Annotated in this window: 48 protein-coding genes (2 of these 48 only partly in view); 24 read left to right on the top strand and 24 right to left on the bottom strand. The window is 63.5% G+C overall.

The window, feature by feature from the left end; translation table 11 throughout:
* The 10 genes from BG60_RS02610 to BG60_RS02655 all read left to right on the top strand — a co-directional run.
* Positions 1–1,356 carry the 3' portion of an arylsulfatase gene (locus tag BG60_RS02610; protein ID WP_008346790.1) on the top strand. It extends 585 nt beyond the left edge of the window, so the window shows 1,356 of its 1,941 coding nt (coding positions 586–1,941); the start codon falls outside the window, past its left edge; it ends in the stop codon at positions 1,354–1,356.
* A 7-nt stretch (positions 1,357–1,363) separates the two neighbouring features.
* Positions 1,364–2,404: a formylglycine-generating enzyme family protein gene (locus tag BG60_RS02615; protein ID WP_033535804.1), complete on the top strand. Its 1,041-nt coding sequence runs from the start codon at positions 1,364–1,366 to the stop codon at positions 2,402–2,404.
* Positions 2,404–3,192, top strand: coding sequence for a MetQ/NlpA family ABC transporter substrate-binding protein (locus BG60_RS02620; protein ID WP_008346794.1), 789 nt, complete (start codon positions 2,404–2,406; stop codon positions 3,190–3,192). The genes BG60_RS02615 and BG60_RS02620 overlap by 1 nt, the downstream gene beginning before the upstream one ends.
* On the top strand, positions 3,189–4,052 hold the full coding sequence (locus BG60_RS02625) for a hypothetical protein (RefSeq protein WP_081851813.1): 864 nt from the start codon (positions 3,189–3,191) through the stop codon (positions 4,050–4,052). The genes BG60_RS02620 and BG60_RS02625 overlap by 4 nt, the downstream gene beginning before the upstream one ends.
* Before the next feature lie 313 nt (positions 4,053–4,365).
* Positions 4,366–5,457 (top strand): ABC transporter ATP-binding protein, encoded by a 1,092-nt coding sequence (locus BG60_RS02630; RefSeq protein ID WP_008346796.1) that lies wholly within the window; start codon positions 4,366–4,368, stop codon positions 5,455–5,457.
* Positions 5,444–6,568, top strand: coding sequence for an ABC transporter ATP-binding protein (locus BG60_RS02635; protein WP_008346798.1), 1,125 nt, complete (start codon positions 5,444–5,446; stop codon positions 6,566–6,568). Before BG60_RS02630 ends, BG60_RS02635 begins: the two co-directional genes overlap by 14 nt.
* Positions 6,565–7,458: a carbohydrate ABC transporter permease gene (locus BG60_RS02640; protein WP_008346800.1), complete on the top strand. Its 894-nt coding sequence runs from the start codon at positions 6,565–6,567 to the stop codon at positions 7,456–7,458. The genes BG60_RS02635 and BG60_RS02640 overlap by 4 nt, the downstream gene beginning before the upstream one ends.
* Complete coding sequence (locus BG60_RS02645) at positions 7,448–8,260, top strand: carbohydrate ABC transporter permease (RefSeq protein WP_008346802.1); 813 nt, start codon at positions 7,448–7,450, stop codon at positions 8,258–8,260. Before BG60_RS02640 ends, BG60_RS02645 begins: the two co-directional genes overlap by 11 nt.
* Entirely contained in the window at positions 8,260–8,541 is a 282-nt protein-coding gene (locus BG60_RS02650) for a DUF2160 domain-containing protein (protein ID WP_008346804.1), read from the top strand. Before BG60_RS02645 ends, BG60_RS02650 begins: the two co-directional genes overlap by 1 nt.
* 102 nt (positions 8,542–8,643) lie before the next feature.
* Complete coding sequence (locus BG60_RS02655) at positions 8,644–10,383, top strand: ABC transporter substrate-binding protein (RefSeq protein ID WP_008346806.1); 1,740 nt, start codon at positions 8,644–8,646, stop codon at positions 10,381–10,383.
* 383 nt (positions 10,384–10,766) lie between these two features.
* Here the strand turns inward: BG60_RS02655 and BG60_RS02660 are convergent, their stop codons facing one another.
* Both BG60_RS02660 and BG60_RS02665 read right to left on the bottom strand, forming a co-directional pair.
* Positions 10,767–11,927 carry an L-talarate/galactarate dehydratase gene (locus BG60_RS02660; protein WP_034470198.1) on the bottom strand — a complete coding sequence of 387 codons (1,161 nt, stop codon included), beginning with the start codon at positions 11,925–11,927 and terminating at the stop codon, positions 10,767–10,769.
* Between the two features lie 40 nt (positions 11,928–11,967).
* On the bottom strand, positions 11,968–13,272 hold the full coding sequence (locus tag BG60_RS02665) for an MFS transporter (RefSeq protein WP_051078973.1): 1,305 nt from the start codon (positions 13,270–13,272) through the stop codon (positions 11,968–11,970).
* Positions 13,273–13,400: 128 nt separating this feature from the next.
* On the opposite strand from BG60_RS02665, the gene BG60_RS02670 reads away from it, so the two are divergent.
* The 3 genes from BG60_RS02670 to dctA all read left to right on the top strand — a co-directional run bounded on the left by BG60_RS02670 (position 13,401) and on the right by dctA (position 17,399).
* The gene (locus BG60_RS02670) at positions 13,401–14,594 is read left to right on the top strand and encodes a LacI family DNA-binding transcriptional regulator (RefSeq protein WP_241484844.1); all 1,194 of its coding nucleotides are present in this window, start codon (positions 13,401–13,403) and stop codon (positions 14,592–14,594) included.
* 532 nt (positions 14,595–15,126) lie between these two features.
* A complete protein-coding gene (locus BG60_RS02675) occupies positions 15,127–16,092 on the top strand; it encodes a LysR family transcriptional regulator (RefSeq protein WP_008346814.1) in 966 nt (321 codons plus the stop codon).
* The gene (dctA, locus tag BG60_RS02680; RefSeq protein WP_033535806.1) at positions 16,089–17,399 is read left to right on the top strand and encodes a C4-dicarboxylate transporter DctA; all 1,311 of its coding nucleotides are present in this window, start codon (positions 16,089–16,091) and stop codon (positions 17,397–17,399) included. The genes BG60_RS02675 and dctA overlap by 4 nt, the downstream gene beginning before the upstream one ends.
* A gap of 14 nt (positions 17,400–17,413) precedes the next feature.
* Here the strand turns inward: dctA and BG60_RS02685 are convergent, their stop codons facing one another.
* From BG60_RS02685 to BG60_RS02720, 8 genes are all read right to left on the bottom strand, one after another.
* Positions 17,414–18,196, bottom strand: a complete 783-nt coding sequence (locus BG60_RS02685) for a substrate-binding domain-containing protein (protein ID WP_008346818.1) — start codon at positions 18,194–18,196, stop codon at positions 17,414–17,416.
* 50 nt (positions 18,197–18,246) lie between these two features.
* Positions 18,247–19,545, bottom strand: a complete 1,299-nt coding sequence (gene tcuC, locus BG60_RS02690) for an MFS transporter (protein WP_008346820.1) — start codon at positions 19,543–19,545, stop codon at positions 18,247–18,249.
* Positions 19,546–19,713: 168 nt separating this feature from the next.
* A complete protein-coding gene (locus BG60_RS02695) occupies positions 19,714–22,413 on the bottom strand; it encodes a CoA-binding protein (protein WP_034470200.1) in 2,700 nt (899 codons plus the stop codon).
* Positions 22,414–22,424: 11 nt separating this feature from the next.
* On the bottom strand, positions 22,425–23,723 hold the full coding sequence (locus tag BG60_RS02700) for an ATP citrate lyase citrate-binding domain-containing protein (RefSeq protein ID WP_008346824.1): 1,299 nt from the start codon (positions 23,721–23,723) through the stop codon (positions 22,425–22,427).
* 449 nt (positions 23,724–24,172) lie between these two features.
* Positions 24,173–24,961 carry an SDR family oxidoreductase gene (locus BG60_RS02705; protein WP_008346826.1) on the bottom strand — a complete coding sequence of 263 codons (789 nt, stop codon included), beginning with the start codon at positions 24,959–24,961 and terminating at the stop codon, positions 24,173–24,175.
* An 18-nt stretch (positions 24,962–24,979) separates the two neighbouring features.
* Complete coding sequence (locus BG60_RS02710; RefSeq protein WP_081851806.1) at positions 24,980–26,182, bottom strand: alpha-hydroxy acid oxidase; 1,203 nt, start codon at positions 26,180–26,182, stop codon at positions 24,980–24,982.
* A 63-nt stretch (positions 26,183–26,245) separates the two neighbouring features.
* The gene (locus BG60_RS02715) at positions 26,246–27,550 is read right to left on the bottom strand and encodes an MFS transporter (RefSeq protein ID WP_008346830.1); all 1,305 of its coding nucleotides are present in this window, start codon (positions 27,548–27,550) and stop codon (positions 26,246–26,248) included.
* Between the two features lie 59 nt (positions 27,551–27,609).
* Positions 27,610–28,749: an iron-containing alcohol dehydrogenase gene (locus tag BG60_RS02720; protein WP_008346832.1), complete on the bottom strand. Its 1,140-nt coding sequence runs from the start codon at positions 28,747–28,749 to the stop codon at positions 27,610–27,612.
* Positions 28,750–28,927: 178 nt separating this feature from the next.
* Here BG60_RS02720 and BG60_RS02725 point away from each other — a divergent pair, with 178 nt between their 5' ends.
* The 6 genes from BG60_RS02725 to BG60_RS02750 all read left to right on the top strand — a co-directional run bounded on the left by BG60_RS02725 (position 28,928) and on the right by BG60_RS02750 (position 35,958).
* Positions 28,928–29,866, top strand: coding sequence for a LysR family transcriptional regulator (locus BG60_RS02725; RefSeq protein WP_033535808.1), 939 nt, complete (start codon positions 28,928–28,930; stop codon positions 29,864–29,866).
* Between the two features lie 238 nt (positions 29,867–30,104).
* On the top strand, positions 30,105–31,145 hold the full coding sequence (locus BG60_RS02730; RefSeq protein WP_008346836.1) for a TRAP transporter substrate-binding protein: 1,041 nt from the start codon (positions 30,105–30,107) through the stop codon (positions 31,143–31,145).
* Between the two features lie 32 nt (positions 31,146–31,177).
* Positions 31,178–33,073, top strand: coding sequence for a TRAP transporter large permease (locus BG60_RS02735; protein ID WP_008346838.1), 1,896 nt, complete (start codon positions 31,178–31,180; stop codon positions 33,071–33,073).
* A 19-nt stretch (positions 33,074–33,092) separates the two neighbouring features.
* Complete coding sequence (locus BG60_RS02740; protein ID WP_008346840.1) at positions 33,093–34,154, top strand: LacI family DNA-binding transcriptional regulator; 1,062 nt, start codon at positions 33,093–33,095, stop codon at positions 34,152–34,154.
* A complete protein-coding gene (locus tag BG60_RS02745) occupies positions 34,151–35,158 on the top strand; it encodes a hydroxyacid dehydrogenase (protein ID WP_008346842.1) in 1,008 nt (335 codons plus the stop codon). Before BG60_RS02740 ends, BG60_RS02745 begins: the two co-directional genes overlap by 4 nt.
* On the top strand, positions 35,155–35,958 hold the full coding sequence (locus tag BG60_RS02750) for an amidohydrolase family protein (protein ID WP_008346845.1): 804 nt from the start codon (positions 35,155–35,157) through the stop codon (positions 35,956–35,958). The genes BG60_RS02745 and BG60_RS02750 overlap by 4 nt, the downstream gene beginning before the upstream one ends.
* A gap of 6 nt (positions 35,959–35,964) precedes the next feature.
* Here the strand turns inward: BG60_RS02750 and BG60_RS02755 are convergent, their stop codons facing one another.
* Together BG60_RS02755 and BG60_RS02760 are read right to left on the bottom strand one after the other, a co-directional pair.
* Positions 35,965–36,954, bottom strand: a complete 990-nt coding sequence (locus BG60_RS02755; RefSeq protein ID WP_008346847.1) for a D-2-hydroxyacid dehydrogenase family protein — start codon at positions 36,952–36,954, stop codon at positions 35,965–35,967.
* 5 nt (positions 36,955–36,959) lie between these two features.
* On the bottom strand, positions 36,960–38,348 hold the full coding sequence (locus BG60_RS02760) for an MFS transporter (protein ID WP_008346849.1): 1,389 nt from the start codon (positions 38,346–38,348) through the stop codon (positions 36,960–36,962).
* A gap of 225 nt (positions 38,349–38,573) precedes the next feature.
* Here BG60_RS02760 and BG60_RS02765 point away from each other — a divergent pair, with 225 nt between their 5' ends.
* A complete protein-coding gene (locus BG60_RS02765) occupies positions 38,574–39,326 on the top strand; it encodes an alpha/beta fold hydrolase (RefSeq protein WP_051996399.1) in 753 nt (250 codons plus the stop codon).
* A 14-nt stretch (positions 39,327–39,340) separates the two neighbouring features.
* Here the strand turns inward: BG60_RS02765 and BG60_RS02770 are convergent, their stop codons facing one another.
* The 6 genes from BG60_RS02770 to BG60_RS02795 are packed head-to-tail and all read right to left on the bottom strand — an operon-like array spanning position 39,341 to position 47,442.
* Positions 39,341–40,276 (bottom strand): hydroxymethylglutaryl-CoA lyase, encoded by a 936-nt coding sequence (locus BG60_RS02770; RefSeq protein WP_008346853.1) that lies wholly within the window; start codon positions 40,274–40,276, stop codon positions 39,341–39,343.
* Positions 40,277–40,289: 13 nt separating this feature from the next.
* The gene (locus tag BG60_RS02775) at positions 40,290–41,651 is read right to left on the bottom strand and encodes an MFS transporter (protein ID WP_008346855.1); all 1,362 of its coding nucleotides are present in this window, start codon (positions 41,649–41,651) and stop codon (positions 40,290–40,292) included.
* A gap of 32 nt (positions 41,652–41,683) precedes the next feature.
* Entirely contained in the window at positions 41,684–42,496 is an 813-nt protein-coding gene (locus tag BG60_RS02780; protein ID WP_008346858.1) for an enoyl-CoA hydratase-related protein, read from the bottom strand.
* Positions 42,493–43,662 carry a CaiB/BaiF CoA transferase family protein gene (locus BG60_RS02785; RefSeq protein WP_008346859.1) on the bottom strand — a complete coding sequence of 390 codons (1,170 nt, stop codon included), beginning with the start codon at positions 43,660–43,662 and terminating at the stop codon, positions 42,493–42,495. Before BG60_RS02785 ends, BG60_RS02780 begins: the two co-directional genes overlap by 4 nt.
* Complete coding sequence (locus BG60_RS02790) at positions 43,659–45,392, bottom strand: hydantoinase B/oxoprolinase family protein (protein WP_033535809.1); 1,734 nt, start codon at positions 45,390–45,392, stop codon at positions 43,659–43,661. The genes BG60_RS02785 and BG60_RS02790 overlap by 4 nt, the downstream gene beginning before the upstream one ends.
* 4 nt (positions 45,393–45,396) lie before the next feature.
* The gene (locus BG60_RS02795) at positions 45,397–47,442 is read right to left on the bottom strand and encodes a hydantoinase/oxoprolinase family protein (protein ID WP_008346862.1); all 2,046 of its coding nucleotides are present in this window, start codon (positions 47,440–47,442) and stop codon (positions 45,397–45,399) included.
* 185 nt (positions 47,443–47,627) lie between these two features.
* Here BG60_RS02795 and BG60_RS02800 point away from each other — a divergent pair, with 185 nt between their 5' ends.
* Complete coding sequence (locus BG60_RS02800) at positions 47,628–48,581, top strand: LysR family transcriptional regulator (RefSeq protein WP_033535810.1); 954 nt, start codon at positions 47,628–47,630, stop codon at positions 48,579–48,581.
* A gap of 14 nt (positions 48,582–48,595) precedes the next feature.
* Here BG60_RS02800 and BG60_RS02805 read toward each other — a convergent pair whose 3' ends face one another.
* Positions 48,596–49,576 carry an AraC family transcriptional regulator gene (locus tag BG60_RS02805; RefSeq protein ID WP_008346866.1) on the bottom strand — a complete coding sequence of 327 codons (981 nt, stop codon included), beginning with the start codon at positions 49,574–49,576 and terminating at the stop codon, positions 48,596–48,598.
* A gap of 125 nt (positions 49,577–49,701) precedes the next feature.
* On the opposite strand from BG60_RS02805, the gene BG60_RS02810 reads away from it, so the two are divergent.
* Positions 49,702–51,078 carry an NAD-dependent succinate-semialdehyde dehydrogenase gene (locus BG60_RS02810; protein WP_034470202.1) on the top strand — a complete coding sequence of 459 codons (1,377 nt, stop codon included), beginning with the start codon at positions 49,702–49,704 and terminating at the stop codon, positions 51,076–51,078.
* A gap of 49 nt (positions 51,079–51,127) precedes the next feature.
* Here the strand turns inward: BG60_RS02810 and BG60_RS02815 are convergent, their stop codons facing one another.
* From BG60_RS02815 to BG60_RS02835, 5 genes are all read right to left on the bottom strand, one after another.
* Entirely contained in the window at positions 51,128–52,501 is a 1,374-nt protein-coding gene (locus BG60_RS02815; RefSeq protein ID WP_008346869.1) for an MFS transporter, read from the bottom strand.
* Between the two features lie 63 nt (positions 52,502–52,564).
* Positions 52,565–53,386 carry an enoyl-CoA hydratase-related protein gene (locus BG60_RS02820; RefSeq protein WP_008346870.1) on the bottom strand — a complete coding sequence of 274 codons (822 nt, stop codon included), beginning with the start codon at positions 53,384–53,386 and terminating at the stop codon, positions 52,565–52,567.
* Between the two features lie 30 nt (positions 53,387–53,416).
* A complete protein-coding gene (locus BG60_RS02825) occupies positions 53,417–54,193 on the bottom strand; it encodes an enoyl-CoA hydratase-related protein (protein ID WP_034470204.1) in 777 nt (258 codons plus the stop codon).
* A complete protein-coding gene (locus tag BG60_RS02830) occupies positions 54,190–55,431 on the bottom strand; it encodes a CaiB/BaiF CoA transferase family protein (RefSeq protein WP_008346872.1) in 1,242 nt (413 codons plus the stop codon). Before BG60_RS02830 ends, BG60_RS02825 begins: the two co-directional genes overlap by 4 nt.
* 138 nt (positions 55,432–55,569) lie before the next feature.
* Positions 55,570–56,454, bottom strand: coding sequence for a LysR substrate-binding domain-containing protein (locus BG60_RS02835; RefSeq protein ID WP_008346873.1), 885 nt, complete (start codon positions 56,452–56,454; stop codon positions 55,570–55,572).
* 325 nt (positions 56,455–56,779) lie between these two features.
* Between BG60_RS02835 and flhD the strand changes: the two genes are divergently transcribed.
* Complete coding sequence (gene flhD / locus BG60_RS02840) at positions 56,780–57,097, top strand: flagellar transcriptional regulator FlhD (RefSeq protein WP_008346874.1); 318 nt, start codon at positions 56,780–56,782, stop codon at positions 57,095–57,097.
* Between the two features lie 22 nt (positions 57,098–57,119).
* Positions 57,120–57,671, top strand: partial view of a flagellar transcriptional regulator FlhC gene (gene flhC / locus BG60_RS02845; RefSeq protein ID WP_033535835.1) — the 5' portion only. The gene runs 57 nt beyond the window's last position; the window shows 552 of its 609 coding nt (coding positions 1–552); its start codon is at positions 57,120–57,122; its stop codon lies beyond the right edge, outside the window.

Raw genomic sequence — 57,671 nt, forward strand, 5'->3', positions numbered from 1 at the left:
GCAGGCTCGAAAAACTACACGGAAGACGGTCAATACGTTCAGCCGGGACAGCCCGGCCAGCCAGGCGGCGCAGGCGGCAGTCCGAGCGTCTTCTATTCGACCGACTTCTATACGCAGCGCTTGATCTCCTACATCGATTCGAACAAGGGCGACGGCAAGCCCTTCTTCGCCTACGCAGCCTACACGTCGCCGCACTGGCCTTTGCAGGTGCCCGAGCCTTACTTGCACAACTATGCGGGCAAGTACGACGCAGGTTACGACGTCATCCGCAATGCGCGGATTGCCCGGCAGAAGGCGCTCGGCATCATTCCCGCCGATTTCAATCCGTATCAGGGCGCGCCGGAAACGCTGACCTCGTCGCCCGCCACGGCGAACAATGGCACCGCGAACGCGAAATACATCAGCGCCGTGCACAACGCCGCGCAAGGCTACAGCGACTATGGTCCCGGCACGGTCAACAAGTCGTGGAACAGCCTGTCCGCCGCCGAGAAGAAGGCGCAAGCGCGCTACATGGAAATCTATGCCGGCATGGTCGAGAATCTCGATCACAACATCGGCCTGCTGATCCAGCATCTGAAAGACATCGGCGAATACGACAACACGTTCATCCTGTTTCAGTCCGATAACGGCGCGGAAGGCTGGCCGATCGACTCGGGCGCGGATCCGACCGCGACCGATACCGCGAACGCATCCGATGCGGTCTATTCGACGCTCGGCACCGACAACGGTCAGCAGAACGCGCGGCGTCTGCAATACGGCCTGCGCTGGGCCGAAGTCAGCGCGACGCCGTTCCGCCTCACCAAGGGCTACGCGGGCGAAGGCGGCGTATCGACACCGCTCATCGCACATTTGCCCGGACAGACGGCGCAGTTGCCCACCTTGCGCGCCTTCACGCACGTCACCGACAACACCGCGACCTTCCTCGCCGTCGCACAGATCACGCCGCCGACGCAGCCCGCGCCGGCTTCGATCAATACGCTCACGGGCGTCGATTCGAACAAGGGCAAGGTGGTCTATAACAACCGCTACGTCTATCCGGTCACCGGACAGTCGCTGCTCCCGATTCTCAAGGGCGACGGCACCGCGGAAGTGCACACCGCCGCGTTCGGTGACGAAGCCTATGGACGCGGCTATCTGCGCAGCTCCGATGGCCGCTGGAAGGCGCTTTGGACCGAGCCGCCGACCGGTCCCGCCGACGGTCACTGGCAGCTCTTCGACCTGCAGGCCGATCGCGGCGAGAACAACGACGTATCGGCGCAGAATCCGTCGGTCATCGACAGTCTCGTGCAGCAGTGGAACAGCTACATGAGCACGGTGGGCGGCGTCGAACCGCTGCGGCCGCGCGGCTACTATTGAGCGCGCGATGAGTCGTCGATGGACATCCGTTGCAGGCGCCGGCGCCGTGACGCTCGCGTTGTTCGGCGCGGGCTTCGGCGGGGCGCTCGCCGTGAACGCGGAGCACGGCTTCGATCCGCGCAATCTCGCGCGCACGCTGGCGCCGCTCGGCTCCGAGCAGCAATGCGAACGCTATTCGGGCATTCCCGCCAAGTGGCGCGACGATCCGCGCGCGGGCATGGTGCACCTGCGCGGCGGCGAATTCGTCTTCGGCAGCACACTGGGTTATGAGGACGAGCGCCCGATGGGCGATGGCAAGACGAAGGTCGGAGCCTTCTGGATCGACCAGACCGATGTAACCAACGCGCAGTTCGCCGCTTTCGTCGACGCGACGGGCTATGTGACCGAAGCCGAGCGTCAGGGCGGCGCTGTCGTGTTCCATGTCCCGACGCGCGAAGAAATGAACGCACGCGATCTCGCGTGGTGGTCGTGGGTGAAAGGTGCGTCGTGGAAGCATCCCACGGGATCGTCGAGCACATGGAAAGGGCGCGAAAATCGTCCGGTGACGATGGTGACGCTCGCCGACGCCCTCGCCTACGCGCACTGGCTCGGCCGCGATCTGCCGACCGAGGCCGAGTGGGAATACGCGGGCAAGGCCGGGCGGGAAGGCGCGCAGCTCGACGCCGCTCCGCGCGATGCGCGCGGCAAGCCATCGGCGAATTACTGGCAAGGCGTGTTTCCCGTGCTCGACTCCGCCGAAGACGGCCATGCGGGTTTGGCGCCGGTCGGTTGCTATGCGGCGAACGATTTCAGGCTGTACGACATGATCGGCAACGCATGGGAATGGACGAAGGATCCTTACACCGGTCCGCGTCAGCCGCATTCGAACGGCGACACGGCGGCGGTGATCCCAGCGCGCAAGCACGACACGGCCATGGTCATCAAGGGCGGCTCGTTCCTGTGCGCGCAGGATTATTGCGTACGCTACCGGGCGTCGTCGCGCGAGCAGCAGGAAGCGGATTTGCCCGCGTCGCATATCGGCTTTCGCACCGTGCTGAGGGACGGCTGATGCGCGCGCGATTCGTTTTCGCGGGGGCGGTTCTGGCAGCCTCCTTCGTGACGACGGCGCATGCCGCGGAGCAGACGGTTCGCATCGGCGTGATGCCGGGCGAGGAAGCGACGATCGTCGCGCATGTGCGTGAAGTCGCCGCGAAGCAGGGCTTGCCGCTCGCCGTCGTGACTTTCGACGATGCCGCGCGCATCGACGCCGCGCTCGCAAACGGTACGATCGATGCCGCCAGTTTCGAGGACGAAGCCAGCCTCGCCGCCCGCAGCGCGCGCAACGGCTACGCGATCGAAAGCGTCGCCGCGACCGTGACCTTGCCGTTGGCGCTCTACTCGCGCAAGCTCGCATCGATCGCCTACTTGCCGCGCGGCGCGACCGTCGCCGTTCCGGCCGATGCCGCCGGCACCGCGCGCGCATTGATCCTCCTGCAGAACTATGCGCTCATCACGCTGAAGGACGGCGCGGGCCTTCATCCGACGCTCGGGGATATCGCCGGCAATCGCTTCGGTCTGAAGATCCGCCGGGTGGAACGTGCGAAGCTCTACGAAGCGCTCGACACGGCGAGCTTCGTCGCGATGAACGCCGACGACGCCGCGCGCAACAAGCTGAAGCCGGGCCGCGACAGCATCGGCATCGAAGATGCGCGCTCGCCTTATCAGCATGTTCTCGCCGTGCGTACGCGCGACGCGAAGGCCGCCTGGGTCGGGCGACTCGTTCGTGTCTTTCATTCCGACGACGTCGCGCATTTCATCCTCACGCAGTATCAGGATTCCGTGCGCCGGCCTTGGTGAATAGCTACTCGTTCGACTGCACCGCGTGCGGCAAATGCTGCAACAGTCCGCCGGCGATGTCGCTACGCGAACTGTTCGAACACCGCGACGTATTCGTCGGCTGCATCGCGCTCGGACGCATGCCGCGAGGCGCAGACACGCCACTGCACGCGTTTCCCGTCGATGAGGCCAGTGCCATCACCATCGCGACGCTTGCGCTCGATTACCCGTCGCTCGGCCGCTGTTCCGCGCTTGCGCATGACGGGTTGTGCGGCCTTCATGCAAAGGGCAAGCCGGATCAGTGCATCGCGGTGCCGCTCGACCCGCTCGTGCCCGATCACCTGCAACATGCGGTGCTTGCGCAGCGCTCGCATGGCGCGGGATGGATCGGCGCGCAATGCATCCGCCCGGGCGAGCATCCGGGTGCGTTGCTCCTCAGGGCTGGCGAGATCGTGGATGAAGAGGCCAAGGCGGCCGTGCAACGCAGACGGCACGCGCTAGGCATCGAGCGCGAGCTATGGGCCGCGCCGTTGTTCGATGTCCTGAGACGCGACTTCGCCGATCCGCGCCGCGCGCTCGCGATGCTTCCTTCCGACGGTTATCGCACCATTGCGAGCGTGCCGGCGCTCATGGGTATCGGCACGTTATCGACGGCGCTCGCGCGCGCGTGCATCGCCTATATCGATGCGCAGACGGCGCTGATACACCGGAACGTCGCGCAGGCCGTGCAACGCCGCCGCCTCGACGACCGGCCGACGACGCAGACACTGCGCGGTTTCTCCGATGCACTTCAGCATGCACGCGCGCATCTCCGCGCGCTGCCCGAACGCACCGCAGCCTCGCCGCTCGCGAGAGACGCCGAGGCGTGGTTTCTCTTCTGAGGCTCGGCGAATGCGCCGTTCGTGCCGACGGGCAGCATACGAATCCGCCTTTTTGCTACGCAGCAATCGGACCGTCCAACGTGCGTCTAAAGAAATTGAGTCAATGCTCTATTTCAACGTATCTCATGCCGATCGCCCCCAGCCCGCAGCCGGTTTCCGGATTTCATCCTGTCGTAAGGTTTACCCCGATTTAAACGCAAACCAACAAAAGGGACATTCTGCCTGCTGCATGTAATCGAAGCGCAACCCAATTGACGTCATTCTGAAGCGCCAGCTCTGCGGCTGGCGTCGTGCATGCCGAGAGGAGAGCGATTTGGTCCTTGAACTGGAGCGGGTCAGTGTCGTTTCTGGCGGGCAGCCGTATCTGTACGGCGTGGATTTGCGCCTTGTCCCAGGCGCCATCAACGTGCTTCTCGGACCCACGCAGGCCGGCAAAACCACGCTGATGCGCGTGATGGCGGGTCTCGACAGGCCGAACGACGGCCGGGTGCTCGTCGACGGCCAGAACGTGACAGGCGTCAGCGTGCGCCAGCGCAATCTCGCGATGGTCTATCAGCAGTTCATCAACTACCCCGCGATGACGGTGTTCGAGAACATCGCCTCGCCTTTGCGTCTGCAAAAAACCGACCCTGCCGAAATCCGCCGGCGCGTGCACGAAGTCGCGGCCCGACTGCATATCGACCATTTGCTGGAGCGGCGGCCAGGCGAACTGTCGGGCGGACAGCAGCAGCGCTGCGCGCTCGCGCGTGCACTCGTGAAGCGCACGTCGCTGGTGCTGCTCGACGAACCGCTCGTCAATCTCGATTACAAGCTGCGCGAGGAATTGCGCCTCGAACTGGCCACGCTTTTCGCCGACGGCAAGACGACGGTCGTCTACGCGACCACCGAACCGCTCGAAGCGCTGCTGCTGGGCGGCCATACGGCAATCGTCGATAAAGGCCGGGTTCTGCAGTTCGGTCCCACGCTCGATGTCTATAACGCACCGGTCAACGTCGCGGCCGCAGCCGTCTTCAACGACCCGCCGATGAACATGCTGACGAGCGACTGCGGCAACGGCCGCGCGCGTCTGCCGATCGGCGTCGAGGTTCCGGTCCGGCACGGTCTCGCCGCGAACGGCGCATGCCGCATCGGCATCCGGCCGGGGCACGTGCGTCTCGAGGCGAATGCCGCTCATGCGATCGCCGTTGCGTGCCGGCTCGAACTCGCTGAACTGAGCGGCTCGGAAACATACCTGCACTTGCGCACGCTGACCGGCGCGGTCGACCTGGTTGCGCAATTGCAGGGCGTGCATCAGATCGAGCTCGGCACGCAGCTCGATGTTTTCATCGACCCTGACGAACTGTTCGTGTTCGGCGCGGATACCCAACTGGTGTCCAGCCCGGAGGCAGCTCATGGCGTGCATTGAGTTCCAGAATCTCGGGCACGCGTACGGACCGGCCCCCGCGACGCTCGACGACTACGCGCTTCAACCCATGAGCATGGTCTGGGATGACGGCGGCGCTTACGCGTTGCTCGGGCCATCGGGTTGCGGCAAGACCACGCTGCTGAATATCGTGTCGGGGCTCGTCAAGCCGTCGGAGGGCAAGGTGCTGTTCGACGGACGCGACGTGACTGCGCTCGGCGCACGCGAGCGCAACATCGCGCAAGTGTTCCAGTTCCCCGTGGTCTACGACACGATGACCGTGTTCGACAACCTCGCGTTTCCGCTGCGCAATCGGGTGATGTCGACCGCCGAGGTCACGAAGCGCGTGCACGAAGTCGCGGAAATCCTCGATATGACGCGCGATCTGCCGCTCAAGGCGAGCAATCTGGCCGCCGACGCCAAGCAGAAAATATCGCTCGGGCGCGGCCTCGTGCGCAAGGACGTGGCGGCGATTCTCTTCGACGAACCGCTCACCGTGATCGATCCCGCGATGAAGTGGATGCTGCGCCGGCAGTTGAAGAAGATCCATCAGCAACTCAAGCTCACGCTTATCTACGTGACGCACGATCAGGTAGAAGCGCTGACTTTCGCGGATGAAGTCGTGGTCATGACGAATGGCCGCGTCGTTCAGAAAGGCGGAGCCGATGCGCTTTTTCTGCGGCCGGATCACGCTTTTGTCGGCTACTTCATCGGCAGTCCGGGCATGAATCTCTGTCCGATCGAGCTCGACGCAGACGGCGCAAAAATCGGCTCGCAGCGCCTGCCGCTCGACGCGGGCACGCTCGCGACGCTACGGGCCGCGCATCAGCAGACAAACGGCGCGCTCAAGCTGGGGATTCGCCCGGAATTCGTACGGCTTTCGCATGAAGGCGGAGCGGGTGCGCTCAACGCGCGGGTGCTTCGCGCACAGCAACTCGGCAACTATCAACTGGTGACCGCGCAATGCGACGGCCATGTGTTCAATGCGAGGCTCGAACCGCATGTGCGGATTGTCGACGGACCTGCCTGGCTGCATCTGGTTGCGCCTGAGACCGTATTCTTCTGCAACGACGAACGAGTCGAAACACGCATCTCCGAAGAGGCCGCGCGATGAAGCCCGTCAATCAGAAAGCGTGGTTGCTGGTCGTTCCGGTGTTCATCTGCGTCGCGTTCTCCGCGATCCTGCCGCTGATGACCGTGGTCAACTATTCGGTGCAGGACATCATCGGCCCGACGCAGCATGTGTTCGTCGGTACGGAGTGGTTTCGCAACACCATGACCGATCCGGATTTGCGCCAGGCACTCGGCAGACAGGTCATTTTCTCTGCGTGCGTTCTGCTGTTCGAGATTCCATTGGGCGTGGGCCTCGCACTGTCGATGCCGGCTTCGGGATGGCGCGCATCGGCGACGCTCGTCGTGCTCGCCATGCCGTTGCTGATTCCATGGAACGTGGTGGGCACGATCTGGCAAATCTTCGGGCGCCCCGATATCGGACTGCTCGGCTACTGGCTCAATAGTCTCGGCTTCGACTACAACTACACGGCGAGTCCCACCGCCGCATGGCTCACGGTGCTGGTGATGGACATCTGGCACTGGACGCCGCTCGTCGCGCTGCTGTGCTATGCGGGCTTACGCGCGATTCCGGACGCCTTCTATCAGGCCGCGGAGATAGATGGCGCGAGCCGCTTTGCGGTATTCCGCTACATCGAGTTGCCGAAGATGCGCGGCGTGCTGATGATCGCCGTGCTGCTGCGCTTCATGGACAGCTTCATGATCTACACCGAGCCGTTCGTGCTGACAGGCGGCGGACCCGGCGATTCCACGACCTTCCTCAGTCAGTACCTGACGCAAAAAGCGGTCGGCCAGTTCGACCTCGGCCCGGCCGCGGCTTTTTCGCTGATCTATTTCCTGATCATTCTGCTGTTGTGCTTCATTCTCTATAACTGGATGAATCGCGTCGGCAGAGGCGGCCCCGCTGCGCAAGGAGACGACCATGCAGGATAAGCGCCGCTGGATGCGGACGTTGGTGCTCGTCGTCTATATGCTGTTCGCGCTGATTCCGCTTTACTGGATGTTGTCGATCTCCCTGCGCACGAACGAGGAGACCATGTCGACGTTCGCCACGCTGCCGCAGCACGTGACGTTCGACAACTACAAGGTGATCTTCACCGATCCCTCGTGGTACTGGGGCTACATCAATTCGATCATCTACGTGCTGATGAACACGGTGATGTCCGTGCTGGTCGCGCTGCCTGCCGCGTATGCGTTCTCGCGTTATCGCTTTCTCGGCGACAAGCACATGTTCTTCTGGCTGCTCACCAACCGCATGACGCCGCCCGCCGTGTTCCTGCTGCCGTTTTTCCAGCTCTATTCGAGCATCGGCCTGACCGACACGTACATTGCCGTCGCACTCGCGCACATGCTGTTCAACGTGCCGCTTGCCGTATGGATTCTCGAAGGCTTCATGTCGGGCGTCTCGCGCGAGATCGACGAAACCGCGTATATCGACGGTTATACGTTTCCCGCCTTCTTCGTGAAGATCTTTCTGCCGCTCATCAAGTCGGGCGTCGGTGTCACGGCTTTCTTCTGCTTCATGTTCAGCTGGGTCGAACTGCTGCTCGCGCGCACGCTGACTTCGGTCAACGCGAAACCTATCGCTGCCGTGATGACGCGCACCGTGTCGGCCGCCGGCATGGATTGGGGCGTGCTGTCGGCGGCGGGCGTGCTGACGATCGTTCCCGGCGCGCTCGTGATCTACTTCGTGCGCAACTACATCGCGAAGGGCTTCGCGATGGGGAGAGTGTGATGTTCACGTGGATGTACTGGACGCCCGAGGTGGCGATTTTTTTCGGCTGCATCGTCGTGATGCTGGGCGGCATGACGGTATGGGAACTGTGCTCGCCGACTCATGAACGCAAGGGTTTTCTGCCTATCGCGACGACTCGCGGCGATCGCCTTTTCATCGGCCTGTTGACTGCCGCTTATGTGAATCTCGCGTGGCTTGCGATCAGCGCGGAGGGCTCGAGTTCGTGGCCGGGCTTCATAGCCTCGGTGCTGGTGCTGCTCGCGATCATGTGGAAAGGCTAGCAAGCCGACGCATGCAGCGATGACTGACAACTGCCGGTTCCGCTGATGCCCCCAGCGGGCGCCGACAAGATCGAAGGGGCACGGAAGACACAGGAGAAGACCATGCATCAGAGGAGACGGATCGTCGCGCTGGCAGTGGCAAGTATCGTGTCGGGTGCCTTCGCGAACCAGGCTCTGGCGGGAACGCCCGAGGCGCAGAAATGGGTGGACAGCGAGTTTCAACCCAGCACGCTGTCGAAACAGCAGCAGATGGACGAGATGAAATGGTTCATCGATACCGCGGCGAAACTCAAGTCGCAGGGCGTCAAGGAGATTCATGTCGTGTCGGAAACCATCGACACGCACACCTACGAATCGAAAACGCTAGCGAAAGCGTTCAGCGAAATCACCGGCATTCAGGTGAAGCACGACATCATTCAGGAAGGGGACGTCGTCGAGAAATTGCAGACCTCGATGCAATCCGGCCAAAGCATTTACGACGGCTGGATTTCGGACTCGGACCTGATCGGCACGCACTATCGCTATGGCGTGATCGTTCCGCTATCCGATTACATGGCGGGCGAAGGCAAGGAATACACGAACCCCGGTCTTGACCTGAAAGATTTCATCGGCACGAGCTTTACGACCGCGCCGGACAAGAAGCTCTATCAGCTTCCCGACCAGCAGTTCGCGAACCTTTACTGGTTCCGCGCGGACTGGTTCGCACGCAAGGACTTGCAGGACAAGTTCAAGGCGAAATATGGCTACGAACTCGGCGTGCCGGTCAACTGGTCCGCGTATGAAGACATCGCCGAGTTCTTTACGAACGACGTGAAAACCATCGACGGAGAAAAGGTCTACGGCCATATGGATTACGGCAAGAAAGACCCGTCGCTCGGCTGGCGCTTCACGGACGCGTGGCTTTCCATGGCGGGCGAAGCCGACAAGGGCATTCCGAACGGCATGCCCGTCGACGAATGGGGCATCCGCGTGACGCCTGATGGCTGTCATCCGGTAGGCGCGTCGGTATCGCGCGGCGGCGGCACTAATAGCCCGGCAGCGGTCTACGCGACGACCAAATACATCGACTGGCTCAAGAAATACGCGCCACCGGAAGCGTCGGGCATGACCTTCAGCGAAGCGGGCCCGGTGCCCGCGCAGGGACGCATCGCGCAACAGGTGTTCTGGTACACCGCGTTCACGGCGTCGATGCTCAAGCCGGGCAACGTCACGAATGCGGATGGCACGCCGAAGTGGCGCATGGCGCCCTCCCCGCACGGCGCCTACTGGAAGGAGGGCATGCAAAACGGGTATCAGGACGTCGGCTCGTGGACCTTCTTCAAGTCGACGCCGCCGAATCAGCGCGCTGCCGCGTGGCTATACGCGCAGTTCGTGACGTCGAAGAGCGTGTCGCTCAAGAAGTCGATTGTCGGTCTCACGTTCATTCGCGACTCCGACATTCATAGCGACTACTTCACGAAGAACGCGGATAAATACGGCGGCTTGATCGAGTTCTATCGCAGCCCGGCGCGCGTCGCGTGGACGCCGACCGGCAACAACGTGCCCGACTATCCGAAGATGGCGCAACTCTGGTGGAAGAACGTCGGCACTGCTGTCGCCGGTGAGAAGACGCCGCAGGCTGCGATGGATAACCTGGCGAAGGAAATGGACCAGGTGTTGTCCCGTTTGCAGCGGGCGGGGATGAAGGTTTGCGCGCCGGAGCTGAATGCGCAGAGCGATCCGTCGAAGTGGCTGTCCGACCAGCACGCGCCGTGGAAGGCGCTTGCCAATGAGAAGCCGAAGGGGGAAACGGTGAAGTATGAGCAACTGCTGTCCGCGTGGAAGGCGGGTAAGGTGCGGTAGGGGTTTTGATTTTTGGATTGGCGGCACTTGGTTGTGCCGCCTTTTTTGTGGGTTGCTGGACGGGCGCGGTGGGGCTGGAAGCAGCAGCGACGATTCGATGCGGATGCAATCTCTGACGGCCCTTGATGACCATCAGCCGAAATTCGCGGATTACCGCCTCGTTGTTCTGCTACGACCGTGGTCCGAAGGGCTGAAGCCAACCCCTTTCCGCCATTGAGACGGTTGGTCTATGACTGGCTGCTGATGGGCCGGGTACGGCCTATCGTGGAGACCTCGGACGGGTCTTTCGCGCGCTCCTGACAAACTGATCGGGAGCGTCCGAACCTCTGCCAAGCACCTTCCCAGCGACGAGCGGCCATGTCGCCTTGATTGACGGCCTTGCGTCAGCCGCGTATACCGACTGCCGCCTCTTGAGCCGTCCAGCCTGCTACGCGGTCGCTCAGTGTGAGCCCCAGGCCCGGTCGTGTCGGAACCAACATCCGGCCGTCACGCGTCTCCAGCTTCTCGTTGAACAGCGGCTCAAGCCATTCGAAATGTTCGACCCAGGGTTCACGGGAATAACAAGCCGCGAGATGCACGTGCAATTCCATCGCGAAGTGCGGCGCCAGCATCAGCCCCGCGTGATCAGCCAACGTCGCGACCTTCAAGAATGGCGTAATGCCGCCGACACGCGGCGCGTCCGGCATCAGGTAATCCGCGCCGCGCTGACGGATGAACTCCCAGTGCTCGGATACGCTCGTCAACATTTCGCCGGTTGCGATCGGCGTATCGAACTGGGCAGCCAGCGCAGCGTGACCTTCCGCGTCATAGCAATCGAGCGGCTCCTCGATCCAGATCAAATTGAACTGCTCGAAGGTGCGGCACATACGTTGAGCGGTCGGCCGGTCCCACTGCTGATTGGCATCCACCATCAACGGAAAGGCGTCACCCAAATGCTTGCGCACCGTCTGGACCCGGTGAATGTCAATCGCACAGTCTGGTTGCCCGACCTTGAGCTTGATCCCGCCGATCCCCTTCTCGCGCGAGGCGTCGGTGTTGACAAGCAACTGATCGAGTGGCGTGTGAAGGAACCCGCCCGAGGTGTTGTAGCAACGCACCGAATCGCGGTGGGCGCCGAGGAGCTTGGCAAGCGACAGATTCGCGCGTTTGGCCTTCAGGTCCCACATGGCAACGTCGAACGCGCCGATCGCCTGTGCCGCCATGCCACTGCGCCCTACCGATGCCCCTGCCCACGCCAGCTTGTCCCACAATCGAGCGATGTCACTCGGGTCTTCGCCGATGAGCACAGGAGCGATCTCCTTCGCATGCGCGAACTGGCCAGGGCCACCGGCACGCTTTGAATAACTGAAGCCGAGCCCGCGATGACCGTCTGCCGTCTCGATTTCGACAAACAGAATGGCGATCTCTGTCATCGGCTTCTGCCGACCCGTCAGGACTTTGGCGTCGCTGATCGGGTTGGCGAGCGGAAGAAACGTGGATGCAACGCGAATCCACTTGATCGAGTCGTTCGACGGTCCAGCGATGAGCGAAGATGTGGCATTCATGGGAGGGGCTCCTTGCGATAAGGTGTTGGGAGGCGGCGACTCAGTGGCCGTGGCGCGGTTTGAGGGAGGCGGTGGCGCTCTTGCGCGATCCGTCGCCTTCGTCGTCGGTTTCCAGACGCTGGAGTTTTCCGACGATCAGCAGGTATGAGCACGCGCCAAGCAGCGACAGCGCACCGATGTAAGTCAGCGCGACTTCAAACGACCCGGTGCTCTTGATCATCCAGCCGATCGCAAGCGGCGTAACGATGCTCGCGAGATTGCCGCACAGGTTGAAGATTCCGCCGCTGATGCCCATCGCGCGCTTGGGTGAAACGTCGCCGACAATGCACCAGCCCAAATTGCCGACGCCCTTGGCGAAGAACGCAATCGACATGACGAGAATCACAATCGTCGTCGAATGCACATAGTTGGCAACCACGATCGTGCTCGACAGAACGAGGCCGCAGATGATCGGGGTCTTCCGAGAGGCGGTGAGACTGAAACCGCGTTTAAGCATCCAGTCGGACCAGAGGCCACCGACAAGCCCGCCCACGCAACCTGCCACTGCCGGCAGCGCCGCCACCATGCCGACCTTAAGGATCGACATGCCTTTCGCTTCGATCAGGTAGGTCGGGAACCACGTCAGGAAGAACCAGGTGATCGACGTCAGACAGAACTGGCCGATATAGATGCCTATCATCATGCGGTTCGCAGCGATTGCCCTCACCTGTTTCCACTTGAACGGCTGCGGGCTGTCGCCGATGGTCGGCAGACCACCGCCTGCCGCGATGTACTCAAGTTCGGCCGCACTCACGCGATGATCGCGCTGTGGTTCCCGCACCGACCTGAGCCACCAGAATCCTAGAAGAACGCCCACAGCGCCGGTCGTGTAGAAGACGTAATGCCAACCCCACATGCTCACGGTGTACGTCATGACCGGCGTGAACACTGCGAGCGCGAAGTACTGTGCCAATTGGAACACCGACGTCGCGAGACCGCGCTCGGCGCTCGGGAACCACATGACGGTAAGACGACTGTTGCACGGGAACGCCGGCGATTCCGCGATTCCCATCAGGAAGCGCAAGGCAAAGAGCGCCACGAATGCTGACGCAAACAGATGAACGAAACCCTGGGCGAACGTCAGTGCCGACCACAGAATCAGACTGATGCCGAGCACGGTCCGGGCGCCGAAACGGTCAAGAATGAGACCGCCGGGAATCTGCATCGCGGTGTAGGCCCAGCCGAACGCCGAGAAGGCAACGCCCATTGTCAACGCGTCGAAACCGAGGTCGTGGCGCATGCTCGGCGCGGCGATCGATAACGTCGCGCGGTCTACATAGTTGAAAACCGTAACGATGAAAATCATCGCGAGAATGAACCACCGCACTCGCGTGCGCTTGCCATTGTCTGGAATGCTGCTCCGAGTAACCACTGCCGCCTCCGTTTGTCTCGACGGTCGGCGCTCAGTCGCCGCACCGAGCGCCGTGTCTCATCATGATTGCGCAATCATGCTTGCTCATTGATTGCGCAACCATTGTCGTTTGCCCTTGCGGCATGGGCCTGCTTGCGTTTCCGCATGGGTTCGATGCGGTTCGTGGTCTAATGCTGTTGCGCACTAATCGTTATATCCAGTACTCTGAAATGGCCAAGAAAAGCGATAACCGGCAAACGACCGAAGCGGGCGTGCTCCAGAGCGTGACGCTTATCGATGTGGCAAGGGTGGCGGGCGTTGCGCCGATGACAGTCTCCCGTGCCCTTCATCGGCCGGAACTCGTTCGTAGCGACACCCAGAAGAAAGTGCTTGAAGCGGTCCAGGCCACCGGGTACGTGCCCAACATGCTTGCGGGCGGACTGGCCAGCAGCAAAAGCCGGCTGGTCGCCATCCTGTTGCCGACCATCGCAAGTTCTATCTTTGCGGAGACCGTGCAGTCGCTCGTCGACAAATTGACCGCGTCGGGTTATCAGACGCTTTTGGGTCTCACCGCTTACTCGACAGCTCGCGAAGAAGCCTTAGTCGAAGCGATTCTCGGCAGGCGGCCTGATGGGATCGTGCTCGCCGGTACAAGCCATACCAAGGCGACAGTCGAGCGGCTCGCCAAAGCCAAGATTCCGGTCGTCGAAATCTGGGATCTCACCAACAAACCGATCGACACCGTCATTGGCTTCTCGCACGAAGAAGTAGGCAAGCAAGTCGCGCGGCACCTTCTCGCGAAAGGTTACAAGCGCTTCGGCGTCGTTTCCATCGATGATCCGCGAGGTTTGCGCCGCTGCAGGAGCCTGATCGCCGAACTCGCGAAACACGGCATTGGCAAAGCTACGTTCGCGATCCTCCCTGCACCGGCCACCGTGCAAGCGGGGCGCGAAGGCGCGGCCCGTCTGTTCGATGAGACGCCGCCGGAAATCGTCGTATGCAGTTCCGATACGCTCGCGCAGGGGGTGCTTGCCGAAGCAGCCAGTCGGAAAATGAGCGTACCTGAGCAGATTGCTGTGATGGGCTTCGGGGATCTAAGCTCTGCCGCGCACATCTATCCTTCTCTTTCGACAGTGCGAGTCGAAGGCGCCGTCATCGGCGTGAAAGCGGCCGAATCATTACTGTCGCGCTTTGCGCAAAGCTCGGCAGCCGGGCATCAGCCTGTGCACGTCAAGATCGATACTGGCTTCACCATAATCGACCGTCAAAGCACCTAGACGTCTACCAGCCGGGGGGAGCCGCATCGCTAACCCTTCCATGGCCGAAAGTCATCCGACGCGCGACGCAATCGTCAAATCCTCTAAAGCGGGCCCCATCGCCCTGGCTTGATGTCGCTAGTCGATGTATTTCGGACGCTGGAATGTCTCGCCGCTTCTGCGAGCGAAGGCCCTTCATGGCCGATAAGCCCCCTTCGAACCAACTTCCGACTCTGATCGACCCGCTTGCTCACTGCACGCTTTTTTGCCCAAACCTCCGCCGTGCGGTCGGGGTTGTAACGATCGACGTCTAGTGCCGAGAGACCCGCCCACCCGCTCCCTGCCGCTTGAAAACGCGCGCCGATCGACAACCGGAAAATAGCATCGAACGCATCAATCGCTATCCGCTCGCCATCATCCCCGGCGCACGGCTTCGCGAAGCCCCACCGCCGCCCTCGTCCGACCAGACCAAGATCACAACCCGCCCCCACAATTAGCCGCCCCCCTCGGCGTAATGCACAATATCGGCATCTAAGAACGCGGAGAATGGCCCGTGGGCGTCAACTTCGACCTCAACGACTTGCAGGCATTCAGAGCCGTGGTGGAACTGGGCAGCTTCCGAAAGGCAGCCGAGGCGGTGAACATATCCCAGCCGGCTTTGAGCCGCCGGATCGACAAGCTGGAGGAAGCGCTCGGCGTGCGTCTCTTCGAACGCACCACGCGCAGCGTGACGCTCACGACTGTGGGCCGCGCCTTCGCGCCGAGCGCGGAGCAGCTGCTGGACGATCTCGATGTCGCCCTGCTCGGCATCCGCGATGTCTCATCGAGCCGATTGGGTCACGTAACCATTGCCTGTGTGCCATCCGTGGCCTACTACTTTCTGCCAAGCGCGGTTGCGAGCTTCCATCGCCGTTTTCCGCGCATCCGGGTGAAACTGCTCGATGCGAGCGCGAACGAAGTGCTTTCCGCCGTCATCAGCGGCGAGGCCGATTTCGGCGTCAGCTTCATGGGAAGCCAGGAGTCCGAGGTAGACTTCAAAGTGCTGCTGCAGGAGCAGTTCGTTGCGGCTTGCCGTCGTGACCACCCGCTCGCGCGCAAGAAACGCGTGACCTGGAACGAGCTCTACGAACACGAATACGTTTCCGTGGACAAGACGTCCGGCAATCGCCTGTTGCTCGATCAGGCTCTTTCGGCCGTATCGCCGCGCGCGCCCAGCGTGTGCGAAACACGTCACGTCACGACCATGCTCGGTCTCGTCGAAGCGGGCCTCGGCGTCGCCGCCGTACCGTCGATGGCCATGCCCGGACGCAATCATCACATCCTCACGAGTGTGCCGCTGGTCGACCCCGTCGTGAAGCGACGAGTGGGAATCGTGAGACGCCGCGGGCGTACGCTGACGCCGGCCGCGCAGGAGTTTCATCAAACGATTCTGGATATGAGAGGCGATGTCAGGAGCAGCGGCACATTAACCGACGACGTCGCTCCAAAAGCGCGCCCGAGCAGGAAGCCCGCGTCGTGAGGGTGGCGAGAACGCTCCGTTTACTCTATGTGCAGGTCGTGCTCGGCATGTTGCTCGGCATGGCGCTCGGGCACTTCTGGCCGCAAGCCGGCTCGCTTCTCAAGCCTCTCAGCGACGGTTTCGTCGGCCTCGTCAGGATGATGATCACGCCGATCGTCTTCTGCACGATCGTATCCGGGATCACGTCTGTCGCGAGCGGAAAAGCCATCGGGCGCGCAATCTTTCGGGCGTTGGGACTCTTCTATTTTCTGACTGCCGTGGCGCTCGCGCTGGGACTCGTCACGGCCTTTCTGATGCGGCCCGGCGCGGGCATGCATATCGACGCCCGAAGTCTCGATACGACGATCCTCGCGCAGTATGTGAAGCAGGCGCATCCGGATGGTCTCGTCGCCTTTGCACTGAACGTCATCCCCGAAACGATGCTCGGCGCCTTCGAGAAGGGCGAGGTGCTGCCGGTGCTGCTGCTCTCGCTGCTATTCGGCTTTGCACTGAATCTGCATCCCGGCGCAGGCAGGCCCGTGCTCGCGCTCATCGATGGCATCGCCCAGGCGCTGTTTCGCATCCTCGCGATGATCATGCGGCTCGCGCCGCTCGGCGCATTCGGCGCGATGGCTTTCACGGTGGGCCGCTTCGGGATTCACTCGGTCGGCTCCCTCGGCATGTTGATGGTGTCGTTCTACGTGGCATGCGTGCTGTTCGTCGCGCTCGTCCTCGCTGCGCTTGCGCGCTTGCACGGCTTCGCGCTTTGGCGGCTCTTGCGTTATCTGCGCGAGGAATTGCTCATCGTACTGGCGACTTCGTCGACGGAACCGGTGTTGCCGCGCCTCATCACCAAGCTGGAGATGCTCGGCTGCGACAAGGGCGTCGTCGGACTCGTGCTGCCCGCGGGCTATTCGTTCAATCTCGACGGCACCGCGATCTATCTGACGCTTGCTTCCATGTTCATCGCGCAGGCGTGCGACGTCTCGCTTTCCGCGCCGCGGATCGCGATGATGCTCGCGGTCATGCTGCTCACGTCCAAAGGCGCGGCGGGCGTGTCCGGGAGCGGCCTCGTGGCGCTCGTCGCGACGCTGACGGTGATTCCGGATCTTCCCGTCGCCGGCGTGGCGCTATTGGTGGGCATCGACCGCTTCATGTCCGAAGCGCGCGCGCTCACGAGCGTCATCAGCAACGCGTGCGCGGTGATCTTCGTTTCGATGTGGGAAGGCGCTTGCGATCGCGCGCGCCTCGCCCGGAGGCTGCGCGCGCCGGCGCCGGGCGACGCCGACGGCGCAGAGGACCACGCGAGCAGCACCTCGAGAAGTTGACGGCGAAGGCTGTATCAATGCGCGGCGACGCTATCGAGTCCCGTCGATTTCACATCTGCCTGAACGCCGGGCGATGCCAGATAGTCGAGGAGCGCCTTCGCTTCCTTCGGATGCTGTGCGCTCACGGGAATGCCAGCGGCAAAACGCGTGACGGACTGCAAAGACTCGGGAATCTTTCCGACGAAGGTCGCGCCCGTGACCGGCAGCAACTCGCTCACCTGCTGAAAGCCGATCTCGTAATCGCCGTTCGCGACGACCGAGGCCACCGGTATGCGCGGGATCATCTTCGCCTTGGGCTTGACCTGATCCTCGATGCCGAGCTTCGTGAACAGCTCCCGCTCGATATAGACACCGCTCGCGCTGTCCGAGTAGGCGATCGACTTGGCATGCAGCAGCGTCTGCCGGAGGCCTTCCGCCGAGCTGATGTCGGGCTTGGCCGCACCGTCGCGCACGACCATGCCGATGCGCGAGTCCGCCAGTTCCACGCGCGATCCGGGCACGACCTTGCCCTGCTTGATCAGCTCGTCGAGCGCGTAACCGACCATGATGACGGCGTCGGCCGGCTCGCCCCGTTCGAGACGGTTGGGAATGGCTTCGGGCGATTTGCCCATCGACGGACCCAGCGCCGTGTCGAGCGTGTTGCCCGTCTCGGACGCGAACCTCGGACCGAGCACCTTGTACGCCGCGGTAAAGCCACCCGAGCTCATGACGTGCAGGTCGGCGGCCTGCACGCTGAACGCAACGGCCGAGGTGGCGATGAGCGCAGCCGCGCATAGTTTCGGAAGCAGATTTTTCATGATCGGAGTCGTGTAGGGTTCGATAGACGCTTGGCGCAACGAGCGACGCGTCAGTGCGCCGGAGTCAGCGTCGCCGCACGCCGGCGATAGAGCGCGAACGTCGCCAGAAGCGCGCAGCCGGCGGCGAAGCTCATCCAGTATCCGGGCGCGGCCTTGTCGCCGGTCATGTGAATGAGCGCCGTCGAGATGGCCGGCGTGAAGCCGCCGAACACCGCCGTCGCAAGGCTGTAAGCAAGCGAAAAGCCCGCCACGCGCACCTGAACCGGCATCACCTCGGTCAGCGCGACGACCATCGCGCCGTTATACATGCCGTACATGAACGAGAGCCAAAGCAGCACGAGCAGCATGTTGATAAAGCTCGGCGCGTGGGCGAGTATCGACAGCGCGGGGTATGCGGTTGCGATAGCGAGCACCGTCATGCCGACGAGCAGCGGCCTGCGGCCGATCTTGTCCGAGAGCGCCCCGCCGATCGGCAGCCACACGAAGTTCGACACGGCCACGCACAAGGTCACGAGCAGACTATCCGCCGTGCTCAGATGCAGGACCGTCTTGCCGAAAGTCGGCGCATAGACCGTGATGAGATAGAAGCTCGAGGTGGTCATCGCCACCAGCATCATGCCGGCGATCACGACGGCCCAGTTCTGGGCCAGCGTGCGGAACACTTCCTTCATGCTCGGGCGATGCTGGCGTGCCTTGAATTCCTGCGTTTCTTCCAGATTGCGACGCAGCATGAAGATGAACGGCACGATCATGCAGCCGACGAAGAACGGCACACGCCATCCCCAACTCGCGATGGCCGTGGTGTCGAGGAATTGGTTGAGCGCGAAGCCGAGCGCCGCGGCCACGACGATCGCGACCTGCTGGCTCGCGGACTGCCAGCTCGTGAAGAAGCCCTTGCGGCCGGGCGTGGCCATCTCAGCGAGATAGACCGATACGCCACCCAGTTCGGCGCCCGCGGAGAACCCCTGCAGCAGACGTCCGACGAGCACGAGCGCGGGGGCCAGAAGACCGATCGTCGCGTATCCCGGCACGAATGCGATCAGGATGGTGCCGCTCGCCATGATGGAAAGCGTGACGATCAGGCCCTTGCGGCGGCCGACATCGTCGATGTACGCGCCGAGCACGATCGCGCCCAGCGGACGCATCAGGAATCCGGCGCCGAAGACCGCGAACGTCATCATCAGCGAAGCGAATTCACTCGATGCCGGAAAGAACACGCCGGCGATTTGCGTCGCGTAGAAGCCGAACAGAAAGAAGTCGAACTGCTCCAGGAAATTGCCGGCCGTTACGCGGAAAACCGCCGCAGCCTTGGAATGTCCCGGCGAAAGGGTGGAAGGTGAGGGATGCATCGATGTGTCTCCTGAAGTCCCGAAATTTGCGGAGTGTCCGCTCTTGTCTTTCGGGAATGATGGCGCGTCGCCATCAAAACGATAAGTGCAATGTTCTGAACGATTGATGTCCTACGGTTATCAATCGCCGGAAACGGTCGGCTCGGCCGACCTCCCGGATGTCGGCGCTCAGGCCACGAAACGGCACTGTGAAGCGGGCGTGCGCGTGTCCATGTTTCGACCGCGGTTCAGGTGATCGTCGATTTCCGCGGCGCAACCGAGCATGCGCGGATACAGAAAGATCGTGAACGCAGCGGTTTCGAGATCCGCCTCGCTGAATGCGCCGCGTTTGAGCGGTTGCCACAGCATTTTCAGCAGCAGCGCGGCGATCACGGCATCGACATTGACGCAGTAGACGTTGCGCGAGACGCCCGCGTCGAACAAGGCCTGCACCAGCGCGCGGTAGTACGCATGAAACGCGTTGTACTCGCCTCGCGCCTCGTACAGATCGGCGATGAACGCCTCGCGCGGATCGTGATTCACCGGCTTGTCCTTGAAAACCGGGTGATTGACGCCCGGCAGCTTGGCGATGTCGAGGCTGCCGGCCTGCTTCTGGCTCGCCTTGTAGCGCGCGTAATGCTCGACGGAACGGCGCGCGAGCGCGTCGAGATCGACGCCGTGATGCGGGTCCGCGGGATCGTCGAGGGCGCTGTCGCGAAACGCATCGTTGAGAAAGGCGATGCCTTCGTAGCCATTGCCGCCGTGCGTATAGCCGGTGTGCGTCAGAAAACCCGTCAACGCCTTGTTCAGTTGCACGCGTTCGGGTGATTCGGGGCCATCGGCGGATACCGCACCCTTTGCGCCTTGCGCCGAGATCGCACCCGGTCCGTTCGTGAGCAGCAATCCGGTCAGCGTCCTGAAAGCGAACAGGTCGTCGGCGGACGGTTCGAGGCCGAGCAGCGCCGCGAACGCAATCTCCGTCAGCGAGCGCTCGCCGAGCAACGCCTCGGTGGAAACATCGCAGAAGCTGTCGGGACGATGGCGCGACGCGTCCGCCGAAGCGCCGATCAGCGTGCCGAACAGCTTCGTCCACCACGGCAGACTCTCCGCCGTCAGACGCGAGATGCGCTTGCGCATGAGCGGGCCCCAGGCGAGTGTCGTCGTGATCGCCGCGAGCACGGCGTCCGCGCGCGGATGGCCCGGGCCGCTGGCAATCCATCGCACGAATACGGAATTCACGCCACGGGCGGCGAGACCGGCGAGCATGGCTTCGGCCTTCGGATCCGGTTCCTCGCAGAACAGTGCCGCGCTGCCCTCGGTGTCGATCGCGTCGATGTCGAAATCGCGATCGAATGCGTCGACGAGTCTTGCTGCGGCGAACCGGTCGATCATCAGCTTGGCCGCCTCGCGCGCCGCGCGCTGGCGATTCGGCCCGACGATGGCGGCAGCAGCCGCGAGCACGGCATTGGGCGCATTGCCGGCCTCGCGCGCCGCCTGCGCCGCCGCCAGTTCGGGCGTGCCGTACAGGTTGACCGCCGCGCCGACCGCGACGTCGATCAGTTTCTCATCGTTCGCGCCGCCGAACTCGTGCAGCAGCGCGAGGCACACGTTCGCTTCGAAGGAATGCGTCGACGCGTCGAGCATCGATACGCCGTGCAGGCTGCTCACCTGAGTCTTCGCATCCATCTGCGAGGCGCCCGATGCGTCCTTCAACGGCTGCCGCGGCGGAATCGCGCCGATCTGGTCGTTCACCCGCGCGACTTGTTCGTCATAGGGCGCGACGGCTTTCACGACCGCAAGCGCGAGATCGTCGGGCAAATCGAGCCCCTGATCGGAGCCGAACCACGGCTTGAGCGCGAGGCTGCCTTCGGGCTCGAAGTCGGGCATCGTCGCGTTCGCCCGCATCACCGCCGTGAGCGCGGCGGGAATATGCGCGATGTTCGTCACCACCGCACCCTTCGCCGAGCAGCATGGATCGCCGGGCGTGAAAAGCCTTTCGACGCCGAATTTATCCTTGAACCAGCGTTCCTTCGCGAGCGCATCGTCGGCGCCGCCCGCCATCGCGCCAGCATGTCCCACCGCGCGCGTCAGACGGCTTTTCCAGCGGCCCACCACGCACGCGACCACGGGCTTCGTGAAGTCCGCGTCGGCTTCGTAATAGCCGCCGGGCTCGCAGTACAGCACGGCAGCCTTGCTGCGCGCATCGTTTGCGAGCGCGAAGGCGAATTCCGGTGCGGCATAGTGGATGTAGACATCCTTCCCGCTGGAAATGACCGTCGAGGTGCCCCAGCCGCTCATGCGCAGGTATTGCGCAATCGTTGTGCTGAAGCCGCCGGAATTCGAGAAGATCGCGATCGATCCCTGGCGCAAGGTCGCGCCCGGATCGTCGCCGCCGAGCGCGCCGCCGATGCGTACGCGTTGCCACGAGTCCGCGACGCCCAGCCCGTTCGCGCCGAAGATGTCGATGCCCGCCTGCTGACCCATCGCGCGAATCTCACGCGCATCGTGCACGGCGATCTTCTCCGTGATGATGAATATCTTGCGCAGATCCGGATTCACGCGGATCAGTTCGGCCACGCCGTCGCGCGCGGCCGAAGGCGGCAGATAGACGACGCCGCAGTTGAACCGATGTCCGGCTTCCAGCCCTTCTCGCACGTTGTTGAAGACCGGAATGTCGCCCGCGGGCGTCGCAAGCATCTGTCCGCCTTTGCCGGGCGCCGTGCCGAAGACGACATTCGCGCCCGAGAAAGCGTGGCTCACCGGCGTCACGTCCGATGATTCGCCGCCCAGGATGTTGAGCACGCAGACGCGGTCTTCGCGCGTCGCGATATCCGCCAGCGACTGTATGCCGACGAAGTATTTGAAACGACTATTGCCTTGCTTGTGCATGTCCGATCTCCTCAAGCCGATGCCGTGTACGATTGCGCGTCGCGCGCGCCGATGCGCGCCGCAACTTGCGCGCGTCCGCCCGATTGCATCCATGTATCGGCACGGCGCGCGTACTGGATCACCTCGCTGATGTCGGAGTCGAAACCGAAAAGGCGATACGGCAGGCCGAGCGAATCGCAGGTGTCGCGCAGCGCGGACATGCCGCGCACGAGGTTCGGGCCGCCGCGTCCGAGCACGACATAGAGCGGCGTCGGTCCGTGCTCGCTGAAGTGCTCGCGCAGCGCATCGGCCATCGCGCGCAGGGTTTCGAAGATGTCGGTGTTGTTGGACTTGCCCCCGATGATGAACAGCACATTCGACTGCTTCAGCCAGTGCCGGAAGCAGATGCGCGCCACTTCCTTCATCTTTTCGTAGGGCGGATTGCCGCCGAAGTCCGACGAGATGATGGCCGCATCGCCGAGCATTTCCGTGACGAGCGAGTTCGCGCCGCCGCCGAAGGTGGGCGCGAGGATCGTGCCCTTGTCGTTGATCACGTAGACATCGCTTTGACCCTGGTGGGTGCGCAACTGGTTGATCTCCTGTTCGAAATCCGAGTAGTCGGCGGCGAACAGATGCGGGGGCAGGCCGAGCCGCGAGAAGCGCGGATCGTCGCGATCGAATCCGCACTTGAAGTCGCACGCGACGGGCGTGAGACGTCCCTTCTTGTCCTCGCGCATGCGGATCGGGTTGAGTTCGAGCGTCGTCATCCCGAAGTCGTGGAACAACTCCCAGAGCTTCGGCAACTGCTGCACGAGCGGCGAGATGATTTCGCGCGGCGCGCCGATCTCGCTCAGCGCATTCGCCACGACGAACGCCTTCAATCCGGTCAGGGCATCGAACGGCACCATCGCGACGTGCTTCGGATCGACTTCCTCGATGTCCATGCCGCCCATGTGCGAAAGCGTCATCGTCGGCGCGCGGAAACGCGTGGAATCGGTGATCGAAAAGTAGACCTCGTGCTTGGCCGGCACGCCCGCTTCGAACGTCACGCCGTTCGCCTTGGCTTTCACATGGCCTACGGCGTGTTCGGCGAAGTACAGTCGTTCCTTTTCGGCGAGCGCCGTCTTGAGATCCGTGGCGCGGCCGAGCAAGCCCGCTTTGCCCTTCTTGCCCACACCGCCCTTGAACACCGGCTTGATGAATATCTGCCCGTGACGGTCGATGAGCGACTTGATCTCTTCTTCGCTGGCGCCCGGGCCCAGCACTTCGCTGGACGGAAAGCCGACGAATTGCAGCAGGCGCGAGCCGTGCAACATTCCGGTGATCTGCATGTGACGTGTCTCCTGATTTGAGCAATGACGAATGAAGCGGATACTGGAAGTGCATCGACTCGCTGCGGCAGGCGCGAGATGCACCGCTGCCGGTAGACGCGCTCGAAAAGCGGCGGCAGGATTCAAGTAGCGAGGTGAGTTACGCGAGATAGGCGTCGATGACTCTTGACGGCAGCCCTGAACGGGCGTGCACCGGGATGCAGCGAAACGCTGTGCTGCGCTTCGTGCCTGTCTCCGACGCGTTCTCTTTTATGAACGTCTTGAGACCAGATACTTGCGCAAGAAGGCTGAAACAAGAAGTGCAATTTTTCGAAGCATTGATGTTCAAACGTTATCAATGCCGAAAAAGGCGGCGACTGGACGACGCGTTGCACGCCGGTAACGCCGCCTGATTTTGGCGCTCGGAGGAGAACGCCCCTCGTGACTGACGGCCGCGATGAAACGATCCGTCAGAACGTCCCGGGAAAAGCGCCCCCATCCATCAGGATGTTTTGACCGGTCAGGTAGCCCGCGTGTCCGCTGCACAGGAAAGCGCACATCGCGCCGAACTCCTGCGCCGTGCCGAATCTCCCTACCGGTATTGCCTGACGTTTCGCTTCGAGCACAGCGTCATATGCCTTGCCCTGCGCGGTAGCGGCCGCTTGGGTGGACTGCTTCAGGCGGTCGGTATCGAACAAGCCCGGCAGCAGATTGTTGATGGTCACGTTATGCTCCGCGATCCGTTTCTGCCGGGCCAGACCCGCGACGAAGCCGGTCAGGCCGGAACGCGCGCCGTTGGACAGCCCGAGCACATCGATGGGCGCCTTCACCGCACCCGACGTGATGTTGACGATCCGGCCGAAGCCTCGCTCGGCCATTGCATCGACGGTGGCGCGCATCAGTTCGATGGCCGTCAGCATGTTCGCATCGAGCGCCGCGATCCAGTCGTCTCGGGTCCAGTCGCGAAAATCGCCCGGCGGCGGGCCGCCCGCATTGTTGATCAGGATGTCGATGCGAGGCGCCGCGCTCAGTGCCCGCTCCCGACCGGCGCTCGTCGTGATATCGCCCGCCACGGCGATCACCTGAACGCGGGGATTCAGTTGCCGAAGCCCGGCTGCCGTCGATTCGAGCGCGTCCTCGCCGCGCGCCGTCACCACGACGTTGACGCCTTCAGCGACCAGCGCTTCGGCGCAGCCCTTCCCCAGCCCCTTGCTCGCGGCGCAAACGAGCGCCCATTTACCCTCGATTTGCAGATCCATTGCGCGTCCAACCTCCAATCAAATGACAGATTCTTCTCGTTGAGTCATGGCCCCGGCCGTGCGCGCGCGGAAAGCCTGTGCAACACGCGGCTCGTGAAAGTTGTGCGGCCCGATCTCCTCGATCGACCGGACGCCGGTCAGCGCCATCGTCACGTCGAGTTCGTTCCGCACAATCTCGAGCATGCGCGCGACGCCGGGTTCGCCCATCGCGCCGAGGGCATACATGAAGGCTCGGCCAACCATCGTGCCCTTCGCGCCCAGCGCGAGCGCCTTCATCACATCCTGGCCGGTGCGGATGCCGCCATCGACCCACACTTCAGTGGCGTCGCCCACGGCATCCACCACGGCGGGCAAGGCCTCGACCGTCGACGGCGCGCCGTCGAGCTGCCGTCCGCCATGATTGCTGACGACGATGGCATCGGCGCCCAGCGAAGCCGCCATGCGCGCATCCTCGGCGCACATGATGCCCTTGAGCACCAGCTTGCCGGGCCAGAGACTGCGGATATGCGCGATGTCGTTCCAGTCGAGGCTCGGATCGAATTGCGATGCGACCCACTTGCTGATCGCGATCACATCGTCACCGCCCTTGATGAAGCCAGCGAGATTGCCGAAGTTGCGTCTGCCCGAAGCGGCGCGCATCACCCAGCCCGGCTTGCGCAGAAAATCAAGCAGGTTCGCCGCCGTCAGGCGAGGCGGCACGGTCATGCCGTTCTTGAGATCCTTGTGACGCTGCCCGTTGATCTGCAGATCGAGCGTGACCACCAGCGCCGAACAACCGGCGGCCTTCGCGCGCTCGATCAACGACTGGTTGAAGCCACGGTCGCGCATGACGTAGAGCTGAAACCAGAACGGCGCCTTCGTATGAGCCGCAACGTCCTCGATCGAACAGATGCTCACGGTCGAGAGCGTGAACGGCACGCCGAAGCGCTCGGCCGCGCGCGCACCCAGGATCTCGCCGTTGGCCCATTGCATGCCCGTCAGTCCGGTCGGTGCGATGGCCACGGGCATTGCGACCCGCTGTCCGAGCATCGTGCTTGCGGTGCTGCGCCCTTCCACGTTCACGCCCACGCGTTGCTTGAGCGTCAGCCGGGCGAACGCGCGACCGTTCTCGCGATAAGTCGATTCGGTGTACGAGCCACTATCGACGTAATCGTAGAACGCCTTGGGCACCCGCTTTTTCGCCATGAGGCGAAGGTCTTCGACACACGTTACTGTTTGCATTGAAGCTCGAACTCCGACAGAAGATCTTTTCAAACGACACGCAACGCCGGCATGGCGAGCGAATCAGGAAAGCGCGCCGACGGCCGTTTCCCCGACGTCTTCGGATACCGCGACTGGCCGGTGCACGAGCAGCAGATACGCCACCGCCGAGAGCAGCGCGATGACCGCGCTCACGATCAGCGAGGCGACGAACGAATGCGTCCGGTCCACGACGATGCCGGTGACGATCGGCGCGGCCGAGCCGGCCAGGAAGCCGCCGAAGTTCTGGATGCCGCCGAGCGAGGCCACCGCCTGACGCGGCGCGGCGATCGAGATCAGCGACCACGCGCCGCCCGATGCCAGATTGATGAAAAACATGGCGCCCGAGATGTAGATCACGGCGAGCGTGGTGGACGGCGTCAGCGCCGCCGGAACGGTGAACGCCGCCGCGCCCACGAGACCGATGCAGATCGGCCACTTGCGGCTCGTGATCGCCTGCAGGCCTCTGCGGTACAGGCGGTCTGCCGTGAAGCCGCTGCTCAGCATGCCGAGCGTGCCGAAGACATAGGGAATCGAGACGACCCAGCCCGCCTTCGCGATGCTCAGGCCGCGTTCGTGTTCGAGATACGCCGGCAGCCATGTGAGGTAGAGCCACACGGTATAGATGACGCCCATGAAGCCGAAGAAGATGCCCCACGTCGTCTTCTGCCGGAACAGGCTGCGCCATTGCGCGCCGCTGAGCGGCTTGCTGTTTTCGTCTTCCTGCGAGTCCTGGTTCAGATAGGCGGTCTCCTCCGCCGCGAGCTTCACTTCGTCGCGATTGCGATAGGCGACATACCAGCCGATCGCCACGATGACGCCGAACACGCCCGTCGCGAAGAACATGTTGCGCCAGCCGAGCGCGAGCATCATGGCGGTGAGGATCGGCGGCGCGATCGCCGGGCCCACGGTCGTCGACGCGACGAAGATGCCGGTCGGCGTGCCGCGGTCGCGCACCGCGAACCACTCGCCGATGACCTTCGCGCCGGCCGGAAACTGCGGCGCCTCGCCGATGCCGAGACACACGCGCGCCAGGAAGAACTGCTGGATATTGCCGACGAGCCCGCAGCAGGCCTGCGCGACCGACCACAGGATCATGCCCCAGCCCAGCATCACGCGCGCGCCGAAACGGTCGAGCATCGCGCCGACCGGTAGTTGCGCGAACGCATAGGCGAGCGAGAAGGCCGACAGCAGCAGGCCCATCTGCGACGCGCTCAGGCCCATCTCGCCGCGAATCACGCTATTCGCAATGGAGAGCGCGCTGCGATCCAGATAGTTGATGCTGCCGGCGAGGGTCAGAAAGAAGATCGAAATGCGCTGGATCCGTACGATCCGTTTGCTCTTGTTCATGCGGTGTCTCCGTCCGTGTCATGCGCGGACGCCTCGTTGGCCGGGCGTCCGTCTCTTCGTCAATACGACGCTTCCAGCAAGCCGAGGTAATCCGCTTCCGATGCTTCGCGCGGATTGGTCTTGTGACTGTGATCCTTGAGCGCGCCCGACACGATGCGCGGAAACATCTCGCGCGTGACGCCCAGCGCCCGAAGGCCGGTCGGCAAGCCGAGGCGTGCCGTCATGTCGCGCAGCGCCGACGAAATCTCCGTGTCCTGACGCAACTGCATGGCGCTCGCCATGCGCTCCATCTTTTCTTCGTCGCGCATGGACGGAGCGCTTCGGTTGAACTCCACGACCGCCGGCAGAAAGATGGCGTTGAGCGTGCCGTGATGCAGTCGCGGGTCGATTCCGCCGAGCGAATGGCTCAGGCTATGGACGCAGCCCAGTCCCTTCTGGAAAGCGAGTGCGCCTTCCATCGAAGCCATCATCATGTTTTCCCGCGCGGTTTGGTCGGTCGGCTCTTTCGTGGCCCGTTCGATATGCGCCCAGGCGCGGCGCAAGCCGTCCAGCGCGATGCCGTCGGCCGGCGGATTGCGCATCGGCGACATGAAGGTTTCCAGACAGTGCGCGATCGCATCCATGCCGGTGGCGGCGGTGAGTTGCGGCGGCAGGCCGACCGTCAGGCCGGGATCGCAGATCGCGACCTTCGGCACGACATGCGGCGAGATCACGCCCACCTTGCGGCCGTCGTCCAGGATCAGGATGGCGCCGCGTCCGACTTCGCTGCCGGTGCCCGCCGTGGTCGGCACCGCGATCACCGGCGCGGTTTTCGCGGTGATCCGGCTCGCGCCGCCCTCGATGACGGCGAAGCTCTGGAGCGGGCCTTCGTGCGTCGCGCAGACGGCCACGCCCTTTGCAAGATCGATCGACGAGCCGCCGCCCACTGCGATGATGCCGTCGCATTCCGCTTGCCTGTACAGCGCGACCGCTTCGCGCACCGCGGCTTCGTTGGGATTCGGCGGGGTGGCGTCGTAGATCATTTCGCCGTCGGCGCGCTCCAGCACCTTCAGCACCGTGTCGAGAATGCCCGCGGCACGAATGCCCCGGTCCGTGACGATCAACGGCCGCCGGATCGAAAGGCGTTCGCATTCGCTCTTCAGCAGGTTCACCGCGCCGAAGTCGAACTGGATCTGCGTAACGTAGTTGATGAGAGACATGATGATGACCTTCCGTTATAGTTTCCGATACTCGACGCGCTGTCGGTTTGCGCTGCCCATCTTCCGGAAATGATCGAGGCGCGCTGTTTTCATGCGTTCTTTCGGCGAAGTATAGAGAGCGGCGCATCGGAGCAAAATTGAGAAGTTCTCATGCTGATATAACTCTCTCTCAAGTCTCATGACACCCAACGTGAATTCGATCGCCTCGCGCCTCCACGTCAGGCAACTCAGGTTGCTTGTTGCGCTGGGCGATCATGGTTCGCTTCTGAAAGCGGCCAATCAAGTCGGCTTGACGCAACCGGGCGCGAGCAAGGCGCTTCAGGAAATCGAAACCACCTTTGGTACAGCGCTGTTCACGCGCACGCGGCGCGGGCTCGAAGCGAATGACGCGGGCCATTGCGCGATCCGGTATGCGCGGCTGATCTACACCGATCTGTCGCACATGCGGGAAGAGATCGCGGGCATCCTGCGGGGACATGGCGGACGTGTCGCGGTCGGCGTCATCATGGGCGCCGTGCCTTTGCTGACCCGGGCCGTGTCCGCGCTGATCGCGCGGCAGCCTGAAATGTCTGTCGAGATCATCGAGGACGCCAGCGAGACGCTGTTGAGTCTCATCGATGCGGGACGGCTGGACCTGGCTATCTGCCGGACCTCGGTCAGCCAGCATCCGGAGATGTACGAGAGCATCAAGCTGCAGGATGAAACGCTCGCGGTCGTGGCGAACGTGCAGCATCCGTTACGCAAGGCGAAGAAAGTGACGCTCAAGGATCTGGCCGCGTACCGTTGGGTGGTCTATCGCGCGAACATGCCCATGCGCGTGCTGCTGGAGCGCGAATTTCAGCAAGCCGCGATTCGCTTTCCGTCGAGCCTGCTGGAGACGACGTCGGCCTTCGCGACGCTGAGCCTGCTTCAGGACAATCCTTCGTTCGTGGCGCTGGTGTCCATTGACGTGGCTCAGTTCTTCGTCAGGCACGAAGCCACGCGCATTTTGCCGCTGTCGTTCACCTCGCGCAGCGAGCCGTATGAGCTCGTGACCACGCGAGGCGCGCCGCTGTCGCCCGGGGCGCGGCTGTTGCGAAACGAACTGGTGGCGGAGAAGGAGGTGTTGGGGGGTTAGAAGCGCTGCCGCGAAAGGATGCGGTGGAGTGCGGTTGCCGCGGCGGTTCGAGTTTCAGCGCTTTCTCCCTCTTCGAACCCACCTCGGCGCGTGATTGCCCGCGGGTATACGCCCATATGACCCACCCACGCTTCCCTTTACTGTATCGATACACTAAATCGATACAGTCGCGCCACGCCTGTCGTGTCGGGCTGCCTATTTCCGCCCGCGCCCAGAGCGGCATCCAGGAGACAACACCATGCAATTCGGTTCAGGCATTTCCCGCCGACGGTTCCTTCAGACGGCCTCGGCGGCAACGCTCGCGGCGGCGGGCGCGGGCTTTCCCGCGATCGTGCGCGCGCAGCCCGCGGCCACGTTGCGGCTGTCGTCATCGATGCCGCCGAACGAAAACGCCGCCCACTACGTCTGGTATCAGAACCTCGCCGCGAACCTGAAGGCGAGCGTCGGCGATCAGATTCGCATCGACTATTTCCCGAACAACCAACTCGGCAAGGAAAGCGACGTCGTCCAGCAGGTGAAAGTCGGCGCGGTCGACATGATGGTGACGGGCTCGTCGATCTGGGCAACCGCGCTGCCCGAGCTCGGCATGCTCGATCTCGGCTATGTGTTCGACAACTTCGATCACGTCGGCCGCGCGATGGACGGTACCGTCGGCAAATCGTTCGATACGCTGCTGCAACAGCGCGCGGGTTGCTCGGTGCTCACGTGGGGCTATTCCTTCGGCGCGCGCAACGTGTTCACCAAGAAGCCCACGCAGTCGCTCGCCGATATCAAAGGCGTGAAGCTGCGCGTGCTGCCCACACCCGCCTTCATGGAAACCTTCAAGCTGATGGGCGCGGTGCCCACGCCGATTCCCATCGGCGAGCTGTATATGGCCGCGCAGACCGGTGTCGTCGATGGCTTCGAACACGATTGCGCAACGGTCCTCGCAAGCAAGTACGACGAAGTCGTGAAGTCGTGCTGGCAGACGCAGCACGTGTTCAGCCCGCTCGTCGTCGTGACGGGCCGCCGCGCGCTCGCGAAGATTCCGGAAAACCTGCGTCCCGCGTTTCAGAAAGCGGCGCAGGACGCGACCGGGAAGCAGCGCGCCGCCGCCATTCAGACCGCCGCCGCCGCCGAGCAGGAACTGAAGAAGAAAGGCATGACCTTCTACCCGATGTCGAAGGCCGATCGCGACACTGCACGCGCTGAAATGCAGTCGCAGCTGTATGCGAGTTTCGCGAAGCAGTATCCGGCGACCGCGCCGCTGTTCACCGCCATCGCCGCCGCGCGCGCTTGAGCGCAGCCAACGACGCCAAAGAGGCCGACACCATGACCACCTTCTCCGCGACGCCCGGACCCGAGGCGCAACTCGCCGCGCCCGGCTTCGGCCATGAGACCGTGCTCGCGCGCGGCCTCGCGCGCCTCATGCACTGGATCGAATACTTCTGCGCGGCCGTGCTCGCGGCCGATGTGATCGTGGTGTTCCTTTCGGTGATCTACCGCTATTTCTTGCACGATCCGTTCGACTGGGCCGAGGAAGTCGCCGGCGCGCTGATGATCGTGCTCGTGTTCTTCGGCGCGGCCACCGTGCTCGGACGCAGCCAGCACGTCGGCGTCGACCTGTTTCGCGGCATGTTGCCGAGGCGCTGGCAACCCGCGCTCGTGCACATCGGACATTGGGTGATCGCGGGCGTCGCGGGCAATCTGTGCGTGTCGTCGTGTCTGCTGCTCGTCGATTCCTACGGCCAGATGACGCCGAGCGGCCTGCCCGCGTGGATCAACGTCTATCCGCTCGTGATCGGCAGCGTCTTCATGACGGTCTTCGCGCTCGCCAACGCGCTGAACGGCGCGCGCAAGACCGTGCTCGGCACCCTCGCCGGCTGCGTGCTGCTCGCGGCAGCCGTGTTCGCGTGGAACGCATTCGTGCCCGCCCACGCGCTCAAGCCCGGCTTTCTGCTGATGGCCGGTTTCATCGGCGGGCTCGTGCTCGGCGTGCCGATCGGCTTCGTGCTCGCGTTCTCGGCCCTGCTCTACTTCCTCGCCGAACCGACCCTGCCGATGCTCGTCTACTCGCAGCAAGTGATGGCCGGCACCGACCACTTCGTGCTGCTCGCGATTCCGTTCTTCGTGCTGGCGGGCTTGCTGATGGAAACCAACGGCATGTCGTCGCGCCTGATCGAATTGCTGCTGCGCATCTTCGGGCGCGTGCGCGGCGGACTCGGCCTCATCACGATCATGGCGACGGCGTTCTTCTCGGGCGTATCCGGCTCCAAGCTCGCGGATATCGCGGCGGTCGGCGGCGTCGTCATGCCTGCCGTGCGCCAGAGCAAGGAAGATCCGAACGAAGCGGCGGCGCTTCTCGCGTGCAGCGCCGTGATGGCGGAGACCATTCCCCCATGCGTGAACATGATCATCATGGGCTTTGTCGCCAACATTTCGATCGCGGGGCTGTTTCTCGCGGGCGTCGTTCCGGCGGCGGTGTTGGCGGTGGCGCTCGCGATCGTCGCGGTGATCTGCGGCCGGCGCATCAATCTCGCCGATGCGCTCACGAACCCGCGCAAGTGGCTGCCGCTCGCCGGCGGCGCGCTGGTCGCGCTCGTCATGATCACGATGATCGGCAAAGGCGTGACCTCGGGCATCGCGACATCGACGGAAGTGTCGGCTTTCGCCGTCGTGTATGCGTTGATCGTCGGCTGGATCGCGTTTCGCGAGCTCACGCCGAAGTCGGTGGCGCGCGTGTTCGTGCGCTCCGCGTCGATGGCGAGCAGCATTCTGTTCATCGTGGCGGCGGCTTCGAGCGTGTCTTTCGCGCTGACCATCGAACAGATTCCCGCGCTCGTGTCCGATTCGATGATCGCCTTCGCGCATCAATACGGCCCGACGATGTTCCTGCTGCTGTCCGTGCTCATCATGATCGTGTTCGGCGCGGTGCTGGAAGGCGCGCCCGCGCTCATCATCTTCGGGCCGCTGCTCACGCCGATCGCGACGCAGCTCGGCATCAACCCGCTGCACTTCGGCACGGTGATCGTCGTCGCAATGGGCCTCGGTCTCTTCTCGCCGCCGGTCGGGCTCGGGCTCTTCGCGACCTGCGCCATCACCGGCACGGAAATGAAAGCCGTCGCGCGTCCTATGCTCAAATATCTGCTGGTGCTGTTCATCGCACTGGTTGCGCTGATTCTGGTGCCGTCGTTTTCGTTGTGGTTGCCGACCCGGCTCGGCCTGTAGCCGGCAGATGTCAAACCTTATGAGCACCATTCAGGATGTCGCCCGCGAGGCCGGTGTGTCCGTAAGCACGGTATCCAACGTGCTGAACGGCCGCACCGACCAGATGCGCCAGGAAACGCTCGCACGCGTGCAGGCCGCGATGAACGCGCTGCAATACCGTCCGAGCACGCTTGCGCGTCAGTTGAAGACAGGGCAGACGCCGATCATCGGACTGCTGGTGCCATCGATCGCCAATCCGATGTACGGCTATATCGCGCGCGAAGTGGAAACGTATGCGCAGGAGCGCTACGGCTATCGCGTGATGATCGGCAACACGTATCGCGATCCGGCGAAGGAAGCGTCGTTCTTCGAGGACTTGCTCTCGCAAGGCGTGCGGCGCGTGATCGTGATCTCGTCGCTCGCGAACGAGCGGCATCTGGAAACCGCCGTCGAGCGCGGCATGGTCGTCGTGAGCTACGACCGGCGCGCGACCGAAGGCGAAGCGACGCGCGTCGAGCACGTCACGCCCGACAACTTCGAAGCGGCGCGCATCGCGACGCGGCATCTCATCGAACATGGCCATAAGCGGCTCGCCTTCGCCACGCTGACCGGCGTGACGATGAGCCGGCGCGACAAGATCAACGGCTTTCTTTCCGCCGCAAACGATGCAGGTCTCGCGCAGACGGCGCGCGTGCTCGATAGCGGCCCGGTGAACGAATACGGCGATTCGATGATCGCCGAAAACGGCCGCGCGCTCGCGCGTCTGCTCGCGCAGGACGATGCGCGCCCGACCGGCATCGTCGCCGTCAACGATCTGATGGCCCTCGGCCTGATGGCGGGTTTGCGCGAGTGCGGCTTGCGCGTGCCGGAAGACGTGTCGATCGTCGGCATGGACGGACATTTTCTGGCGGCGATCTCGAATCCCGCGCTCACGACCGTGCAGCTTCCCGTGCCCGCCATGGCCGCCGCGATGGTCGAGCGCGCGATGCGTCCACACGACGAACCCATGCCGGCATCGGAGCAGGCGCTGTTCACGGATATCACGCTGGTGGAGCGCGAGTCGGTCGCCGCGCCCGCGAAACGAATCAGGACGAGGACATGAACAAGGTATTCGTGAGTCATCCCCGGCACATGCTGGATCATTACTTCGGCGCACGCGCTTCGGCTGCGCTCGCGGCGTTCGCGGACGTCGCGTACAACACTGAAGATCGCGAGCTGACGACCGCCGAACTCGCCGATGCCGCGCGCGATGCCGATGTCATCATCGCGTACCGGCAAACGCCCGCGCCGCGCGCCTTGTTCGAGGCGCTGCCGAAGCTCGCCGCGTTCGTGCGCTGCGCGGTGGATATTCGCACCGTCGATGTCGATGCCGCCAGCGAGCTCGGCGTGCTCGTCACGCAGGCGAGCGCGGGCTTCGTGCCGTCCGTGTCGGAGTGGGTGATCGGCGCCATGCTCGATCTCGCGCGCGGCACGACCGCGTATGCGGAGGCTTATCATCGCCACGAAGCGCCCGCGCCGATGATGGGCCGCGAGTTGCGCGGCAGCACGTTCGGTGTGATCGGCTATGGACAGATTTCGCGCTATCTTTGCGATCTGGCGCTGGCATTCGGCATGCGCGTCGTCGTGTCCGATCCTTACGCGACGATCGACGATACGCGGCTTCATCAAACCGGCTTCGATGACTTGCTCGCGCAGTCGGACTTCGTCGTGTGCCTCGCGCCGGCCAATGCGCAGACGGCGAATCTGATGAACGCGCGCGCCTTCGCCGCGATGAAGCGCGGCGCGTACTTCATCAACGCCGCGCGCGGTGAACTCGTCGATGATGACGCGCTGCTCGATGCGCTCGAGCGCGGCCATCTCGCGGGATGCGCGCTCGATGTCGGACGCGCGGCCGATCAGATGCCCGCGCCGGTGCTCGCGGCGCATCCGCGCGTGATCGCGGCGCCGCATGTCGGCGGGCTGACGCCGGGCGCGATCGAGCATCAATCGATGGAAACGGTCGCACAAACGCAAGCGCTGTTCGAAGGCCGCGTGCCCGCGGGCGCGGTGAACGCGGCGCAAGCGTTCCGTCTCGCCGGTTTCGATGTGCAGGAGCACGCGCGATGAAACTCGAAGGCGCTTGCGACTGCCACATTCACGTCTACGAAGCAGGCTATCCGCTCGCCAAGACCGCGACGTTCGCGCCGCCGCCCGCGCCCGCATCGGCGTATCGGGACGTGCAGCGCACGCTGGGCTTTTCGCGCGCGATCGTCGTGCAGCCGACCGGGTATGGCTTCGACAATCGCTGCACGCTCGCGGCCATCGCGCAACTGGGCGACGGCGCGCGCGGCATCGCGGTGGTCCCGCCGGATATCGGCGATGACGAACTGCAGCGTCTGCACGATGCGGGCATTCGCGGCGTGCGCTTCATGATGCTGCCGGGCGGCGTGCTGCCGTGGGACGCACTCGCGGACATCTCGGCGCGCATTGCACCGCTCGGCTGGAACATCAACCTTCAGCTCGACGGCCACACGCTGCCGCAGCACGAAGCGATGCTCGCGCGTTTGCCGTCGAATCTCGTCATCGATCATCTCGGCAAGTTCCTTGCGCCGGTCACATCGCAAAGCGATGGATTCGCGTCGCTGTGCCGCCTGCTCGACGGGCCGCGTTGCTGGATCAAGCTGTCCGCGCCGTATGAAAGCTCGCGCACCGGCGCGCCCGATTTCGACGACGTGTCCTGGCTCGTGCGCGCGATATCGGCGCGTTTTCCCGAGCGCGGCGTGTGGGCGTCGAACTGGCCGCATCCGAACGTCAAGCCCGTTCCGGACGACGCGCGCATGCTCGACTGGACGATGCGGCTCGTGGAAAGCGACGCGGTTCGCCGCAAGATACTCGTCGATAATCCCGCTGAGTTGTATCGGTTCTAGCGACCGCTATGCGACCCCGCTGACGTAACTGATCTCGCGTTTCTCGGACGTCAGCACGCGAATGGGCGTGCCCGCGATCCATGCGCGAATGTTTTCGACAGACTCGCCGTAGTAGATGCGATAAGAGTCATCGGTGACATAACCGATGTGCGATGTCGCGATCACGTTATCCATCGATCGGAACGGATGATCGGCGGGCAACGGCTCCTGATCGAAAACATCGAGCGCGGCGGCCGCGATTCGTTTCGCGGTCAACGCATCGATCAGCGCGCGTTCGTTGACGATCGGTCCGCGTGCCGTGTTCACGAGCAGCGCGTGCGATTGCATCGTCGCGAGCTCCTTCTCGCCGATGAGATCGCGCGTGCGCTCCGATAGCCGCACATGAATCGAAACGATATCGCTCGATGCGAGCAATTCTTCCTTCGACACGTAGCGCGCGCCGAATTTCGCGGCGGACTCCTGCGTCATGTTCTGACTCCATGCGATGGCGTGCATCCCGAAAGCCTGCGCGACTCGCGCGGTCGCGCCGCCGGTATAGCCGAGTCCTATCAGTCCGATGGTCTTGCCGTGCAGATCGCCGCCCACCGACACCTGCCAGCCTCCCCTTCTGAACGATGCCACTTCGCTCGGGATGTGCCGCGTCGCGGCGAGAATGAGCGCCCATGCAAGCTCGGCGGCGGCCGTCGGCGACGATGCCGTGCCGCATACGGCAATGCCGAGTTCATCGGCGGCTTCGATATCGATGGCTGCATTCCACGGCCCCGTGCTTGCCAGCAATTTCAGATTCGGCAATCGCGAAAGCACGCTGCGCGTGAACCATGTGCGCTCGCGCATCACGCAAAGAATGTCGTAGGGTCGAAGACGTTCGACCAGTTCGTTCTCGTCGCGGATAGGGTCCGTGAAAACGGTAATGTCCGCGTGTTCGCGCAAGCTGTTCCACTCGCCGAAGCGAAGCGCGGTGTTCTGGAAGTCATCGAGAATGGCGATGTTATGCATAGGGTTCACTCTGTTCCTGCCGTCAGCGCGGCGCGCGCCTGCGTTTCGGTATGACGTTTGAAGCCGAGCAGCATCACGAGAATGCCCGCGACGAGTATCGCCGTCATCACGTAGAGGCCGCTGACGAGCGTTCCCGTCGCGGTCTTCAGCCATCCGATGACGAAGGGACTGCAAAAGCCGCTCAACAAGCCGATGCAATTGACGAACGCGATGCTCGTCGCCGCCGCCGGCGATCCGTTCAGATAATCCGCTGCGAGCGACCAGATCAGCACGTTGGTCGCGAAGATGCCGACGCAGGCCACCGTCAGCAACGCAACGGTCAACGCGGGCGAGTTGGTCGGATGCGAAACCATCAACAACGCGGCAGCGCCGATGAAACCCGAGATCGCCGCATGCCAACGGCGTTCGAGCATGCGATCCGAGCTTCGGCTTATCGTGACCATCCCGATCGCGCCCATTCCGTACGGTATGACGGAAAGCCATCCGAGCAGCGAAAGATTCGTAATGCCCGAGTCTTTCATGACGGTCGGAAGCCAGAACGTCACTGAATACGTGCCGCAAACGAAGGCAAAATCGATGAACGCGAGCATATAGACTTTCGGATCCGCGAGCGCCTCGGCGAGCTTCGCGTGACCGTGTTGCCCTGCCCTTCGCTTTCGTTCCATCTCGACATCGAAACCTTGGCGAAGCACGCCCTTCTCCGCTTCGGTGAGCCATTTCGCTTTGTCGATGTTGTCGTCCAGCAGCATCAGCGTGACGAGACCGAGCACGACCGCCGGCAATGCCTCGACGATATAAAGCCATTGCCATCCGGCGAGATGGGCGACGTTCGCGAGGCTCGTCATCGCCCAACCGGAGACCGGACCGCCGACAAGACCCGCGACCGGAAATCCGACCATGAAGCACGCGATGATGACACCGCGCCGTCTCTCCGGAAACCACGAGCTCAGATAGAAGATGACGCCGGGAAAGAAGCCCGCTTCGAACACGCCGAGCAGCAGACGCACGATATAAAACTGCGTGACGTTCGTGACGAACGCGGAGCATGCCCCGACGATGCCCCAGCAGATCATGATGCGCGCGATGGTCTTCTTCGCGCCCATGCGCCGGAGCAGCATCGCGCTCGGCACTTCGAGCAGACAGTACGAGAGAAAGAAGATGCCTGCGCCGAGGCCGTACACGCTGTCGCTGAAACCGAGCGCGTCCTGCATCTGCAACTTCGCAAAGCCGACATTGATGCGATCCAGAAACGCGACGACGTAGCACACGAAAAGCAAGGGCACGATGCGCAGCGTGACGCGCCAGTAGAGCGCCCGCTCATGCGCGAGTGCGGTGGAAGGAACTTGCGAAGAATCGGCTGACGCCGGATCGGATTCCACAACGGACGGGTTCACTCGCGCTCTCCATGATTGACGGCGTGGGCCACGATTCGAGCAATGGAGCCAGTCTAAGAAACATCGATAGACGCGGATAGTGAAAAGATCAGATCAGGTGAGACGCGCGGGTTATATCGGTGATAACCAGTAAGCAGCGGCGATAGTTGCATGCGTAACCGGTTGCGTGGCCGCGCTATCTCTGAGACGATTTGTGCATTCGTGCACATCGATCAGGAGACCGACTTGAAGAGCAGTCCACGGAACGACACGCAGTTCAACTTCGTCCTGATTCACGGCGCATGGCATGGCGGCTGGGTCTGGCGCTTCGTCGCGGATGAACTGATCGCGCGTGGTCATCGCGTCGTCGCGCCGACCATGACCGGACTCGGCGAGCGCCATCATCTGATTGAGTCGGTCACGTCGCTCGATGTGAACATCGAGGATATCGTCAACGTCATCGAGGCGGAGGAATTGAACGGCGTCGTGCTGGTCGGCCATAGTTATGGCGGACTCGTCGCGTCGGGCGTCGCCGATCGCATCGCGCACACGCTGCGCACCATCGTCTTCCTCGACAGCCTGCTCGCGCAAAGCGGCCAGTCCGCGTTCGATGTGCTGCCCGCAAGCGTCGTCGATGAGCGCATGGCATCGGTCGGCGCAAGCGGCCAGGCAATCGCGATGCCCGTCAACGGACTGAAAGGCACCGGCATTCCGGACGATCATCCGCTTGCCGAGTGGGTTCAACGGCGGCTCACGCCCCATCCGCTCGCGACCTACACCACGCCGCTTCAACTCCAATCGCCGCTCGGCAATGGCCTGCCCTGCACTTACGTGCACTGCGCGAATCCTTCATACGACACGCTCGCGCCGGTGCGCGAGCATGTCAAATCGCAATGCCCGGATTGGGGCTGGGAGCGCATCGACACCGGCCATGACGCGATGGTGCTCGCGCCCGGCCTGCTCGCCGATCTGCTGGAACGGCTCGCGGCGGCATCCTGAGCCGCTGACTGAAGTTACGCGGCGACGGCCTCGCGAGCGACGAAGGTCGCGGGTAGTCCCGCGCGGGCGATCGCGCCCGTGAACGGCTCGCCCGGCAACCATGCGGCGATCGTCTCGCGTATCGCCAGCAGCTTGTTTATCTCGATGCCCGTGCGCAAGCCCTGCGCTTCGAGCATGAACACCGTGTCCTCGGTATTGATGTTGCCCGTCGCGTTGGGCGCGAACGGACAGCCGCCGAGCCCGCCGAGCGATGCATCGAAAGCACGCACGCCTGCATCGAGCGCAGCCATGACATTGGCGAGGCCCAGCCCGCGCGTATCGTGGAAGTGACAGGCGACGGGCACCGCTCCCGCAAGCGACATGACCTGCCGCATCAGCGCGCGCACTTGCGCGGGATTCGCATAGCCGACCGTATCGGCGATGGTGATCTCCTGCGCGCCCGCATCGATGAGCGTCTCGACGAGTTCGAGCACCGTGCGTTCATCGACCTTGCCCGCGATCGTGCAGCCGAACGCGGTCGCCACGCCCGCGCCGAGCACGACATCGCGATTCAGTTCGTCACGCGCCGCCGCGATGCGCTCGAAGTCCGCGACCGATTCCGCCGTGCTGCGCCGCACGTTCTTCAGGTTGTGCTCGTTGCTCGCGGAGAGCACGTAATGCACCTTGTTCAGCCCCACATCGAATGCACGTTGCGCGCCTTTCAGATTCGGCACCAGTGCCGCTGCATGAAGACCGTCGATGGCAAGCGCGCCTGCCGCGACCTCGACCGCATCCGCGAATTGCGGCACGACTTTCGGCGGCACGAACGACGTCACTTCGATATCGACCACGCCCGCATCGACCATGCGCGCGCACCATTCGAGCTTTTGCCCGCTCGTGAGGATCGTTCGCACCATCTGCAAGCCATCGCGCAAGCCCACTTCGCGAATCTGCACGTCTCTTTCTTTCATGTCTGCTCCGGTTTCAGATGGTCGCGTCCGCGACGGCATCGCTGCCTTCATCCGTATGTCCTGCGCCGCTTGCGACCGCCGATGTCGACGGCGCAAGCACCACGGCTGCAATTGCGCCGAGCACCATCAGAAGCGCGATCGCGCCGAGTCCGCCCGCCATGCTGTTCGTCATCGTCTTGATCGAGCCGATGATCATCGGACTCACGAAGCCGCCGAGCAGGCCGACGCAGTTGATCACCGCGACGCCGCCCGCCGCGCCGCTGCCGCGAATGTAATCGGTCGAGATCGCCCAGATCAGCGGATTCGGCGCGAGGATGCCGGCGGTGGCCACCGACAACGCCGCGAGCGACAGCGCAAGGTTGCCCGTCGTGAACGCCGCGACGACGAGACCGGCCGCGCCGAACACCATCGCGATCGCGCAGTGCCAGCGCCGCTCCATCGTGCGATCCGAATGACGGTTCAGCGCGATGAGCGCGATCCAGCTCACGAAGTACGGGATCGCCGAATAGCAGCCGATCTGCAACGCGCCCGACACGCCCGCGCTCTTGATGAGCGTCGGCAGCCAGAAGCCGATCGCGAATACGCCGGCGATCTGCGTGAACCACACGAAGCCCATCACGTAGACGCGAAAGTCCTTCAGCGCGCGGCCGAACGTATGCTCCGCGTGCTTCGTCGAGACGCTCGAACTCTTGCGGATGTCGTCGAGCACGATCGCCTTTTCGTTCTCGGTGAGCCACTTCGCCTGTTGCGGGCCGTCATCGAGAAAGAAGAACGCGATCACGCCGAGCACGCTCGCGGGCAAGCCTTGCACGATGAACATCCACTGCCAGCCGTGCAGGCCGCCATAGCCGTCGAAGTAAGTCATCAGCGCGCCCGACAGCGGCCCGCCGAACAGGCCCGCGATGCCCGTCGCGCAAGTGAAGATGGCGATGACCTTCGCGCGCCGCTCGACCGGATACCAGCGCGTGAGATAGAAGATCACGCCGGGATAAAGCCCCGCTTCCGCGAGCCCGAGAAAGAAGCGCACGGTATAGAGATGCGATGGCAGCGTGACGAACGCCGTGCCCGCCGCGATCAAGCCCCACAGAATCATGATGCGCGAGAACGTGCGCTTCACGCCGATACGCGCGAGCAGCAGATTGCTCGGCACTTCCATCAGCACGTAGCCGAGAAAGAAGATGCCCGCGCCGATGCTGTAAGTGAGATCGCTGAAGCCCACGTCGTGCTTCATGTCGAGTTGCGCGATGCCGATGTTGATGCGATCGAGAAACGCAAACACATAGCACAGGAACAAAAAGGGGATGAGCCTGCGCGTGATCTTGCCGTAGGTCGCTTCGGCCTTGGGTCTGTCGAAGCTGCCGATGTCGGGTGTCATGTCTGTCTCCTCCGGTGAGTCCGGGTTTTGATCTAGCGGCCTTTGAATCGCGGCGCGCGCTTCTCGTTGTAAGCGCTGATGCCTTCGAGACGATCCTCGGTCGGAATCAGCCGGTTATACGCTTCGATTTCCAGATAGAGCCCGGTGCGCAGATCGCCCTGCATGCCGAGGTCGATCGCCTTCTTCGCCTGCGCGACCGAAAGCGGCGCGCTCGTGCAGATGTCGCGCGCGGCGTCGATGGCGTCGGCGAGCACGCGCCCCGGCTCGCACAGCCGGTTGACGACGCCCCACGCGAGCGCTTCCTGCGCCGTGAACTTGCCGCCGCGCAGAATCAGCTCTTTCGCGCGCCGCACGCCGATCGCGCGCGGCAGTTGCTGCGTGCCGCCGCCGCCCGGCATGATGCCGCGTTTCACTTCGGTGAAGCCGAACGTCGCGTGGCTGACGGCATAAGCGAAGTCGCACGCGAGCAGCAGTTCGAGTCCGCCCGCGACCGCCGCGCCGTTGGCCGCGCAGATGACCGGCACCGGGCAATACGTGAGCGCGCGGTTCATGCGCTCGAACAGATAGTGCTGCACGCCGAACTGCTCGTCGGTCATGCCTTCGCGCTGCTTGAGGTCCGCGCCGCCGCAGAACGCGCGTTCGCCCGCGCCCGTCAGGATCACGCAGCGATACAGCGCGGGGTTCGCTTCGAGCGCACCGAATACGCGGATGATCTCGTCGCCCATCGTCGTGCTGATCGCGTTCGAGACTTCCGGACGATTCAGCTTGACGATGAGAATCTGTTCGTCGATTTCTTCGAGCGTCAGCGTGTCGAGCGCGCCGACCAGTTGCGATGCAAGTTTCACGATGTCTCCAGTGTTTTCTTCGCCAGCAGATGATTGTGTTCGCCGAGTTTCGGCGTGACGCCGGTGCGCGCAGGCCGCACGCCGCCGAATGAAATCGGCACGCCGACGACCGTCGCCGCGCCGTCGTCGGTGATGCGCAGCAGATCGAGCGCCTTGGTCTGCTCGTGTTCGACGACCTGATCGATGGTCTGAATCGGTCCGCACGGAATGCCCGCCGTATCGAGCGCTTCCAGCCAGTGCGCGGTGCCCCGCTTGCGGAACTCGATATGCAGCAAGTCGATCAGCGCGACGCGATTGGTCACGCGCGCGCCGTTGGTGACGAAGCGCGCGTCGTCGGCGAGCGCGGCGATATCGAGCACGTCGCACAAGCGGCGGAACAGGCGGTCGTTGCCCGCGGCGACCATGATGGTGCCGTCCGCGCATTCGAAGGCCTGATGCGGCACGATCGCGGCCGTCCCCGATCCCCAGCGTCCCGGCAACACGCCCGACGCGAGATAGTCGGCGATCTGGATGCCCGCCCAACTGATCGCCGTCTCGTACAGCGACACGGACACGATCTCGCCCGCGCCCGTCGTCTGGCGCCGGAAGAGCGCGGCGAGCACGCCGATCGCGGCCCAGAGTCCGGTGCCCATGTCGTTCACCGAAACCGGAATGCGCGACAGCGGCTCGCCCGGCTGACCGAGAAAGCTCATCAGGCCCGAAAGCGCCTGCACGAGCGGATCGTAGCCGGGCTTGTCGCGCAGCGGCCCGGCCGTGCCGAACGCGCCGAGATTGCAATAGACGAGCGACGGCTTCATGCGCAGCATCGCCTCGCCGCCGAGACCGTATTTCTCCGTGCCGCCCGCCTTCAGGTTTTGCAGCACGACATCGGCGCGTTGCGAGATCAGCTCGCGCAACGCCTGTGCTTCGTCCGGATTCGACAGCGACATCGCGATGCTTTTTTTGCCGTGATTCACCGCATGAAACAACGCGGCCGCGCCATCGACGAAAGGCGGGCCCCAATCGCGCGCGTAGTCGCCGTGTTCCGCGCTTTCGATCTTGATGACGTCCGCGCCGAGCGACCCGAGGATCATGCCCGCATACGGCGCGGCGAGACTGTGGCCGATCTCGATCACGCACACGCCCGCGAGCGGCAAAGGCTGGTTCATGGCTTCGCTCGCGCTCATTCGGCGGTGACTTCGAGCGGTGCGTCGATGGTTTCGCGCGTGCGGCCGTAGACTTGCGCGGCGGCATCGGCGCTGATGTAGCCATCGGCGACATCGGCATCGACGCGCTTCTCATCGCGTTCGCGCGGATCGCCATAGCCGCCGCTGCCCGCGGGCTGCACGGTCACGCGATCGCCGCGATACACGACCGTCTGTCCGCCCTTCGCCGCGACCTCCTGCGTGCTGCCGTCCGCGCGTTCGACGACGCACAGAAAGCGCGTGCCGGCCTGCCCGCCGAAGTGACCTTCGGGGGCGGAACGTCCGCGTTCGCCGGACACGGTGAAGGTGGCTTCGTCGTATTCCACGCGATACACGCGCCGCGATGTCAGCCCGCCGCGCTGTCGGCCCGCGCCGCCGCTGTCGGTGACGAGCGACCATTCCTCGACCATCAGCGGCGAAGTCGCTTCGATCATTTCGATCGACTGACTGCCCGCGTTGCCCACGTAGACGCGCACGCCGCTCACGCCGTCCTTCTCCGCGCGCGCGCCCATGCCGCCCGCGTGGACGTCGTGCATGGTGACGAACTCCTGACCGGTTCGGGCGATGCGCGCGGCATCGGTATCGCGTCCGCTGAAAATGCCCGCGCACGACGCGCAGTTGCTTTGTCCGGTGATGCGCTCCGGCACCGCGGGCGCAAGCGCCTTGAGCAGCAGATCGATCACGCGCGGCGAGGTCTCCGTGTTGCCCGACACCACCGACGCCGGATAGCGGCAGTTCAGCACGCTGCCCTCGGGCGCGATGATCGTCACCGGCCGATAGCAGCCCTGGTTGGTCGGAATGCCCGGATCGGTCAGCGCTTTCACGGTGAACCAGGTGCTGTTGCACGTCACCGAAAGCGGACAGTTGATGCCGCCGCGCGCCTGCGGCCCGGTGCCGGTGTAATCGAACGTGATGTGATCGCCCGTCTTCGTGATCTTCACCTTGAGCAGCGGCCGCTCCTGTTTCCAGCCCGGCGCCTCGATCGGATCGAGATACTCCTGCGCTTCGTACACGCCGTCCGGAATGCGTGCGATCTCCGCGCGAATGAGCTTCTCCGAGTGATCGAGACTCTGGCTCATCACGTCGCGCAATGCATCGGCGCCATACTTCGCCACCAGTTCGCCGATGCGCCGGTCGCCGACGAACGTGCCCGCGTATTGCGCCTGAATGTCGAGCAGCAGTTCGTGCGCGTTGCGGCTGTTTCGCGTGAGCAGGTTGAGCATGTCCTGCACCGGCTCGTCGTTACGATACAGAAACACCGGCGGAATGCGGATGCCTTCGGCGAACACGTCCCACGTCGTGACGGTATAGCTGCCCGGCGACTGTCCGCCGATGTCGGTCCAGTGGCCGCGCGTCATCACGAAGGCGACGATCCTGCCGCCCGCGAAAACGGGCCGCGTGAACTGCACGTCCGGTTGATGATTGCCGCCGCCCACATAGGCGTCGTTGCTGACGATGACGTCGCCGGGACGCAGGTTCTCGCGCCCGACCGCTTCCACCGACACGCGCGTCGAGATGACGGCCGAGCCGAGCATCGTCGGGATGTCGTTGCCTTGCGCGACGAGCTGCATGTCGGCGTCGAAAATGGCCGCCGACGAATCGCCGCTCGCGTGCATGAGCGGGCTGCCGGCGGTGCGCATCATCGCGATCTTCATTTCACGGGCGATCGCGAAGAGACTGCTGCGGATGATTTCGTAAGTAACGATGTCCATGAATTCAGGCTGCCAGTTCGATGACGAGATTGAGATCGGGATCGACGCGCGCGACATGCGACGCCTTCAGCACCGCGCAACTGCTGTGTTCTTCGATGACCGCCGGCCCTTCGATCGTCGCGCCGACCGGAATCTGCGTGCGCGCGAACACCGGCAGCGTGCGCGCGTGGCCATCGAAATACACTTCGCGGGTGCGAACCGGCTGCGGCAGCGCGCCACCATCGGCGCTCGCGACCGAGCCGCGCCAGCCGGTCGTCGTCACGAGTTGCAGACGCACGTTGGCGACCACGACCGGCTTGTCCTTGCTGATGAAGTTCCATTGCCGCAGATGCGCGTCCTCGAAGGCTTGCGCGAGCGCCGCGCGGATGCCCACTGCGTCCGCCTGCACTTCGACCGTGATGACATCGGGCTGGCCGGCGTAGCGGCAATCGGCGAGACGCACGACCTTCACGCCCTGCGCTTCGACGCCGTGACGCTGAAGCTCTTCCATGCCAAGCGCTGCCAGTTCATCGAGCGCGGCGTTCAGAGTCGCGTCGTCGATCATCGCGAGATCGCTTTCCAGCGGACGCTGATAGTCGTATTGCTGATCCGCGACCGTCATGCCGAACGCGCTGAAAAGACCCGGCAGCGGCGGAATCACCACGCGCCGGATACCCATTTCGTGGGCGAGATCGACCGCGTGCACCGGCCCCGCGCCGCCGTAGCAGATGTACGAGAACTCGCGCGGGTCGTAGCCGCGCTCGACTGTCATGATGCGGATGGCCTGCGCCATCAACGCGTTCGCGACCGAGCGCACGACCTGCGCGGCTTCGGGCACGGAGACGCCGAGCGGCTGCGCGATGACTTCATCGACGACGCGCCATGCCGCCTGCGCATCGAGCTTGAATTCGCCGCCGAGGAAGCTGTCGGGATCGATATAGCCGAGAACCAGATTGCAGTCCGTGACGGTCGGGCGCGTGCCACCGCGCCCGTAGCACGCCGGTCCGGGATCGGCGCCCGCGCTCTCCGGTCCGATGCGCACGCCGCCGCCCGCGTCGATCCACACGATCGAGCCGCCGCCCGCGCCGACCGAATCGATGTCGATGCTGGGCGAGCGCACGGTGTACGTGTGCAGCAGGCTCTTGTTGCGCAGTTCGGGGCGCGAGTCGCGGATCAGCGAAACATCGAAGGTCGTGCCGCCCATGTCGCCGAGAATCGCGTTCTTCAGCTCGCTCTTCTCGCAGTTGCGGATCGCCGCCGAGACGCCGCCCGCCGGGCCGGATTCGAGCAGCACGATCGGCTTGTCGGCGACCATGGCCGGACTCGCGAGCCCGCCGTTCGACTGCATGAAAAGGAATTTTCCCGCGAAGCCATGCTGCGCCAGCGCGCTGATGAGCCGGCCGATGTAGCGCCCGCAGACCGGACCGAGCATCGCGTTGATGACCGTCGAGCTCGCGCGCTCGTATTCCATCGATTCGGGATTCACTTCGTGCGATGCACACACGAAGCGCTCCGGCAGCAGACGGCGCAGCGTTTCGACGGCTTCGCGTTCGTGCCGCGGATTGACGTGCGCGTGCAGAAAGCACACGGCGACGGCTTCGATATCCGACGCGCGAATCTCTTCGGCGAGCGCTTCGAGCTGCGCGTGATCGAGCGGCGTTTCGATGCTGCCGTCATGGCGCAGGCGCTCGTTCACTTCGAGCCGCCAGCGCCGCTCGACGAGCGGACGCGGATTCTCGAACAGCAGATCGTAAAGATCGGCGCGGTCGTGACGCGACACGCGCCTTAGTTCGAGGATGTCGCGAAAGCCGCGCGTGGTGACGAGCGCGGTCTTCGCGCCGGTGCCCTCGACGACCATGTTGGTCGCCATCGTCGTGCCGTGGCCGATGAACGATACGTCGGCGCTGTCGGTGCCCGAGAGTTCGAGAATCTTGCGAAAGCCTTCAATCGTGCCGATGACGCGATCCTTCGGCGTCGTCGGCACCTTGGTCGACCAGATGCGCCCTGCTTCGTCGTCCACCATCACGACATCGGTGAAGGTGCCGCCGACATCGAGTCCGATTCTTTTCAATTTGCCTCTCTCCTGTGGATGCGTGATTTCTGCTGCGCTTGCCGAGGCCGCGTGAGTTCCGGCATGATCGAGCCGCGCCGTCGAGCGCCCGGCTGTGACGAACATCGACCGAGCCAGTTTAAAGAGGCATCGGCGCGGCCAGATAATGAAACGTTCCGATCAGGTGAGACGTTGGAGTTATATCGGTGATAACCAGTATCGATGCGATATTGAGGCGGCTGCGCGGCAATCACGTCGCGCTTTTGATCGCGCTCGACGACCATGGCTCGCTGCGCAAGGCGGCGCAACAGGTGTCGCTCTCGCAGCCCGCGACGACCAAGTCGCTGCGCGAAATCGAGGCGATGTTCGGCACTGAACTGTTTGCCCGTTCGCCGCGCGGCATCGTGCCGAACGAACTCGGGCGCTGCGTGATTCGTCACGCGCGCGCGGTGCGTTCGGAGATCGGCGCGCTGCGCGACGAGCTTGCGGCCATCATGCGCGGCGGCGGAGGGATGCTTGCCATCGGCGCGGTGATGGGTTCGATGCCCGAGTGGCTCGCGCCCATCCTGCGTGCGCTGCGGCAAGTGCAGCCGGACGTGTCCGTCGAGGTCTGGGAGGACAACAGCGCGCGTTTGCTGTCGATGCTCGATCAGCGTCTGCTCGATCTCGTCATCGGGCGGCCGAGCATCAGCGTTCACCCTGAGGCTTACGATTTCATTCCGCTCGAAGTGGAGGAAGTGTGTCTCGTGGTCGATGGCGCCGATCCGCTCGCGAGCGTGCAGCGCCTGACGCTCGAAGCGCTTGCGGACAATCCGTGGATCGTGCCGCAAGCCGCCCTGCCGATGCGCTCGCTGCTCGAACAGCTTTTCGACGACGCGGAGGTTCCTTTTCCGCGATACGCGATCGAAACGTCATCGACGTTCGCGACGTTGTCGTTATTGCGCGCCAGCGCGGGGACCGTTGCGCTGATGCCACTGAAGGTCGCGCAATACTTTCAGGCGCACGGCATGATGGCGGTGCTGCCGATCCGTATCGAGCGACGTGGCGCGCCGTACGGGATCGCAACGCGTCGCGGCGCTACGCCGACGGCGCCGGTGCAGAGGTTCATCGAGTTATGCAAAGAGAAGCGCGACGAGCAGCTTCGACGCAATGAGCTTTAACGAGGAATGTCGGTTCAATGCGACGACACATAAGGCGACGGCCCCGCCTCCGGCACCGCGAAATGCCGCTTCATTCGTCGTAATTCTTCCGAAGGCGTGCCGCCGAAAAGCCGCTTGAATTCGCGGCTGAACTGCGATGCGCTCTCATAGCCGACTCGCGCGCTCGCCGCCGCAGCCGTCATGCCTTGCCGCGCCATCAATAGCCTCGCCTGATGCAGTCGCGTCGACTTGATGTACTGCAGCGGAGAAGTATTGGTGGCCGCCTTGAAGTGCATATGAAAGGACGGCACGCTCATGGCCGCTTCCCTTGCGAGCGTTTCGATCGTCAGCGCCTCGGCATAGCTCGAATGGATCTTGCGCAGCACCTTGGAAATGCGCCCGAAATGTCCATCGAGGTCGAGCGCGGCGCGCATCGAAGCGCCCTGCTCGCCGATAAACACGCGAAAGTAAATCTCGCGCACCAGCGTCGGCCCCAATAGCGCGGCTTCGAGCGGATCGCGCATTGCGTCGAGAAAGCGCAGCATGGTTTCGCCGAGCGCCAGATCGAGCCGCGTCGTGGCCATGCCGCCCGGCTCGCCGGGCACCACGCCATTGCGCTCGTCGATCTGCAGCAATACATCGGCGGCGAGCGTCGCATCGAGACGCACGTACACCGCGAGCAACGGTTCGTCGGCGGTGGCGTCGGTTTCCATCGAGAACGGCAGCGGCAACGCGACAGCCAGATAGTGCTGCGCATCGTAGACATACACCTTGCTGCCGAGGTAGCCGCGCTTGCGGCCTTGCGCGATGACGACGATACCCGGCTCGTACAGCACCGGCGTACGCGTGAGCGGACGGTTAGATCGCAACAGGCGAATGTCCGGCATCGGCGTCGCGTTATAGCCTTCGTTCGGCGCGAGTTCCAGCAGCCGGCTCACCATCGAAGCGTGCACGCGAGCGAGTGCGGCGGCTTCGGTTTCCATCGTCGGCAATTTGGGCGGGCGGTGCGTTTTCATGCGTCGAGTTCGATAAAGGCGTGTTCATAGAATCGGGCAAGCTTTGCAGACGATCACGCGTTCTCGTCGCGTTGCCATATGCCTAACATTCGATCATGCAAGTCAACTCACCTCGGAGAACAAGCATGATCGATGTACTCAATCCCGCCGACGGCACGCTCGTCGGGCAAGTCGAACATCATTCGGAAGCGCAGGTGCGCGCCGCCATCGACCGCACATGCGCGGCCTTTCCGGCGTGGTCACGCACATTGGCACGCGAACGAAGCGCACTGCTGCGCGCATGGTTCGACCTCGTCAGCGCCGACAAGACCGCGTTCGCCGAACTGATGTGCCGCGAGAACGGCAAGTGCATGTCGGAAGCCTTCGGCGAAATCGACTATGGCCTGGGCTTCGTCGAATGGTACGCGGAGGAAGCGAAACGCGTGTACGGCGATACCATCCCCACGCACGCGAAAGACGCAGCGGTGATCGTCACGAAAGAGCCTGTCGGGCCGGTTGCGTCGATCACGCCGTGGAACTTCCCGTTCATGATGATTACGCGCAAGGTCGCGACCGCGCTCGCGGCGGGTTGCACGATCCTCTTGAAGCCTGCCGAGGAAACGCCGCTGACCGCGTACAAGCTGCTCGAATACGCGCGCCGCGCCGGCATTCCGGAAGGCGTGTTCGAAATGGTGACGGGCGACCCCGTTCAGATCGGCAAACTCATCACCGACGATCCGCGCATTCGCAAGATCTCGTTCACGGGTTCGACCGCGGTCGGCAAGCTGCTCGCCGCGCAGTGCGCCGGCACGCTGAAGAAAATGACGATGGAACTCGGCGGCAACGCGCCCTTCATCGTCTTCGACGATGCCGATCTCGACGAAGCCGCGAAAGCGCTCGTGTCCGCGAAGCTGCGCAACAGCGGACAGGTCTGCATTTCGCCGAACCGCGTGTATGTGCAGGCGAGCATCCACGATGCGTTCGTTCAGCGCGTCAAGGCGCTCGTCGAAGCGATCCCGGTCGATCAAGGGCTGCAGGACCGGTTTGTCGTCGGTCCGCTGATCAATCGTGCGGCCATCGACAAGGTCGGCAAGCTCGTCGACGATTCGCGCGAACGCGGCGCCAAGGCCGTGCTCGGCGGACATGCGCACGCGAAAGGCGGACTCTTCTATGCGCCCACGATTCTCGTCGATGTCGCGGACGATATGCCGATCGCATCGACCGAAATCTTCGGTCCCGTCTTTCCGATCTATCGCTTCTCGACCGAAGCAGAAGTCATCGCACGCAGCAACGACAGCGAATATGGACTCGTCGCCTATGCGTTCACGCGCGATCTGGGCCGCTCGTTCCGGCTGTCGCGCAACATCGAGGCGGGCATGGTGATTCTGAATTCCGGCTCGGTCGGCACGGCTTCGGTGCCGTTCGGCGGCGTGAAGCAATCCGATTACGGACGCGAAGGCAGTCATCATGGAATCGAGGAATATGTGCATGTGAAATACACGCTGATGGCCGGTCTCGCCTGAACCACGCGAGGCGCGGCATCGCGATGCCGCGCTTCGTGTCATCGCCGATTCAACGTACCGGCAATTGAGCCGTGTCGGCAGGGCTCGCGCACTGCACTTCGTAATGACGCTGACGAATGAGCCGATCCTGCCGCAGTCCCCAAAAATAGGTAACGGCAAGGCAGGGCAACAGCGAAACGATCGAATACCCGACGCCCGCAAGCGGGTTGCCCGTGAGATTGACGAGCGAAAGACTGATGAGCGGAAGAAACCCGCCGAACAGCACATTGCCGAGTTGTTGCGACAATCCGAAGCCCGTGGTCCTGCTTTGCGGTGGAAAACATTCGGCGATAAACGCGGGCAGCGGCGCCATGATCATCGCGGTCAACACGGCGAGCAGCGCGACGAGCAGCGTCACCGTGACCCAGCCGCCCGCGAGCGCATTCGTCCTGATGCCCGCGAATGCCGGATACGCTGCGACTATCCAGAGCACGATGCCGATCAGCATCACGCGCGCCCGGCCGATCGCATCGGACAGACGGCCGAACGCCGGATAAAGCGGCGCGGCCACGACGATAGCGACGCCAAGGCAGAGATTCGCGCGCGACGGATCGACCTTCAACACGTTCTGCAGGAAGTACAGCATGTAGACGATCGACGTATAAAGCGATACCGACGTTCCGCCTTGCGCGCCGAACATCGCGACGAGAATCGCCTTCCACGACGTCGCGCTCGACAACGTGTCCTGCAGCGGCGATTTCGACAGACGGCCCGCCTCTTTCATCTCCGCGAACACGGGCGTTTCCTTCATGCCGAGCCGGATCCATGTCGCCACCGCGACGATCGGCGCCGAGATCAGGAACGGGACGCGCCAGCCCCACGATTCGAATGCGGCTGCATCGAGCGCGAACTTCAGCGCCGACACGATAGCGAGCGCGAGCAAAAGGCCGAGGCTCGCGGTGCTTTGCAGCACGCTCGTCGCCATGCCTTTGCGGCCCGCGGGCGCATGCTCCATGACGTAGACGACCGCGGAGCCATATTCGCCGCCGAGCGCGATGCCCTGCACCACGCGCAGCGCGATGAGGCCGATCGGCGCAAGCAGGCCGGCCATCGCGTAGGTCGGCAGACAGCCGATGCCCACCGTCGCGATACCCATGATCGCGAGCGTGATGACGAAGGTCTTCTTGCGTCCGATGCGGTCGGCCATCGGGCTGAAGATGATCGTGCCGAGCGGCCGCGCGACATACGCGATGCCGAACGTGGCGACGCCCGCCATCGCGGCGACCGTGCGATCCGTCGATGGCAGGAACAAGTGCGTCAGCGTCGATGTCAGCGCGACGTAGACGAAGAAATCGTAGTACTCGAGCATCGTGCCGAGGCTCGATGTCGCGATGATCCGCAGCATGCCGGGCTTTGAATGTCGCGCGCCGGAAGTCGTGGACATGGTCGTCTCCTGTGATTCAGTTCGTGAGGCCCCGCGCGATCGACGCAGTGGCCGTAAGGCGCATCACATGTGCGTGCGCTTCTTCGCCGCTTGCTGCGCGAGAAACCGGTCGACAGCCTCCTTGTGCTCGCGGCCGCACAACAGAATGGCCTGCATGCTCGCCGCCATTTCGAGCGTCGTTTCAAGCGATGCATCGGCCGCTTCGCGCACGAGCCGCTTCGCCATGCGCAGTGCAGTCGGCGGGCTGTGCGCGATGCGTTTCGCCAGCGACAACGCTTCGGTGTCGAGCGCATCCTCCGGCACGACCTTCGAGACGATGCCGAGCTTGAGCGCCGCTTCAGCATCGATGAACTCGCTGGTCAGCGTCAGTTCGAGCGCCTTCGCATAGCCGACGATGCGCGCGAGAAACCACGATCCGCCGATGCCCGACACAAGTCCCAGCCGCAAGAAGCTCTCTGCGAAAACGGCTTTCGTGCTCGCCACGCGGATATCGCACATCAACGCGAGATCGCAGCCCGCTCCGACTGCGGCGCCATTGACCGCGCATACCGAAGGCACATCGAGACCGCTCAATGCGCGCGTGATCCGGTGCAAGCTGCGATGCAAGCGGTCGCGCACGTCTTCGACGCTGCCGCTCATCAGATCGCTGCCGCTTTGCATGTCCTTCACGTTGCCACCCGTGCAGAAATGCCGCGACGACGAACGCAGCAGGACGCAATGCATGTCGCGCCGGTCGTTGATCTCTTCGAGCGCATCCGACAGCGCCTCTGTCATCGCGACGTTCAGCGCGTTGCCGTCGCTTGCGCTGTTGAGCGTGAGCACGAGCACGCCGTCGTCGAGGGATGACTCGACGAGCGAACCCGAATCGTTTGAATAAGCTGACACGACAAAGTCTCCTGATAGTTTCGCCGGCAACTACCGGTTCTGGAATGCGGCCTGACGACGTTCGAGAAACGCGGCCATGCCTTCTTTCTGATCGGCGAGCGCAAAGCCCGCATGAAATAGCCTTCGCTCGAACAACAGACCTTCCGACAGCGAGGACTCGAACGCACGATTGACGGCTTCCTTGATCGCGACGATCACCGGCAGCGAATGACGCGCGATCTGCTCGCCGACGCGCATCGCTTCGTCGATCAAGCGCTCGCGAGCGACGACCATCGACACGAGTCCATATGCCAATGCCTCGCTTGCGTTGAAGGATTCGCCGGTCAGGCACGCGAGCATCGCGGTCGATTTGCCCACCGCGCGCGGCAGACGCTGCGTGCCGCCCGCGCCCGGCACGATGCCGAGCTTGATTTCGGGCTGGCCGAAGAGCGCATCGTCCGCGGCGATGACGATGTCGCACATCATCGCCAGTTCGCAGCCGCCGCCGAGCGCATAGCCGCCTACCGCAGCGATGATCGGCTTGCGGGCAATGCGGATGCGGTCCCAGCTTCGTCCGATGTAGTCATCCGAGAATGCGCTCGCGTAATCGAGCTTCGACATCGCGACGATGTCGGCGCCGGCGGCGAAGGCCTTGTCGGACCCTGTCAGAACGATTGCGTGAATTTGCGGATCGGCTTCGTTGCGCAGCAGGACGTCGATGAGCTGATCCATCAACGCGTCGGTCAGCGGATTGAGCGGGTTATCCGACGCGAGACGCACGAGCGCGACCTGGCCGCGTCGTTCGCTCCGTATCATCGCGGCGCTCATGCGCTCACCTTGCGGTCTTCATCGCAGGTCTCGCGCGTTGCGCGGCCCAGGCGGATCACGCCCGCGTTCAGCAGTTCCGCGATCTCGCTTTGGGCGAAGCCGTATCGCTCCAGCATCTGCAGCGTGTGCTGGCCCGTCAGCGGCGCTGGCACGTCGGGCACGCTTGCGCGGTCGGATGGACCGAGCGCGAAGCCGTGCGTACGCATGATTCCCGCGACCGGATGATCGATCGTCTGCGCCAGTCCGCATTCGGCGTATTCCGCCGTTTCGATGACATCGCCGTAGGTTGCGACGGGCGAACACAGAATGTCCCGCGCTGCGAGCCGTTCCATCCACTCCGCGGTCGGGCGTTCGACGAAACGCGCCGCGAGCATGTGATGCAGCGCCTTGCGATGGCGCACGCGATCGTCGTTGGTGGCGAAGCGCGGATCCGCTGCGAGTGCGGACGATGCGAGCACCTCGCACAGCGCGCGCCATCGTTCCGGATGATAGGCGACGACCATCATCCAGCCGTCCTGCGTCGCGAACGCTTCGTTCGGGCACGCATAAGGCGCGGCGCTGCCGGTTTTTTCCGGCTCGCGGCCGGACGCGAAATACGCAGCGAAGCCGATCTGCTGCAGCATCAGCGTCGCGTTGTAGAGACTCACGTCGAGATGCTGGGCACCGCCGCCCGCGCGAACCTGATGCAGCGCGCCGAGAATCGCGATCGATGCGAGATAGCCGCCCATCATGTCGGCAACGGGAATCGGGACTTTCAGCGGCTCGGCGTTCGTCGTGCCGAGCGTGCTCATCAGACCGCTGACAGCCTGGATCACGCCATCGACGCCCGGCCGCTTGCGATTCGCGCCCGTCTGACCGAAGGCGGAGATCGAGCAGTAGACGAGCCGGGGATTCAACTGACGCAGTGCGTCGAAGTCGAGTCCCATCGATGCCATCACGCCCGGCCGAAAGTTTTCGACGAGCACGTCGGCCTCGCGCAACATGCGGCGAACGGCTTCGCGCCCCGCGTCGGTTTTCAGATCGATCGCGACGCTGTACTTGTTGCGGTTGACGCTGATGAAGGCCGGGCTTTCACCGCTGATCCACGGCGGGCCGATGCGCCGCCCGATCTCGCCGTCGGGCGGCTCGATCTTGACGACGTGCGCGCCGAGATCGGCGAGCGTCATCGAGCAGACCGGACCGGCGAGGACATGCGAGAAATCGATCACCCGCACGCCGTTGAGGCTGTCTCTTGGCATTTGTGATTGTCCTGTCTCGTGACTCGTCACCGCGACGAATCATGCCGACGAGAATAGGTACTCACCGGCCTTCCGGACAATCGACAATTTAGAAACGAGCCTTTGACTTTTTGTTAAAGGGTCGGCGATTCGTGAGCGCTATTCGTTGAGCAACGAGTGCAGCCATCGGCGGAAAATCTTCAGTGCATCGGATTGCGGACGCGCCGTCGGCCACGCGAAGTAGTACGTGTGATTGCCGCGGTCCAGCTCGAATGAAAACGGAGCGACGAGCAGACCGCTTTCGAGTTCGCTGCGCACCAGCGCCTTCTGCGCGATCGCGACGCCGTGCCCTTCGATCGCTGCCTGATACGCGAGCAGCGACGTTTCGTAGCGCATCTCGCGGCGTCGCCCGCTCAATGGAAGGCCCGCAGCCTTCAGCCACAAGGTCCAGTCTTCAGGGCGTGCGAGCGTGTGCAGAAGCGTTTCGCCCTGTAACTGCGAGCGCGCCTTGACCTGTCTCGACGGCGCGGCGACAGGCACCAGTTCGTTCGCGATCAGACGTTGCACGCGCAGACCGGGCCACTTGCCGTCGCCTAGCTGAATGCCGGCGTCGATATCCTCACGCGCGAAATTGAGCGGAGCCGGTGATGTCGTCAGTTGCACGTCGATGTTTTCATGCAGCCGATGAAAGCTCGCGAGACGCGGAATCAGCCAGCGCACCGCGAATGTGGCGGGCGAGCGGATCTTGAGCACGCGGGCGCGCCGTTCCGACGAACGCAGACTGTCGGTGGCTTCGCGCAGCGCTGCGAAGAGCGGCATCAACTCCGCCAGATACCGCGCACCCGCCGAGGTCAGCTCAAGCCGTCCTTTCACACGCTCGAACAGATCGACGCCCAGATAGGCTTCGAGCGTGCGTACCTGCCGGCTGACGGCGGCGGGCGTCACGGCCAATTCGTCGGCGGCCTTGGAAATACTCAGCAGGCGTCCGGTCGCCTCGAACGCCCGGGTCGGATTCAACGGGGGAAGCAGTGCGCGACGTTCCATAGCCTGTCCGTGTGGAAGCATGTCGGGATTGTGGCGCGAAAATGGTCGAGGTTCGGTAGGCGGCCACTCGCCGGATAGTTGAATACTGAAGCGCCGCCGGTATCGACTGCCGCTCGATCATCGTGAGCAAAGCCGCTTTCCTGTGCCGACAAGGCCGCCCCGCAGCGCATATTCCGTTCCCGGAGAACGGGATAACAATCCTTTAACGGTGTTGCTAATCGATTAATTAAAATCAATCTTCTGACGATTGATCCGGTGGAGACGCGCGCCTAGACTGAAATCATTGAAGGCAACGAAAGCCTTGGAGACATCAAGGCCTAAAAAGATGAGCACCTTCGAAATCCAAGAAAGCATTCGAGAGATCAATCTTTCCTATCTCATCCTGGCGCAGCGAATCTTGCGCGAGGACCGCGCGATCGGCATGTTTCGCCTCGGGCTATCCGCCGAGGTTGCCGATCTGCTGATGAGCCTCTCGCTGCCCCAAGTCGTGAAGCTCGCCTCTTCCGATCAGCTGTTATGCGCGTTCCGCTTCAACGATCACATGCTGCTCTCCGCGCTGACGCAACCTCCGAAGCACGCCGACATCGCTTCGACGCATGCTGCCGTTCTATTGGCAGGTCAGCCCGTCAAACTGCTGATCTAAGGCGCCGTCCTCCATGAACCTCATTGCAAAGAAAAGCCTGACCGAAGAAGCGCAAGAGGTGTTTCGCGCAGTCGCGCTCATCGAACTCGGTGCGCGCATGCAGGTCCTCGAAAGCGAACTCACGCTCTCGCGCGAACGTCTCATCCGTCTTTATCGTGAAGTGCGAGGCGTGTCGCCGCCAAAGGGAATGCTGCCTTTCTCCGCGGACTGGTACATGCCGTGGCTTTCGAACATTCACGCGTCGCTATTCTTCAACACTTATCTGTTCCTCAAGAACGAAGCGAGCTGCTCGCACCTCGATGCGCTGACCAAAGGATATCGGCTGTATCTGGAGCACTGCACGCGCAACGACGCCGAACCGGTGCTCGACCTGACGCGCGCCTGGACGCTCGTGCGTTTCTTCGAGGCGGAGATGCTGCAATTGACGCCCTGCTGCCGCTGCACCGGCAAGTTCGTCGCGCACAAGCATGACTTGCAGCACGGCGTCGTGTGCGGCGCCTGCCAGCCGCCGTCGCGTGCGGGCAAGACGAGGAAAGCGGCGGCACGCGCGGCCGTTCAGGCTTTTGCGTCGGTG

Source organism: Caballeronia zhejiangensis, from assembly GCF_000698575.1.
Lineage (GTDB): Bacteria > Pseudomonadota > Gammaproteobacteria > Burkholderiales > Burkholderiaceae > Caballeronia > Caballeronia zhejiangensis.

Coding starts and splice junctions, on each gene's coding strand:
- BG60_RS02615 (WP_033535804.1), top strand. CDS start 1,364: ATGAGTCGTCGATGGACATCCGTTGCAGGCGCCGGCGCCGTGACGCTC.
- BG60_RS02620 (WP_008346794.1), top strand. CDS start 2,404: ATGCGCGCGCGATTCGTTTTCGCGGGGGCGGTTCTGGCAGCCTCCTTC.
- BG60_RS02635 (WP_008346798.1), top strand. CDS start 5,444: ATGGCGTGCATTGAGTTCCAGAATCTCGGGCACGCGTACGGACCGGCC.
- BG60_RS02640 (WP_008346800.1), top strand. CDS start 6,565: ATGAAGCCCGTCAATCAGAAAGCGTGGTTGCTGGTCGTTCCGGTGTTC.
- BG60_RS02645 (WP_008346802.1), top strand. CDS start 7,448: ATGCAGGATAAGCGCCGCTGGATGCGGACGTTGGTGCTCGTCGTCTAT.
- BG60_RS02650 (WP_008346804.1), top strand. CDS start 8,260: ATGTTCACGTGGATGTACTGGACGCCCGAGGTGGCGATTTTTTTCGGC.
- BG60_RS02655 (WP_008346806.1), top strand. CDS start 8,644: ATGCATCAGAGGAGACGGATCGTCGCGCTGGCAGTGGCAAGTATCGTG.
- BG60_RS02660 (WP_034470198.1), bottom strand. CDS start 11,927: ATGAATGCCACATCTTCGCTCATCGCTGGACCGTCGAACGACTCGATC.
- BG60_RS02665 (WP_051078973.1), bottom strand. CDS start 13,272: ATGATTTTCATCGTTACGGTTTTCAACTATGTAGACCGCGCGACGTTA.
- BG60_RS02670 (WP_241484844.1), top strand. CDS start 13,401: ATGATTGCGCAATCATGCTTGCTCATTGATTGCGCAACCATTGTCGTT.
- BG60_RS02685 (WP_008346818.1), bottom strand. CDS start 18,196: ATGAAAAATCTGCTTCCGAAACTATGCGCGGCTGCGCTCATCGCCACC.
- tcuC (WP_008346820.1), bottom strand. CDS start 19,545: ATGCATCCCTCACCTTCCACCCTTTCGCCGGGACATTCCAAGGCTGCG.
- BG60_RS02695 (WP_034470200.1), bottom strand. CDS start 22,413: ATGCACAAGCAAGGCAATAGTCGTTTCAAATACTTCGTCGGCATACAG.
- BG60_RS02700 (WP_008346824.1), bottom strand. CDS start 23,723: ATGCAGATCACCGGAATGTTGCACGGCTCGCGCCTGCTGCAATTCGTC.
- BG60_RS02705 (WP_008346826.1), bottom strand. CDS start 24,961: ATGGATCTGCAAATCGAGGGTAAATGGGCGCTCGTTTGCGCCGCGAGC.
- BG60_RS02710 (WP_081851806.1), bottom strand. CDS start 26,182: ATGCAAACAGTAACGTGTGTCGAAGACCTTCGCCTCATGGCGAAAAAG.
- BG60_RS02715 (WP_008346830.1), bottom strand. CDS start 27,550: ATGAACAAGAGCAAACGGATCGTACGGATCCAGCGCATTTCGATCTTC.
- BG60_RS02720 (WP_008346832.1), bottom strand. CDS start 28,749: ATGTCTCTCATCAACTACGTTACGCAGATCCAGTTCGACTTCGGCGCG.
- BG60_RS02725 (WP_033535808.1), top strand. CDS start 28,928: ATGACACCCAACGTGAATTCGATCGCCTCGCGCCTCCACGTCAGGCAA.
- BG60_RS02730 (WP_008346836.1), top strand. CDS start 30,105: ATGCAATTCGGTTCAGGCATTTCCCGCCGACGGTTCCTTCAGACGGCC.
- BG60_RS02735 (WP_008346838.1), top strand. CDS start 31,178: ATGACCACCTTCTCCGCGACGCCCGGACCCGAGGCGCAACTCGCCGCG.
- BG60_RS02740 (WP_008346840.1), top strand. CDS start 33,093: ATGAGCACCATTCAGGATGTCGCCCGCGAGGCCGGTGTGTCCGTAAGC.
- BG60_RS02745 (WP_008346842.1), top strand. CDS start 34,151: ATGAACAAGGTATTCGTGAGTCATCCCCGGCACATGCTGGATCATTAC.
- BG60_RS02750 (WP_008346845.1), top strand. CDS start 35,155: ATGAAACTCGAAGGCGCTTGCGACTGCCACATTCACGTCTACGAAGCA.
- BG60_RS02755 (WP_008346847.1), bottom strand. CDS start 36,954: ATGCATAACATCGCCATTCTCGATGACTTCCAGAACACCGCGCTTCGC.
- BG60_RS02770 (WP_008346853.1), bottom strand. CDS start 40,276: ATGAAAGAAAGAGACGTGCAGATTCGCGAAGTGGGCTTGCGCGATGGC.
- BG60_RS02775 (WP_008346855.1), bottom strand. CDS start 41,651: ATGACACCCGACATCGGCAGCTTCGACAGACCCAAGGCCGAAGCGACC.
- BG60_RS02785 (WP_008346859.1), bottom strand. CDS start 43,662: ATGAGCGCGAGCGAAGCCATGAACCAGCCTTTGCCGCTCGCGGGCGTG.
- BG60_RS02790 (WP_033535809.1), bottom strand. CDS start 45,392: ATGGACATCGTTACTTACGAAATCATCCGCAGCAGTCTCTTCGCGATC.
- BG60_RS02805 (WP_008346866.1), bottom strand. CDS start 49,576: ATGAAAACGCACCGCCCGCCCAAATTGCCGACGATGGAAACCGAAGCC.
- BG60_RS02810 (WP_034470202.1), top strand. CDS start 49,702: ATGATCGATGTACTCAATCCCGCCGACGGCACGCTCGTCGGGCAAGTC.
- BG60_RS02815 (WP_008346869.1), bottom strand. CDS start 52,501: ATGTCCACGACTTCCGGCGCGCGACATTCAAAGCCCGGCATGCTGCGG.
- BG60_RS02825 (WP_034470204.1), bottom strand. CDS start 54,193: ATGAGCGCCGCGATGATACGGAGCGAACGACGCGGCCAGGTCGCGCTC.
- BG60_RS02830 (WP_008346872.1), bottom strand. CDS start 55,431: ATGCCAAGAGACAGCCTCAACGGCGTGCGGGTGATCGATTTCTCGCAT.
- BG60_RS02835 (WP_008346873.1), bottom strand. CDS start 56,454: ATGGAACGTCGCGCACTGCTTCCCCCGTTGAATCCGACCCGGGCGTTC.
- flhD (WP_008346874.1), top strand. CDS start 56,780: ATGAGCACCTTCGAAATCCAAGAAAGCATTCGAGAGATCAATCTTTCC.